The 57,671-nt window shown below is 54.3% G+C and carries 50 protein-coding genes; 18 read left to right on the top strand and 32 right to left on the bottom strand.

What is annotated here, in order from left to right:
* Positions 1-45: 45 nt before the first annotated feature.
* The 3 genes from purM (at position 46) to fusA (ending at position 4,164) form a co-directional block, all read left to right on the top strand.
* On the top strand, positions 46-1,083 hold the full coding sequence (gene purM / locus G506_RS0118010) for a phosphoribosylformylglycinamidine cyclo-ligase (protein ID WP_028118084.1): 1,038 nt from the start codon (positions 46-48) through the stop codon (positions 1,081-1,083).
* A gap of 24 nt (positions 1,084-1,107) precedes the next feature.
* The gene (gene purN / locus G506_RS0118005; protein ID WP_028118083.1) at positions 1,108-1,758 is read left to right on the top strand and encodes a phosphoribosylglycinamide formyltransferase; all 651 of its coding nucleotides are present in this window, start codon (positions 1,108-1,110) and stop codon (positions 1,756-1,758) included.
* Between the two features lie 315 nt (positions 1,759-2,073).
* Positions 2,074-4,164, top strand: a complete 2,091-nt coding sequence (gene fusA, locus G506_RS0118000) for an elongation factor G (protein ID WP_028118082.1) — start codon at positions 2,074-2,076, stop codon at positions 4,162-4,164.
* A 395-nt stretch (positions 4,165-4,559) separates the two neighbouring features.
* Here fusA and G506_RS20190 read toward each other — a convergent pair whose 3' ends face one another.
* Positions 4,560-5,888: an ammonia-forming cytochrome c nitrite reductase subunit c552 gene (locus G506_RS20190; RefSeq protein ID WP_051202255.1), complete on the bottom strand. Its 1,329-nt coding sequence runs from the start codon at positions 5,886-5,888 to the stop codon at positions 4,560-4,562.
* Positions 5,889-6,161: 273 nt separating this feature from the next.
* On the opposite strand from G506_RS20190, the gene sbcB reads away from it, so the two are divergent.
* Positions 6,162-7,574: an exodeoxyribonuclease I gene (sbcB, locus tag G506_RS0117990; protein ID WP_028118081.1), complete on the top strand. Its 1,413-nt coding sequence runs from the start codon at positions 6,162-6,164 to the stop codon at positions 7,572-7,574.
* A 125-nt stretch (positions 7,575-7,699) separates the two neighbouring features.
* Complete coding sequence (gene cdd / locus G506_RS0117985; protein WP_028118080.1) at positions 7,700-8,590, top strand: cytidine deaminase; 891 nt, start codon at positions 7,700-7,702, stop codon at positions 8,588-8,590.
* Between the two features lie 90 nt (positions 8,591-8,680).
* Here the strand turns inward: cdd and G506_RS0117980 are convergent, their stop codons facing one another.
* Positions 8,681-9,544, bottom strand: coding sequence for an NAD(P)-dependent oxidoreductase (locus tag G506_RS0117980; protein WP_028118079.1), 864 nt, complete (start codon positions 9,542-9,544; stop codon positions 8,681-8,683).
* Positions 9,545-9,816: 272 nt separating this feature from the next.
* On the opposite strand from G506_RS0117980, the gene G506_RS0117975 reads away from it, so the two are divergent.
* A complete protein-coding gene (locus G506_RS0117975; RefSeq protein WP_028118078.1) occupies positions 9,817-11,304 on the top strand; it encodes a methyl-accepting chemotaxis protein in 1,488 nt (495 codons plus the stop codon).
* Positions 11,305-11,561: 257 nt separating this feature from the next.
* Here the strand turns inward: G506_RS0117975 and G506_RS0117970 are convergent, their stop codons facing one another.
* The 10 genes from G506_RS0117970 to yceD all read right to left on the bottom strand — a co-directional run bounded on the left by G506_RS0117970 (position 11,562) and on the right by yceD (position 20,414).
* Positions 11,562-12,017: a hypothetical protein gene (locus G506_RS0117970; protein ID WP_028118077.1), complete on the bottom strand. Its 456-nt coding sequence runs from the start codon at positions 12,015-12,017 to the stop codon at positions 11,562-11,564.
* A 9-nt stretch (positions 12,018-12,026) separates the two neighbouring features.
* Positions 12,027-14,129, bottom strand: coding sequence for an LruC domain-containing protein (locus tag G506_RS0117965; protein ID WP_084631596.1), 2,103 nt, complete (start codon positions 14,127-14,129; stop codon positions 12,027-12,029).
* 156 nt (positions 14,130-14,285) lie between these two features.
* Entirely contained in the window at positions 14,286-15,527 is a 1,242-nt protein-coding gene (gene fabF, locus G506_RS0117960; RefSeq protein WP_028118075.1) for a beta-ketoacyl-ACP synthase II, read from the bottom strand.
* A 67-nt stretch (positions 15,528-15,594) separates the two neighbouring features.
* Positions 15,595-15,828 (bottom strand): acyl carrier protein, encoded by a 234-nt coding sequence (gene acpP / locus G506_RS0117955; protein WP_028118074.1) that lies wholly within the window; start codon positions 15,826-15,828, stop codon positions 15,595-15,597.
* A gap of 162 nt (positions 15,829-15,990) precedes the next feature.
* Entirely contained in the window at positions 15,991-16,737 is a 747-nt protein-coding gene (gene fabG / locus G506_RS0117950) for a 3-oxoacyl-ACP reductase FabG (protein ID WP_028118073.1), read from the bottom strand.
* A gap of 11 nt (positions 16,738-16,748) precedes the next feature.
* Positions 16,749-17,663: an ACP S-malonyltransferase gene (fabD, locus tag G506_RS0117945; protein WP_028118072.1), complete on the bottom strand. Its 915-nt coding sequence runs from the start codon at positions 17,661-17,663 to the stop codon at positions 16,749-16,751.
* A 10-nt stretch (positions 17,664-17,673) separates the two neighbouring features.
* A complete protein-coding gene (locus G506_RS0117940; RefSeq protein ID WP_028118071.1) occupies positions 17,674-18,642 on the bottom strand; it encodes a beta-ketoacyl-ACP synthase III in 969 nt (322 codons plus the stop codon).
* An 8-nt stretch (positions 18,643-18,650) separates the two neighbouring features.
* Positions 18,651-19,676 carry a phosphate acyltransferase PlsX gene (gene plsX / locus G506_RS0117935; RefSeq protein WP_028118070.1) on the bottom strand — a complete coding sequence of 342 codons (1,026 nt, stop codon included), beginning with the start codon at positions 19,674-19,676 and terminating at the stop codon, positions 18,651-18,653.
* Positions 19,677-19,691: 15 nt separating this feature from the next.
* The gene (gene rpmF / locus G506_RS0117930) at positions 19,692-19,862 is read right to left on the bottom strand and encodes a 50S ribosomal protein L32 (protein WP_028118069.1); all 171 of its coding nucleotides are present in this window, start codon (positions 19,860-19,862) and stop codon (positions 19,692-19,694) included.
* Between the two features lie 12 nt (positions 19,863-19,874).
* Positions 19,875-20,414, bottom strand: coding sequence for a 23S rRNA accumulation protein YceD (yceD, locus tag G506_RS0117925; protein WP_028118068.1), 540 nt, complete (start codon positions 20,412-20,414; stop codon positions 19,875-19,877).
* A gap of 345 nt (positions 20,415-20,759) precedes the next feature.
* Between yceD and G506_RS0117915 the strand changes: the two genes are divergently transcribed.
* Positions 20,760-21,353: a Maf family protein gene (locus G506_RS0117915; protein WP_028118066.1), complete on the top strand. Its 594-nt coding sequence runs from the start codon at positions 20,760-20,762 to the stop codon at positions 21,351-21,353.
* A 64-nt stretch (positions 21,354-21,417) separates the two neighbouring features.
* Positions 21,418-21,753: an Mpo1-like protein gene (locus G506_RS0117910; protein ID WP_028118065.1), complete on the top strand. Its 336-nt coding sequence runs from the start codon at positions 21,418-21,420 to the stop codon at positions 21,751-21,753.
* A gap of 55 nt (positions 21,754-21,808) precedes the next feature.
* Here the strand turns inward: G506_RS0117910 and G506_RS0117905 are convergent, their stop codons facing one another.
* Positions 21,809-22,087 carry a YebG family protein gene (locus G506_RS0117905; RefSeq protein WP_028118064.1) on the bottom strand — a complete coding sequence of 93 codons (279 nt, stop codon included), beginning with the start codon at positions 22,085-22,087 and terminating at the stop codon, positions 21,809-21,811.
* Positions 22,088-22,350: 263 nt separating this feature from the next.
* On the opposite strand from G506_RS0117905, the gene G506_RS0117900 reads away from it, so the two are divergent.
* From G506_RS0117900 to G506_RS0117880, 5 genes are all read left to right on the top strand, one after another.
* The gene (locus tag G506_RS0117900; protein ID WP_028118063.1) at positions 22,351-23,025 is read left to right on the top strand and encodes a response regulator transcription factor; all 675 of its coding nucleotides are present in this window, start codon (positions 22,351-22,353) and stop codon (positions 23,023-23,025) included.
* Positions 23,016-24,389 (top strand): sensor histidine kinase, encoded by a 1,374-nt coding sequence (locus G506_RS20180; protein ID WP_051202254.1) that lies wholly within the window; start codon positions 23,016-23,018, stop codon positions 24,387-24,389. Before G506_RS0117900 ends, G506_RS20180 begins: the two co-directional genes overlap by 10 nt.
* A 91-nt stretch (positions 24,390-24,480) precedes the next feature.
* On the top strand, positions 24,481-24,798 hold the full coding sequence (locus tag G506_RS20585) for a DUF3135 domain-containing protein (RefSeq protein WP_051202253.1): 318 nt from the start codon (positions 24,481-24,483) through the stop codon (positions 24,796-24,798).
* A 308-nt stretch (positions 24,799-25,106) separates the two neighbouring features.
* A complete protein-coding gene (locus tag G506_RS0117885) occupies positions 25,107-27,815 on the top strand; it encodes a hypothetical protein (RefSeq protein ID WP_028118062.1) in 2,709 nt (902 codons plus the stop codon).
* A 94-nt stretch (positions 27,816-27,909) separates the two neighbouring features.
* A complete protein-coding gene (locus G506_RS0117880; RefSeq protein ID WP_028118061.1) occupies positions 27,910-30,564 on the top strand; it encodes a TonB-dependent receptor domain-containing protein in 2,655 nt (884 codons plus the stop codon).
* 139 nt (positions 30,565-30,703) lie between these two features.
* Here G506_RS0117880 and G506_RS0117875 read toward each other — a convergent pair whose 3' ends face one another.
* Both G506_RS0117875 and nrfA read right to left on the bottom strand, forming a co-directional pair.
* The gene (locus G506_RS0117875) at positions 30,704-32,629 is read right to left on the bottom strand and encodes an EAL domain-containing protein (RefSeq protein ID WP_084631593.1); all 1,926 of its coding nucleotides are present in this window, start codon (positions 32,627-32,629) and stop codon (positions 30,704-30,706) included.
* A gap of 221 nt (positions 32,630-32,850) precedes the next feature.
* The gene (gene nrfA, locus G506_RS0117870) at positions 32,851-34,200 is read right to left on the bottom strand and encodes an ammonia-forming cytochrome c nitrite reductase (protein WP_028118059.1); all 1,350 of its coding nucleotides are present in this window, start codon (positions 34,198-34,200) and stop codon (positions 32,851-32,853) included.
* 349 nt (positions 34,201-34,549) lie between these two features.
* Here nrfA and G506_RS0117865 point away from each other — a divergent pair, with 349 nt between their 5' ends.
* Positions 34,550-34,831, top strand: a complete 282-nt coding sequence (locus G506_RS0117865) for a GIY-YIG nuclease family protein (protein WP_028118058.1) — start codon at positions 34,550-34,552, stop codon at positions 34,829-34,831.
* Here the strand turns inward: G506_RS0117865 and lpxM (G506_RS20170) are convergent.
* Entirely contained in the window at positions 34,782-35,777 is a 996-nt protein-coding gene (gene lpxM, locus G506_RS20170; protein ID WP_051202252.1) for a lauroyl-Kdo(2)-lipid IV(A) myristoyltransferase, read from the bottom strand. The genes G506_RS0117865 and lpxM (G506_RS20170) overlap by 50 nt on opposite strands.
* Positions 35,778-35,854: 77 nt before the next feature.
* On the bottom strand, positions 35,855-36,808 hold the full coding sequence (gene lpxM / locus G506_RS0117855; RefSeq protein WP_028118057.1) for a lauroyl-Kdo(2)-lipid IV(A) myristoyltransferase: 954 nt from the start codon (positions 36,806-36,808) through the stop codon (positions 35,855-35,857).
* Between the two features lie 212 nt (positions 36,809-37,020).
* Between lpxM (G506_RS0117855) and G506_RS0117850 the strand changes: the two genes are divergently transcribed.
* Positions 37,021-37,461, top strand: a complete 441-nt coding sequence (locus G506_RS0117850; protein ID WP_035387506.1) for a nucleotide triphosphate diphosphatase NUDT15 — start codon at positions 37,021-37,023, stop codon at positions 37,459-37,461.
* Here G506_RS0117850 and G506_RS0117845 read toward each other — a convergent pair.
* The gene (locus G506_RS0117845) at positions 37,456-37,938 is read right to left on the bottom strand and encodes a GNAT family N-acetyltransferase (RefSeq protein WP_028118055.1); all 483 of its coding nucleotides are present in this window, start codon (positions 37,936-37,938) and stop codon (positions 37,456-37,458) included. The genes G506_RS0117850 and G506_RS0117845 overlap by 6 nt on opposite strands.
* A gap of 169 nt (positions 37,939-38,107) precedes the next feature.
* Here G506_RS0117845 and yvcK point away from each other — a divergent pair, with 169 nt between their 5' ends.
* Positions 38,108-38,977, top strand: a complete 870-nt coding sequence (gene yvcK, locus G506_RS20165) for a uridine diphosphate-N-acetylglucosamine-binding protein YvcK (protein ID WP_051202251.1) — start codon at positions 38,108-38,110, stop codon at positions 38,975-38,977.
* 66 nt (positions 38,978-39,043) lie between these two features.
* Positions 39,044-40,057, top strand: a complete 1,014-nt coding sequence (locus G506_RS0117835; protein WP_028118054.1) for a glycosyltransferase — start codon at positions 39,044-39,046, stop codon at positions 40,055-40,057.
* 246 nt (positions 40,058-40,303) lie between these two features.
* Here the strand turns inward: G506_RS0117835 and G506_RS0117830 are convergent, their stop codons facing one another.
* The 14 genes from G506_RS0117830 to G506_RS0117765 form a co-directional block, all read right to left on the bottom strand.
* Positions 40,304-41,746 (bottom strand): sigma-54-dependent transcriptional regulator, encoded by a 1,443-nt coding sequence (locus tag G506_RS0117830; protein WP_028118053.1) that lies wholly within the window; start codon positions 41,744-41,746, stop codon positions 40,304-40,306.
* A gap of 141 nt (positions 41,747-41,887) precedes the next feature.
* Positions 41,888-42,496 carry a hypothetical protein gene (locus G506_RS0117825; protein WP_028118052.1) on the bottom strand — a complete coding sequence of 203 codons (609 nt, stop codon included), beginning with the start codon at positions 42,494-42,496 and terminating at the stop codon, positions 41,888-41,890.
* On the bottom strand, positions 42,493-44,592 hold the full coding sequence (locus G506_RS0117820; RefSeq protein WP_028118051.1) for an SLBB domain-containing protein: 2,100 nt from the start codon (positions 44,590-44,592) through the stop codon (positions 42,493-42,495). The genes G506_RS0117825 and G506_RS0117820 overlap by 4 nt, the downstream gene beginning before the upstream one ends.
* On the bottom strand, positions 44,592-45,413 hold the full coding sequence (locus G506_RS0117815; protein WP_028118050.1) for an OmpA family protein: 822 nt from the start codon (positions 45,411-45,413) through the stop codon (positions 44,592-44,594). Before G506_RS0117815 ends, G506_RS0117820 begins: the two co-directional genes overlap by 1 nt.
* A complete protein-coding gene (locus G506_RS20160) occupies positions 45,413-45,736 on the bottom strand; it encodes an STAS domain-containing protein (protein WP_084631584.1) in 324 nt (107 codons plus the stop codon). Before G506_RS20160 ends, G506_RS0117815 begins: the two co-directional genes overlap by 1 nt.
* Before the next feature lie 210 nt (positions 45,737-45,946).
* On the bottom strand, positions 45,947-47,725 hold the full coding sequence (locus G506_RS0117805) for a sugar transferase (protein WP_028118049.1): 1,779 nt from the start codon (positions 47,723-47,725) through the stop codon (positions 45,947-45,949).
* Positions 47,722-48,807, bottom strand: coding sequence for a glycosyltransferase (locus tag G506_RS20990; RefSeq protein ID WP_051202250.1), 1,086 nt, complete (start codon positions 48,805-48,807; stop codon positions 47,722-47,724). Before G506_RS20990 ends, G506_RS0117805 begins: the two co-directional genes overlap by 4 nt.
* Positions 48,807-50,213 carry a GumC domain-containing protein gene (locus G506_RS0117795; RefSeq protein WP_028118048.1) on the bottom strand — a complete coding sequence of 469 codons (1,407 nt, stop codon included), beginning with the start codon at positions 50,211-50,213 and terminating at the stop codon, positions 48,807-48,809. Before G506_RS0117795 ends, G506_RS20990 begins: the two co-directional genes overlap by 1 nt.
* Positions 50,203-50,601 (bottom strand): hypothetical protein, encoded by a 399-nt coding sequence (locus G506_RS0117790; RefSeq protein ID WP_156904945.1) that lies wholly within the window; start codon positions 50,599-50,601, stop codon positions 50,203-50,205. Before G506_RS0117790 ends, G506_RS0117795 begins: the two co-directional genes overlap by 11 nt.
* Before the next feature lie 75 nt (positions 50,602-50,676).
* On the bottom strand, positions 50,677-51,894 hold the full coding sequence (locus G506_RS20150) for a glycosyltransferase (protein ID WP_051202249.1): 1,218 nt from the start codon (positions 51,892-51,894) through the stop codon (positions 50,677-50,679).
* Positions 51,895-51,896: 2 nt separating this feature from the next.
* Complete coding sequence (locus tag G506_RS21275) at positions 51,897-52,565, bottom strand: acyltransferase (RefSeq protein ID WP_028118046.1); 669 nt, start codon at positions 52,563-52,565, stop codon at positions 51,897-51,899.
* Positions 52,566-52,568: 3 nt separating this feature from the next.
* Positions 52,569-53,903: an O-antigen ligase family protein gene (locus tag G506_RS20145; RefSeq protein ID WP_035387504.1), complete on the bottom strand. Its 1,335-nt coding sequence runs from the start codon at positions 53,901-53,903 to the stop codon at positions 52,569-52,571.
* The gene (locus G506_RS0117770) at positions 53,900-55,261 is read right to left on the bottom strand and encodes an oligosaccharide flippase family protein (protein WP_028118045.1); all 1,362 of its coding nucleotides are present in this window, start codon (positions 55,259-55,261) and stop codon (positions 53,900-53,902) included. Before G506_RS0117770 ends, G506_RS20145 begins: the two co-directional genes overlap by 4 nt.
* A complete protein-coding gene (locus G506_RS0117765; RefSeq protein ID WP_028118044.1) occupies positions 55,258-56,424 on the bottom strand; it encodes a glycosyltransferase in 1,167 nt (388 codons plus the stop codon). Before G506_RS0117765 ends, G506_RS0117770 begins: the two co-directional genes overlap by 4 nt.
* Positions 56,425-56,673: 249 nt before the next feature.
* Between G506_RS0117765 and G506_RS0117755 the strand changes: the two genes are divergently transcribed.
* Positions 56,674-57,627 (top strand): glycosyltransferase family 2 protein, encoded by a 954-nt coding sequence (locus G506_RS0117755; RefSeq protein WP_028118043.1) that lies wholly within the window; start codon positions 56,674-56,676, stop codon positions 57,625-57,627.
* The last annotated feature ends 44 nt before the right edge of the window (positions 57,628-57,671 follow it).

Below are 57,671 nucleotides of genomic sequence, written 5' to 3'. Positions count from 1 at the left end.
TCGGTGCGCCCTACACAACATAACTAGAACCCCAAAGAGGCCTCTGTGACTACTGCAAACCAACTGAGCTACAAAGACGCTGGTGTGGATATCGATGCGGGCAACGCCCTGGTCAACAACATCAAGTCTGCGGTTAAGCGTACCCATCGTCCGGAAGTAATGGGTGGTTTGGGCGGTTTTGGCGCCCTGTGCCGTTTGCCAACCAACTACAAAAAGCCGCTGTTGGTTTCTGGCACCGACGGCGTTGGCACCAAGCTGCGACTGGCTATCGATTACCAGCGCCACAACACCGTTGGTATCGATCTGGTGGCAATGTGCGTTAATGATCTGATTGTCCAAGGCGCCGAGCCACTGTTTTTCTTGGATTACTACGCTACCGGCAAGTTGGATGTTGAGGTTGCAACCTCGGTGGTTAACGGTATCGCCGATGGCTGTGAGTTGGCAGGCTGCGCCCTGATTGGCGGTGAAACCGCCGAAATGCCTGGTATGTATGAAGGCAGCGATTACGACATGGCCGGCTTTTGCGTTGGTGTCGTCGAAGAAGACGAGGTGATCACAGGCGACAAAGTTAACGCCGGAGATACTCTGATTGCGCTGGCCTCCTCTGGCCCGCACTCCAACGGTTACTCACTGATCCGCAAAGTATTAGAGCGCTGTGACAATCCCGCCGAAACTCAAATGGGCGACGTTAAGCTGATTGATGCGCTGATGGCGCCAACCAAGATCTACGTCAAATCGGTGCTGGAACTGCAACAGCAACTGCCTATTCACGCCATCTCTCATATCACCGGCGGCGGTTTCTGGGAAAACATCCCACGAGTGTTACCAGCCCATTGCAAAGCGGTGATCGATGGCAACAGCTGGCAGTGGCCAATGGTGTTTAACTGGTTACAAGAGACCGGCAACATCACCACCCACGAAATGTACCGTACCTTTAACTGTGGTGTTGGTCTGGTCATCGCCCTGCCAGCCGAACACGCTGACGCCGCCGTCACCTTGCTAAATAACCACGGCGAAAACGCTTGGGTTATCGGCCAGATTGCCGAGCGCAGCGGCGACCAGCCACAAGTTGAAATTCAGTAATTCGCTGCATATATAGGTAACTTCATGCAAAAACAGCGAATTGCAGTTTTAATCTCTGGCTCCGGTTCTAACTTGCAAGCGATCATTGATGCCTGCCAAGCAGGTCAGATCAACGCCGATGTAGTCACGGTGATCAGCAATAAAGCCGACGTTTATGGGTTAGAACGCGCCGCCAATGCCGCTATCCCCTCATTGGTGGTTAGCACCATACAAGGGGAAAGCCGGGAGCAATACGATCAACGTCTGTTGGCCGCGCTCGAGCCGCTGCATGTCGATCTGGTGGTTCTGGCCGGTTTTATGCGGATCCTTACCGCCGAGTTCGTTAACCAGTTCAGCGGACGGATGCTTAATATCCATCCGTCACTGCTGCCGAAATACCCAGGGTTAAATACTCATCAACGAGCTATCGATGCAGGTGACAGCGTCCACGGGGTTTCTGTACACTTCGTTACCCCTGAACTCGACGGTGGTCCGGTCATCCTGCAAGCGCAGGTGCCAATCTTCGCTGAAGATGACGCCGAGCTGCTGCAACAGCGAGTGCATAGCCAAGAACACCGCATCTACCCACTGGTAGTGCAATGGTTCTGTCAGGGCCGTCTGACCATGATTGATGGTAAGGCGATGATGGATGGTGATATTTTGGCCGCCGCAGGTTATGCCAGCGACGACCAGTAACCGTTCCATCGCGTCCGCAGCACCTAGCAACAAAGGCGACTGCTACACTGCTTTAGCAGGATGAAATTCCTGACCAAGCTGGTGAAGAATTCGACTTTGACGCTATAAACTTGTTTTTCTTAGTAAAGCCGTTAGTTTTAACGGCTTTCTGCCATCTTGATATCTACCTGATTTTTAAGGGGATTAGTTAAGATTGCGGCGAGATAAACAACATTGAATGGTTGATTTTCGCGGTTTGCATGATTTCTTCGTAAAAAATTTAGAAATCCTGTATACTTTCGCGCGTTTTCGACCCTGACCTATAGAGTACAACTAATGGCAGACTTATCCCTTTATCGTAATATCGGTATCTTCGCTCACGTAGATGCTGGTAAAACCACCACCACAGAACGTGTTCTGAAGCTGACCGGTAAGATCCACAAGATCGGTGACACTCACGACGGTTCTACCACCACTGACTTCATGGAGCAGGAAGCTGAGCGTGGTATTACCATTCAGTCTGCTGCGACCACCTGTTTCTGGAACAACCACCGCCTGAACATCATCGACACCCCAGGACACGTTGACTTCACCATCGAAGTTTACCGTTCCCTGAAGGTACTTGACGGTGGTATCGGCGTATTCTGTGGTTCCGGCGGCGTAGAGCCACAGTCCGAAACCAACTGGCGTTACGCTAACGAATCCAAAGTTTCTCGTCTGATCTTCGTGAACAAGCTGGACCGTATGGGTGCAGACTTCTACCGCGTAGTTGATCAGGTTAAGAACGTACTGGCTGCTCGTCCGCTGGTTATGACCCTGCCAATCGGTATCGAAGACGACTTCAAAGGCGTTGTAGACATCCTGAGCCAGAAAGCTTACATCTGGGACGATTCTGGCCTGCCAGAAAACTACGAAATCGTAGACATCCCAGCTGAAATGGTTGACGACGCTGCCGCTTACCGCGAAGAGCTGATCGAAACCGCTCTGGAAGCTGACGAAGAGCTGCTGATGGAGTACCTGGAAGAAGGTACCGAACCATCTCTGGAAGACATCAAGCGTTGTATCCGTGAAGGTACCCGCGACATGCTGTTCTTCCCAACCTACTGTGGTTCTGCGTACAAAAACAAAGGTATCCAGCTGGTTCTGGACGCCGTTGTTGACTACCTGCCATCTCCAACCGAAGTTAAGCCACAGCCTCTGACCGATTCCGAGACTGGTGAGCCAACTGGCGAGTTCGCTATCGTATCTGAAGAAGAGCCACTGCGCGCTCTGGCGTTTAAGATCATGGACGACCGTTTCGGCGCCCTGACCTTTATCCGCATCTACTCCGGTAAGCTGAACAAAGGCGACACCGTTCTGAACTCTGCTACCGGTAAGACCGAGCGTATCGGCCGTATGGTAGAGATGCACGCCAACGACCGTACCGAAATCACCTCTGCACAAGCTGGTGACATCATCGCGGTAGTGGGCATGAAGAACGTTCAAACCGGTCACACCCTGTGTGATCCTAAGAACGAGTGCACCCTGGAGCCTATGATCTTCCCAGAGCCAGTGATCTCTATCGCTGTTGCTCCAAAAGACAAAGGCGGCAACGAGAAGATGGGCGTAGCTATCGGTAAGATGGTTGCTGAAGATCCATCCTTCCAAGTTGAAACCGACGAAGAGTCTGGCGAAACCATCCTGAAAGGCATGGGCGAACTGCACCTGGACATCAAAGTAGACATCCTGAAGCGTACCTACGGCGTTGAGCTGATTGTTGGTAAGCCACAGGTAGCCTACCGCGAAACCATCACCCAGGCGGTTGAAGATTCCTACACCCACAAGAAGCAGTCTGGTGGTTCTGGTCAGTTCGGTAAGATCGATTACCGCATCCGTCCAGCTGAGCCAGGTACCGGCTTCAAGTTCGAATCTACCGTTGTTGGTGGTAACGTTCCTAAGGAATTCTGGCCTGCAGTAGAAAAAGGCTTTGCCTCTATGATGCAGACTGGTGTTCTGGCTGGCTTCCCAGTGCTGGACGTTGAAGTAGAACTGTTCGACGGTGGTTTCCACGCAGTTGACTCCTCTGCTATCGCGTTCGAAATCGCTGCTAAAGCGGCGTTCCGTCAATCCATTCCTAAGGCCGGCGCTCAGCTGCTGGAGCCTATCATGAAGGTTGACGTGTTCACTCCAGAAGACCACGTTGGTGACGTAATCGGTGACTTGAACCGTCGTCGCGGCATGATCAAAGACCAAGAAGCAGGCATGACCGGCGTTCGCATCAAAGCTGACGTTCCACTGTCTGAAATGTTTGGTTACATCGGTGACCTGCGTACCATGACCTCCGGTCGTGGCCAGTTCTCCATGGAGTTCTCTCACTACATGCCATGTCCAAACAACATCGCAGAGCAAGTAATTGCTGAAGTGAAAGAGCGTAACGCTAAGAAGTAATTCTGTTTAAGAATTCACTTTAAGTGTTAACAAAGCCCCGCTAGCGCAAGCCAGCGGGGCTTTTTGTTTGCCATCAAAATAGATGTTAGTCATTAGCTTTTAGTTGTTAGGGCGTGTTGACCTTCGATGTATATTTTTGCGCCCATTTTTGGTTACTTTTGACAGCAAATTGCTCTTGGTCGGTTGATTTTGCTGTTCAGAGATCACTGAGGGGCGCCTTGCAGAGGCGGACTAGCAGCTGTCACTCTCGAACCACCATATTGCTCATCCATCACTGATAACTGATAACTGATAACTCAAGGCTAATAACTAAATACTCGAGATCAAAAACGGCGCTAGATTGCTCTAGCGCCGTTTTTATTAAGTGACTGATTGCGGCGACGGCTTAGCGTCGATTAAAAGCTCCAACCGGGCCATTTGCCGTTAACCTCAGTTGCAAGGAACTTGTCTTTCACCGCTTGCATCTTGGCCTCATCTAAACCAACCGCTTGTTGCGCGCTCAGTTTGCTCGACAGATCCGGATACTGCACTTTCAGTTGCGGTCGCTGCTCAAGCAGCAACTGCAGCCGCGCTCGTGCCATGGTTGCCTGGCGCTTGGCCACCGCCAGCAGATCTAAACCCTCTTTAGAGTTGTGAGCGTGAATACCGTGGGAGGATACGGCAAAATCCCAGCGCCACTGCGCGTGGCGGATCCCCATCAGCGCCGCGCCCATATCCCGCGGTTGTACGCCATCTTGACGCAATGCCCCCGCTTCAGCGTGCGCCTTCACCAGCAGCTGTTCCACTTCGGCACGAGCGCTATTAATTTGCTGTTTGTTGTCGGCGATGGTCTGCTTAAGCTCCGCTTCGCTCTCGTGACAGCTAGAACACTGTGCTTCGAAGTTCTGCCAGCTTTGCTGAATGTTGTGATCGGTATACTCACGACCTTTATCATCGATCTTTGTGGTCATGTGACAGCTTACGCACGTTACCCCCATCTCAGCATGGGCACTGCGGCTCCAATGTTCATACTCGGGGTGACGAGCTTTCACCATCGGCGCGCCCGAAACTGGATGGATCCAGTCGTAGAACTGACGGGTGTCGTAGTACTTTTCAATGTCATCAGCGGTGCTGCCGAAGATCCATGGAATATTAACGCCGTTGCCGATCTCTGGTTGCATGTAATAGGTTACATGGCACTGGCCACAGGTCTGCGCCCCTTGAATGGTGCGATCTTGCTCGGCAAACGGCTGCTTAATTTTTGCCATCGCTTTCAGAGCATGCGGGCGCGACACCTGCAAGTTTTCGCCGTCGGCATCATGACAATCGGCACAACCAACCGACACGCTCATGTACTGACCCATTTGCCCAAAGGTATGCAGGCCGAAGCGCCCCTCACCCACCAAGCCCATCTCATGGGTCGCACCAGGGCCTTTACAGGTCCAACAACTGGCGGTTTTACTGCCGTCATCAGTACGGAAAATGGTGGTAACGTCGTTGATGGCAAACTGATGGCCCCGAGGGCTATTAAACTGCTTATCGTAACCAGAACCGGCATACAACCAGATTAATTGCGGCCGTTCAGCCAACAGATCGTGACGCTCGCTGTTGTTAGCCGTCGCCGCCCAACTCTGTTCCAGCGCCGTGGTGGCTATACCGTCGTTTGGTTTATGCAAGGTTTGCGCCGCGGTGCCCATCGCCACCAGCGCCATCAGCGGGGCTAATCCCCGAACCACAGGATTCATCAAAAAGGTCCATTTGAAATAGTTGTTTCATTTTTACACTGAACCTTGTTTAAGCCGAGTAAGCAAAAGCAGAACTGTGATCCGCCTGAGAGATTCCTTTAAACCCTACCTAAGATGAGGTAGCAAAAGCTCGACCATGCCACCGCGAAATCGCTTCAAGCTGTTGGCTTTTAATGCGATTGCCTTCACTTGCACGCTGTTTAGTTTTAATCGCTCCGACAGACAGGTACATTGCTTGTCATTAGTAAGTTTTCGCCACTAGGCCGCACCGATATGAACAACAACCAGCCGACGTTACTCTGGCACGATTACGAAACCTGGGGCGCCAATCCCGCCAGCGATAAACCGGCACAGTTCGCCGCCATTCGCACTGATATGGATCTCAATATCATTGGCGAGCCGATTGAATACTACTGCCGCCTGCCGCTGGATTACCTGCCGGCCGCCGAAGCGATGTTTGTTACCGGCATCACCCCACAAAAAGCCAATCGGCTCGGTGAGGTTGAAGCCCAGTTTATCGCCAAGGTCCATGCGCAGATGGCTCAGCCCAACACCTGTACTGTTGGCTACAACTCGATTCGCTTCGATGATGAAGTCACCCGCTACAGCCTCTATCGCAACTTCTTCGATCCGTACGCGCGGGAGTGGCAACATGGCAACAGCCGATGGGACATTATCGATCTGGTGCGGGCCTGCTATGCGCTGCGCCCGGAGGGGATCGAATGGCCGGAGCGCGAGGAAGGTGTACCGAGCTTTAAGCTGGAACATCTCACCGTTGCTAACGGTCTTGCGCACGAAAACGCCCATGATGCGGTATCAGACGTCAAAGCCACCATCGCCCTCGCCAAGCTGATTAAAGAGAAGCAACCGAAGTTATACGACTATTATTTTGGCCTTAGAAAGAAGCAGGCGGTCGCGCCACAAATCGACATCTTAGGCTTAAAGCCATTGCTGCACGTCAGTTCGATGTTCCCCGCCGCCAACGGTTGCGCATCGTTGATCTTGCCAATGGCCTGGCACCCGCATAACAGCAATGCGGTGATCTGCGTTGACCTAAAACAAGATCCAACCCCACTGTTGGAATGGGACGCCGAAACCCTAAAAACCAAGCTGTATCAAAAAACCAGCGAACGGCCGGCCGGCGAGCCACGGGTGCCATTGAAACTGGTTCACCTCAACAAAAGCCCCTTTATCGCCCCAGCCAGCAGCTTGGAAGACGAGAATGCCGAACGTCTTGGTCTGGATAAGGCGGGCTGTCGAGAACACTACAAACTGCTGCGTCAGCATCATCAAGCGGTGCGGGAAAAACTGCATCAGATCTACGATGACCAGCCAACTGGCGACAACACTAAGCCCGTGGATCAACAGCTCTACGGCGGTTTCTTCTCTGATGCCGATCGCGCCCAAATTGAGTTGGTACGTAACTGCCATCCAAGTAATTTAGCGGCGTTAACCCCGCAGTTTACTGATCCACGCTTAGCGCCAATGCTGTTCTTGTACCGCGCTCGCAACTACCCAGAAACCCTGTCTGAGCCAGAGCAACTGCGCTGGCAAGAGCACTGTAAGCAAGCGCTCAGCGATCCAGAGTACATCTACCATCTGGAACAGCTGTTCGAGCAGCACAGCAGCGATGAGCACAAAACCAGCCTGTTAAAGGCTCTTGGCAACTATTTGCAGGGCCTCTAAATCCACAAGTGGTTAGTTTTTTAGCAATCGAACGCTAGAAAAAACAACAGACGTGAGCCATGCCGCATCCTATCGTTAACCAAAAATCTACACTTAAGGACGATTTTTGTTTGCGGATTTGCAGCATGGACTCACGTTACATTCCAGTTTTGGCTGCCATGCCAGCGGAATTGGCCTCGGCCTTAACTCCCCTATTACAACGCCCATTTGCTGGCATCATCAGCGCCGCTGAACGACAATTACTGGAACAACAATCCGGTCTTAGCGACAAAGCGCTGCTGTTAGCGCTGCTGCCAGTGGCTGCTGCACGGGCTTACGTGCCTATCTCTGGTTTTTATGTGGGGGCGATCGCCGTCGGTCAATCCGGCAACCTCTACTTTGGCGCCAATATGGAGCTGCCAAACCAAACCCTGTTTCATAGTGTCCATGGCGAGCAATCGGCGATCAGCAACGCCTGGCTGGCCGGCGAAACCGCACTAACTGACATGGTGATTAACGCCTCCCCCTGTGGCCACTGCCGCCAATTTATGAATGAGTTAGCCACCCAAGGTGAACTGCGGATCACCTTGCCTGAGAATGGCACTCAAGGCCTGTCGCACTACCTGCCATACGCCTTTGGGCCAAAAAACCTTGGGATCAATTACGGCCTGATGCAGGCGCCTAAATTTGCGCTGTCGCTATCAAGCTGTAACCCGCTTACCCAAAGCGCCGTAGAGCAGGCTGAGCAGAGCTATGCGCCCTACTCGCAAAGCCCTGCGGCAGTGGTATTAGAAACCGCAGAAGGTCGTCAATTTGCCGGTCGTTACGCCGAAAATGCCGCCTTTAACCCATCACTGCCGCCAATGCAGATGGCACTGAACGCTATGATGCTGGCTGGTGTCGAGTTTGACCAAATCGATAACGCGATATTGGTAGAAACCGAGGGCGCGCAGATCAGCCAAGCTGCCGCGAGCCAAACGGCACTGGCGTCGGTTAGTGAAGTTACACTTACGATTCATAACGCCAAATTAGCCTAACGCCAACGGCACTAGCGCTAATAGCAGTTACCCAATAACAACAAGGCCACCGATTGCGGTGGCCTTGGTTTTTACTGCGGCAAGCCGCGATTATTTCAAGCGCGCTTTCAGCGAAGAGGTGTCCCAGCGATTACCACCAAGCTTTTGCACCTCGGCGTAGAACTGATCCACTAAAGCGGTCAATGGCAATTGCGCACCGTTACGACGCGCTTCGGTTAGAGCAATATCTAAGTCTTTGCGCATCCAGTCTACTGCAAAGCCAAAATCAAACTGCCCTTCCAGCATAGTGGCGTGGCGGTTATCCATCTGCCATGACTGCGCAGCCCCTTTACCAATGACCTCGAACACCTTGGCGCCATCAAGACCGGCTTTCTGGGCAAAGTGAACCCCTTCTGCCAGCCCCTGCACTACCCCTGCGATACAAATTTGATTCACCATCTTGGTTAGCTGGCCGCTACCCACTGGTCCCATCAACACTGCACTGCGGGCAAAGCTGTCGATCACCGGCTTCGCTACGTCAAATTGCGCTTGCTCGCCACCGATCATCACCGTTAATACGCCATTCTCTGCGCCCGCCTGCCCACCAGACACCGGCGCATCGACAAAGCCAAGGCCCAATTCACTGGCCGCCGCTGCCATCTCCCGAGCGACATCCGCCGAGGCGGTGGTGTGATCCACCACCATGGCGCCTTTGGCCATACCGGCAAAAGCACCATTGTCACCAAGTAACACCGAGCGAAGATCGTCATCGTTACCAACACACACAAACACCAACTCGGCATCGCATGCTGCCGCCGCAGGGGTTGGCGCCCAGCGTCCACCATGTTGCTCGGCCCACTGCTGCGCCTTAGCCGTAGTGCGGTTGTATACCGTTACTTGATGGCCATGATGCTGAAGATGCCCCGCCATCGGATAGCCCATAACACCCAATCCAATAAAGGCCACATGCGCCATTGTTATCATCCTTTTAATAAGCAAACGTTGACCACATTCGGCCACAGTAGCCATAGCAAAACACAAGCCAGCAGCCAGACGCCACAACTTTATCCAGCGGCAACACAACAACATTGCTGAAAACATCACCGTTGCTGAATTGATGCTGTATCACGCCCTATACCAACGGTTGAAAGCCAACCACAGTCCGATTTCTTTGATCTGGCACAGGGTAACTGGGCTGCAAATCTCAAACCATTTGCAACAAATGATGCCAATGAAATGGACTTTATATGCAACCAGCTACTGCCAAGAGCAACTGGCTATCACGGCTAATGCCAAAGCAACAACCGTGGGATCACGAGCAACAGCGAAATGCCGAAGCGTTGGTGGTAATGGCGCTGTGTACGCTATTGGCTGCGGTGTTAAGCGCGCTTAAGTGGCACGTCGCCGAACAATCCGTTTTGGTATTCACCTCGGTTACCTTGGCCATTGGACAGCTCCTAGCGCTATTTTTCGTTAAATATCGCGCCAGTTTAACCGGTGCTGTCAACACCGCGTTCGCCACCGCAGCGCTGCATATTTTGGCATTGGTTTATCAATCCGGTGGGGTAATCGATTCCAACCAATCGCTGTGGATTGCCGCCATCATCGCCGCCTACTTTACCGGCACCTCACTACAAGTAGCCTGTCGCTGGGCGCTGATTGTTATGGCTGGTGCCATCGCGATGGTCGCCGCCGATTTCGCCGGCCACCAATTTCCTGAGATGGGATTGACGCCAGAGCGCTACCAAATCGAATCGGTGATCGCCTTTATCGGCTCGATGCTGCTGATCTCGGTTACCCTAATTCTAAATACCAAACAACGCATACAAGCGATTGGCCAAGCGCAGCAACAACAACACAACGCCGAGTTAGCGGCGCAGCAATCGGAACAGGCGCATTCGCACTTAACCGGGGTTTTTAATCATCTACAAACCAATGCGGGCACCTTAACCACCATCACCGAACAGCTCGATCAGCAAGCTGAGCAACTGGAAAGTCAGACTGGCCAACTGAAAGCCAACTGCGTCAACCAATCGCAAGCGAGCGTTTACGTTAATGAACGACTGCAGCAGTTAAATCAAGGGATGGAGCAAGCCGGTCAGTTCGTTTCCGAATTGAATCTGCGCGGTGAAAGCATTGCCGCCAAAGCGCAAACCAGTTCACATGGACTAAAAGCCTCGACCGACGCCATCGACAAGATTTTGGCCACCAATGAACAGATCACCACCGCCGCAGATCTGATCACCAAAGTCGCCCAGCAAACCAATCTTTTGGCGCTGAACGCTGCCATCGAAAGTGCCCGTGCAGGCGAACATGGCCGCGGTTTTGCGGTAGTTTCGGAGCATGTACGGATGCTGGCTGAACAAACCAATGCCGCCGCTAGCGAGATCCGCCAGATGTTAGAGCAATCGCACCAAGAGGTATTAAGTGGCCGCGCGGTGATCCACGATACCGTTGAAGAGCTTAATGGGGTTATCAACGACATCACCGATAACCACAGCGATCTGACTAAATTAATGAAAGTAGTCCACCAACAACAGCAAGTCGCCAATGAGGTTAGCGCCTCCAGTGTGCAGATGGACAGCAGCGCCGAATCAACCTCTTTGGTCGCCGTTGAAGTGCAACATCAGGCAGGCAGTTTGGCTGCCAACGTGGTGGCGATGCGCCGGCTCAGTGATGGTTTACAAGAGTTAATAAATGATGACGCCACCAGTGGTAGCGCCATCAGTAACTAGGGTGCGTTGACCTTTGCTGTATATTTTTGCGCCCACCATTTGCTACTTTGACAGCCAATTGATCTTGGTTGGTCAATATTGCCGTTCAGTGCTCGCTAAGGGGCGCCTCGCAGGGTCGGACTAGCAGCTGTCACTCTTCGTCATGCGATTTCGACGTAGAGCCACTATGCCTTCAATCGCATTCCTCAATTGACAGCCGCTATCCTCGACCAAATTCTGAACACCAAAAGTCAACACGCCCTAAAACAGCCAGCGGATCAGTTTACCTGCCAGCGAATCACCCCTTGAGATAACTCAAAGCGCCGCTGCTGGGGCTCCGTCGCCCCTGGCGGCCATAGCTCGACCAGTATCGACTGCTGCTGATCTGGAGCCATTAGGCTAGCTTGAAACTGGCCATCAACCACCAGCCCCGACAACTGGCGCTGCTGATAGTTTGGAACAAAGCCCGTGCCGCTTTGCTCAAACTCATAGTATGCGGCAACAAAGCTGTTCTCCGGCGCGTTTACCAACACCTGCAGTTGATCGCAGCTGGCAAAATCCATCTGTGGCGAAGCCACTAACTCGGCAGTGCTGGTTGGCGCTGGCGCAGGTTCCGGTGCTGTGGTCACTGGTGCTGGCGCGGGCGCGTTGCCTTCATTGCTGCTACCGCCACCACCCCCGCAAGCGGTCAGAACCAAGGTTATTGCAATCGCTAAACTGGGTTTGTTGTTCATCATTCACTCCTACTCGAACAGTAAGCCGCTATTGGCATTTTGACGTTGGTGCCAATCTTGATATTGGCCACCGTCGTACAGCAGGTATTGCTCGAACTGCGGATAAGCCTGCAACAGATCTTGCTGCTCTGCGGGGTAATCCCAGCGGTGATCAAATTCCAGCACCCACGGCAGATTGTTGCTGGTACGGTAGTACACATTGCTGCCGGGATTGGAGGCATCCTGATGGGTACCAAAATATTGGTTATCGACCAGATCCGTTGGCGGATAGTCCGCTTGGTGGATCTCAAGCCCACGCCCCGGGATCCCATCAAAACCACCGCGAGTCTTACCCGGCGTCGCGAATATAAACGGATCAAATGGTGCCTGTGGCATCTGCTGCGGCGCGACACCGGGACTGAAGGCGATCTCCAAGGTAAAGGCCAACTGCATGCCATCATCACAGCCGCTAATGGTGCGGTAATAGAGGCAGCTTTTGCTGATTTCAGACTTCAGATCATTGCTAATGATGAACACCGCATCGGTTTGCCCAGCTTCTTGGCCCGCATTGGCGATACTCTGACTGGTGGTGGTCAAACTGGATCCGCTGCCAATTTGACTGGCGGGGATCCCCGGTAAGCGCAGCCCTAAGCCATTGTGATAACTGGCGCCAGAGGCGCGCAACTGCCCTTCCACTTTCAGTGCTGTAACCAAACCGTCTTGCAACGTTTGGGTAAAGCGCAGATCGACCACTACGTCGTTCATATCGTAGTCCGGCATCCGCGGCCACCGATCTTCAAAGGCGATGGTGGCAAAGCTACTGGCGCTGGGATAATGGCTTTGGCTGCTGCCATCGCCAAGCACCACCTCGATATGATCTTCCACCTCGCCATCCGGCGCACCACCGCGACTGCGAATACCACTGTTGGAAGCTATCCGGAATCGCGTTTGCACAATCCCTGGTACCGCATTGTTAGGCACTGCAATCGACAACTGATGGCTACCGACATCCAGATATTGATCGGCAAACACTTGCTCGTTCGCTTGATCAAAATCGCCACTGCCATCCCAGTCGATAAACCCTTGCAGATAACCGCCTTGCCGACCTATCTGTACCTGCACCAATGCCGCAGTACCGACGCGCAAGCCATTGATAAAAGCAATGCCATCTTCGTCGCTTTGGTCACGGCTGTCGTCGCTCCAAGGTGCTTGCAGACCGTCACTCTCCGCATCCACCAAACTGCCAAGCATTGGCCCTGCCGGCGCCAAACTGTGCCGTGCCCCGTTAGACTCCATCCGTGTGCCGTAGCTGTCTGGTGCATCACCAAAATCAACGTTTTCGGCAATCACCGGCGCCGAGGCGCAGCGCGCACCATCATTGGAAGAGGACGATGGACCATCGGCAAAAAATTCGGCGGTCGCATCCAGTTGCGCCGGATTACGAAGATCAATCCGGTAGATATTGCCGTCGCTATTGCGGCTGATGTAGTAGTAGCCACTCTGTTCAAAAAATCCGGCGCCAAAGGTACCGGTAACCCCGGTGTTGCCAAGCACTTGTCTGCTGCCATCGCTGGTGTCTATCTGATACAGATCGCCGCTGCTGTTATCCACTGCATACAATTGACCATCACTGGGGTGAAACGCAAAGTCGGTCAAGTTCATGCTGGTATCAGCACCCTCGATTTTTCGCGCCTCGGCAAAATCTGCCGCCGACTCATCAAGGTTGATGGCGTAGAGGCCATGGTTTTTGTGATAGGTCCAAAAGGTGTTGTTATGCACATCACCAACATAGAAATGAACACCGCTGGGCATGCCGGTCACGTTTAACCGACTGGCTTGGTAGTCTTCGCCCATCTTGACTACATCTTTATACTCTTTGGAAAAGCCATACAGGTAGCGGTCACTTTGATTAAACCCAACCGCATTGACGTTATTGGGAATGCCAATGTCATCAGTCAGCACTTGGTAAGCGCCGGTGACCAAATCGACGCCGTAGACCACCACGGTCGAGCGCTGAAATAGGTAGGCTTGGGTCGGACAATCGTTAAAAGGCGTCGCAAGAGCATGATTGCTCAACAGCGCCAGTCCGGTGGCCAGTGGCGGTAGCCACGTCCGCACATTCGGTTTCATCATCAATCCTCATCTCGAACACAATCGTGACGGTTAATGAAACTTTGATGCCAAGCTGGCAAGCGACTGTAATAAAGGGAAATTTCTCCAGTGAGTTGCAAATTGCAACGAAAAAGGGCTTCCCGAAGGAAGCCCTTTTAGCATCAGCGCAACGCTTGCTTACGCGCGCTTAAACAGCAACGAACCGTTGGTGCCGCCAAAGCCGAAGGAGTTACACAGCGCGTACTCCAGTTCCACTTGACGAGCTTCAGTGCCGGCGTTGAAGTCCAAATCACAACCTTCAGATGGGTTTTCCAAGTTGATGGTTGGCGGTACGATCTGCTCGTGCAGTGCTTTGATGGTGAAGATCGCTTCAACCGAACCAGCCGCACCCAGCAGGTGACCAGTCATCGACTTGGTGGAGCCCATGATCAGTTGGTAAGCGTGCTCACCAAACACCTTCTTCACGCCGTTCACTTCAGCGATATCACCCGCTGGAGTGGAAGTACCGTGGGCGTTGATGTAACCGATCTTGGTCACTTCAATGCCAGCGTCGTTGATGGCGTTCTGCATCGCTGCCGCGCCGCCACGACCGTCTTCCGGTGGTGAAGTCATGTGGTGGGCGTCGCCGCTCATACCAAAGCCAACCAGCTCGGCGTAGATCTTAGCACCACGGGCCTTAGCGTGTTCGTACTCTTCCAGCACAATCACACCAGCGCCATCGCCAATCACAAAGCCGTCACGGTCTTTATCCCACGGACGAGAAGCCTTTTGTGGCTCATCGTTGCGGGTAGACAGCGCTTTAGCGGAAGCGAAACCGCCCACACCCAGCTCAGTGGTTGCCATCTCTGCGCCACCGGCGATCATCACATCGGCATCGCCGTATGCGATCATTCGCGCTGCTTGACCGATGTTGTGCACACCAGTGGTACACGCGGTCACGATAGAGATGTTTGGACCAGTAAAGCCTTTCATGATCGACAGGTGACCGGCAATCATGTTGATGATGGTAGAAGGCACAAAGAATGGCGAAATACGGCGTGGGCCGGATTTATCCAAAGTGGCTTTGTTGCTTTCGATCAGCTGCAGACCGCCCATGCCCGCGCCAATAGCGGCGCCGATGCGGTGAGCGTTAGCTTCGTTAATTTCCAGACCGGAATCGTCGATCGCTTGCAGAGAAGCGGCCAGACCGTACTGGATAAACAAGTCCATTTTGCGGGCTTCTTTCTTGCTTAGGTAATCTTCAACGTTGAAGTCTTTTACCGAAGCAGAGAATTGCACTGCAAAATCACTGGCATCAAAGTGCGGGATTGGACCCACGCCGCTTTGACCGGCCAGTACGTTACTCCATGCAGTTTTAGGATCGTTACCTACTGGGGTAATAGCGCCCAGACCAGTAACTACAATGCGACGTTTAGTCACGTTGACCTCCGCAAACAAAAAACAGGCGGCTTATCTGCCGCCTGTTTTAAAAAATTGGGTATTCAGCTTATTGGTTAGCTTGAACGTAGTCGATAGCAGACTGAACGGTAGTGATCTTCTCAGCTTCCTCGTCTGGGATCTCGGTGTCAAACTCTTCTTCCAGAGCCATTACCAGCTCAACGGTGTCCAGAGAGTCAGCGCCCAGATCGTCAACGAAAGAAGCTTCAGCTTTTACTTCTTCTTCTTTAACGCCCAGTTGCTCAACGATGATCTTCTTTACGCGTTCTTCGATGTTGCTCATTTTTTACTTTCCTGTTCAAGTACGCAGTAGCGTAGAAATGCGGTCTAGTTTATTCGAATAAAACCACATTGCAAGCATTTAGCATTGTGGTCAAACCACGAAATTCGTCGCCAATTTGCAGCCGTTCGCTACGTAATCAGCGTAGATATCTGCACGATGGCGTTATGCCATCACCATGCCACCATTGACGTGCAAAGTCTCGCCTGTGATGTAGCTCGCACGATCAGAGGCTAAGAACAATACCGCATCGGCGATCTCTTGCGCTTGGCCCAAACGACCGGCTGGAACTTGACCCATAATGGCAGACTTTTGCGCCTCGTTCAGCTCATCAGTCATGTCGGTTTGGATAAAGCCTGGAGCGACAGTATTGACGGTAATTCCGCGACTTGCCACCTCTTTGGCCAGAGACTTAGTAAAGCCTAACAGGCCCGCTTTGGCTGCGGCATAGTTCACCTGACCTGGGTTACCCATGGTGCCCACTACGCTGCCGATGTTGATAATGCGACCGTTGCGCTTCTTCATCATCGCTCGCAGTACCGCTTTAGAGGTGCGGAATACTGAGGTCAAGTTAGTATCAAGAATGTCGGTCCACTCGTCATCCTTCATGCGCATCATCAGGTTGTCGCGGGTGATCCCAGCATTGTTAACCAACACGTCGATGTCGCCATATTTGGCTTTAATCTCAGCAAACAGTGCATCCAGAGACGCCGGTTCGGTCACGTTCAACACCATACCAGTGCCGTTGTCACCCAAGTAGTCGCTGATCGCTGCAGCACCGCCTTCGCTGGTGGCGGTACCCACAACTACCGCACCAGCGGTAGCTAGCTGCTCGGCAATGGCACGACCGATACCACGACTGGCGCCGGTTACCAGGGCAACTTTACCCGTTAAATCTAAAGTAATGCTCATCGGTTTCTTCCTTAAAAAGCCAAGTCCGCTGGGGTGTTCAAAGTCGACGCCGCCAGAGAACCATCAATTCGCTTGGTTAGGCCAGTCAGTACCTTGCCTGGGCCAACTTCACGCAGTTCGGTAATCCCTTGAGCCGCCATCGCCGCCACAGATTCAGTCCAACGAACAGGGCAATGCAACTGGCGCACCAGCGCATCTTTAATTGCTTCAGCGCTGTCGGCAACCGCCACATCAACGTTATTGATAACCTTGATTGCAGGCACTTTAACCTCGATATCCGCCAGCGCCACCGCCAGCTGATCTGCCGCTGGTTGCATCAGCGCGCAGTGGGATGGCACTGAAACTGGCAGTGGCAATGCGCGCTTGGCACCAGCCGCTTTACACGCCGCACCGGCACGTTCCACCGCTTCTTTATGACCGGCAATAACCACTTGGCCTGGGCTGTTGAAGTTCACTGGCGACACCACTTGACCTTCGGCTGCGTCAATACAGCACTGAGCAATGGCGGCGTCGTCCAAGCCAATGATGGCCGACATGGCACCAACGCCGGCAGGCACTGCCTGTTGCATCAGTTGGCCACGCAGAGCGACCAATTTCACCGCATCGGTAAATTCAATCGCACCAGCACACACCAGCGCCGAGTATTCGCCCAAGCTGTGACCGGCCATCAGTGCTGGCGCTTCGCCACCTTTAGCCAGGTAAGCGCGGTACAATGCTACCGATGCAGTTAACAGCGCCGGTTGAGTGTTGTGAGTTTGGTTTAGCTGCTCGGCTGGGCCGTTGTGAACCAGTGCCCACAGATCAAAACCCAACACCTGCGATGCTTCAGCAAAGGTTTGCTCAATCACTGGATGCTCAGCAGCCACGTCAGCCAACATGCCAACCGCTTGGCTGCCTTGACCTGGGAATACGAATGCGTTGCTCATCGGTTAATCCTTAGTATTTAATCACCGCGGCGCCCCAGACAAAGCCGGCGCCGAAGGCTTCAAGCATTAAGTTGTGGCCACGTTGAATGCGACCGTCGCGAACCGCCATATCCAGTGCGATTGGCACTGAGGCAGAAGAGGTGTTGCCGTGTTGATCCAGGGTCACCACCACTTGATCCATGCTCATCCCCAATTTCTTGGCGGTGGCTTGCAGGATGCGGAAGTTGGCGTTGTGTGGCACCAACCAATCCAGTTCGCTTTTTTCCATGCCGTTGTGCTCAAGCGCTTGCTCGCACACTTGGGCTAGGCGGGTAACCGCGTGCTTAAATACCGCGTTACCTTCCATAAACATGTAATCTTCCGCCCCAGAAACCGTTGGTTCCTTAGAGCGAGTTGGGCGACCCGCACGCAGCAAGGCGCCATGACGACCGTCACCATGAATGTGAGTCGATAAAATGCCCGGCTCTTCGGATGCGCCCACCACGACCGCACCCGCACCGTCACCAAACAGGATGATGGTAGAGCGATCTTCTGGGTCACACACTTCCGACAGAATATCGGCACCAATCACCAGCGCCTTTTTGGCGCTGCCGGTACGGATAAATTTATCGGCAATGTCCAGCGCGTAGATAAAGCCGGAACACGCCGCCGCCACATCCATCGCCGGGCAACCATTAGTGATCCCCAGTGCCGCTTGCACTTCACAAGCCGACGATGGAAACGCGTTTGGCGCGCTGCAGGTACCAGAGACAATCAGATCAATCTCATTGACATCGATGCCAGCCGCTTCGATCGCCCGCTTAGCCGCTTCCACACTCATGGTGGTGACGTTTTCATTTGCCGCAGCGATACGACGCTCGCGGATGCCGGTACGCTCTAGGATCCAGTCATCACTGGTATCCACCATCTTTTCCAGATCGGCATTGCTGCGCACCTGTGCCGGCAGGAAGCTGCCAGTACCAAGAATTTTTGTATACATAGAAAGAGTTACGACTTTTCCAGTAGCACCGACTCAAGTCGGTCTTTGATCTGTCGCGGAACCTGTTGTTGCACCTGTTTCATCGCCTGTTCAATGGCGTGAAAAAACGCGGTGCTATCAACGTTTCCGTGACTCTTGACAACAATACCGCGCAATCCTAACAAACTGGCGCCATTGTACTGGTCGGGGTTCATGTGTTGATTCAGTCGTTTAAGCCGTTTTTTCAGCAAATAACCGAAAATTTTTGCCAGCCAGTTGCCAGCGATCGCGTCCTGCACTTGTTGCAGCAGTAATTTGGCGACACCCTCAGAGGTTTTCAAGGCAACGTTACCGACAAAGCCATCGCAGACGATGACATCGACTTTACCGCTGAACAGGCTGTCACCCTCGACAAAACCAACATAGTTCACTTGCGGGCAATCTTGCAGCAATTGTGCTGCCTGCTGCACCTGATCGTTACCTTTGATCTGCTCTGAGCCTACGTTCAGCAACGCCACTTTCGGTTCGTTGCCGCCGCCGACTTCGTGCGCCAGCACCGAGCCCATCACCGCGAATTGGAATAAGGTATCGGAATCACAGACCACGTTGGCGCCCAAATCCAGCATGTATACCGGCTTGCCATTAACGCTTGGCAACGGGGCGACTAAGGCGGGACGGTCAACCCCAGGCAACATCCGCAGCACCACTTTGGCCATCGCCATCAAGGCGCCGGTATTTCCAGCACTGACGCAGGCATCAGCTTTACCCTCTTTGACCAAATCGAGGGCAATTCGCATCGAACTTTGACGGCGGGTACGCAATGCCACCGTTGGCCTTTCAGCCATCGGTACCACCTGTTCAGCATGGACAATGTGCAGACGTGATGATTCTGCGCTGTGGTGACGTGCGAGCACATCGCGGATAGCAACGTGATCGCCCACAAGAATAAGATTTAGGTGGGGATAATGCGACAATGCCTGCAAGGCTGCAGGCACTGTGACATGGGGGCCGTTGTCGCCCCCCATGGCATCTAACGCAAGGGTTAGACTAAACAAGCTCGGAAGCAACCCTTACAGGTTGATTACCTTCTTGCCACGGTAGAAACCGTCTGCAGTCACGTGGTGACGCAGGTGCTTCTCACCAGAGGTCGCATCAACAGACAGTTGTGCGCTGGTCAGTGCATCGTGGGAACGACGCATGCCGCGACGGGAACGGGTTACTTTGCTTTTCTGTACGGCCATGGCCCCAATCTCCTAGTTTTGATTTCGCTTAAGAGTTTCTAACACCGCGAACGGGTTCTTCGCACGCTCATAAGCAGGTTCAGGTTCAGCTATTTGACCCACACTCAAATCGCGTGATGCCATGTTGCACTCTTCGGTATCGTGCGACGGCACGATTGGGAAAGAGAGTAACACTTCATCTTCAATCAGTTTGTGGAGCTGTACTTCACCATTTTCGTCGAGTTCGACTGGCTCATAAGCGTCCGGGAGCTCATCTATCTGTGAATCGTCAGTCACAGGGCTGTATGCGAATTCAACTGCGACAGGTACATTTACCGGTTCCATACAGCGTTGACACGTCAGAGTGAGCTCCGTCACAGCCTTCCCCGAAAGGTAGACTATCCCCTGAGCATCGACACCGCATTCAACGGAAACGTCAATGTCCTTGCAGTCGCCAGCGCTAGCGCCGTTGACACGTTTTAACACCTTGCTAGGAAGAATACCTTCATAGCGCAAGCGGCGTTGCGCGCACCGAGACGGATTTAGCGTAACTGGAATTCGTACTTTTTGCATAGGCCGCGCATCTTATCGGGAGTGCCAACATGAGTCAAAATAAATTTAGCCTCAGGATGGCCCCGATCCTACCGGAAGATGGCGTCCTTGATGCAGCGAGTAAAATCACTTCACAAGCGCGAGGTTTTTACGGCTTTGTGTTGGTGCTGTCAACGCCCTTTGGTACCCTTTGCTGCCTTAATCAACAGCTGATAGCCGATCTGGCCGCTAGCGTGTGGTTAACCCCCACAATTCAGGGTCGCGTAATCGAGATAACAGGCTGACCAACAACCGCCAATTGCGACGGTGCAGTCATAATGTAAAGCGACACTGATCATCATTTAATTAGGTATGAAACAAATTCCCATGCAACAGACCCTGATCCTCGGTTCAACCTCCCCTTTTCGCCGCGAAATTTTAACCAAACTGGGATTACCATTTGAATGCGACAAGCCCGAAGTTGACGAGGCCCCGCAACCCGGCGAAAGCGCTGAACAATTAGTTGGTCGACTGGCGCAGTTAAAAGCCGCCGCAGTGGCGGCTCGTCATCGCAATGCGTTAGTTATCGGTTCGGATCAGGTGGCGGTGGTGGATGGCCAAATTTTGGGTAAACCGCATACCGTTGAAAACGCCATTGCCCAGTTAACTGCCGCCTCTGGCAAAACCGTTACCTTTTATACCGGCCTGTGTTTGCTTAATAGCGACAGCGGTGAAGCGCAAACCGTGGTCGAGCCGTTCCATGTTCACTTCAAGGCACTGACCGCGGCACAAATTGCCGGTTACGTCCGCGCCGAGCAACCGCTGAACTGTGCCGGCAGTTTTAAAAGTGAAGGGTTAGGCATCATGCTGTTTGACCGTTTAGAAGGTCGCGATCCCAATACTCTGATCGGCTTGCCATTAATTACCTTGGGTGAGATGTTGGCCAATCAAGGCATCGACGTGCTGGCAAGCCAAGCTTAAACGCTCAAACCGCCCTCCTGCCGTGATGCCTCAATATTCTAACTAGAACAACAAGGAGGATGTTTTGGCATCACGGTTTGGCTCTTTTGCCGAGTTCTACCCTTACTATCTCAGTGAACATCGCGATCGCCGCTGCCGCGCTTTGCACTATGTTGGCTCACTGGGGGTACTGGTACTGCTAGCCTATCTAGTCATCAACCAGTTGTGGCCATGGCTGTGGACCGCACTGTTGGTGGGGTATGGCTGCGCTTGGATTGGTCACTTCGGCTTTGAGCACAATAAGCCTGCAACCTTTAAACATCCGCTGTACAGCTTCCTTGGCGACTGGGTCATGCTTAAGGATTGGCTAACCGGCCAACTGCCACAAAAACTGGCCGCCGCCCTAGTCAAATACCCCTAAACGACAAAAGCCTGCATCGCTGACAACGATACTGGCTTTTTGCTAACTGTTTTTACTAAGCAGCACTTTTCGCTTTAGGTTTGGCCGCTGCACGGGCTTTGACCACTGGCTTTTTGCCCTTGAGTAGATTCATCAAATCATCTTTATGCTTGGCCAGATACATCGCGAGTTCTTCCTGTTTGGCTTCCTCGAGCAGTTCTGACGCAGCCAAAAACGGCACCAACTCATCGGCTAAATCCAACATTTTATCGTAGGCATCGGCTTGCTGCTTGCTGGAAAAAGTCATCACTTCCTCACCGTTACGTTCGACAACGTACTTGACGATTACCGCCATGATTGTGCCCTTCTTGTTGTTGTAATTTCATCCAAGCTAAAGCTTAACAGCAGACACTGGATAAAAAAACAGTATTTGATAAAAAAGCCGAAAATCTGAGCCAATTGCACACCCCTTAAACAGCTGAGTGTGATCACCGCATAAACTTAGCGACAATCTGCGATAAAGCGTATTATGGGTTAAGCATTTGTACAGCTAGCTTGTACGTTGCAATGGCACACTATCGCGCCCCATTGAATCACCAAGCCGAGTGAATACGCCTTATGCACATTCTGGTTATCGAGGACGATGCCCTATTAAGCCATCACCTGAAAACTCAGTTGAGCGACTACGGTCACCAAGTCGTGACTGCCGCCAGCTCCAGCGAGGGTGAATTTCAAGCCAATAACTATCCTCTTGACGTGGCGCTCGTCGACATCGGCCTGCCTGACGGCAATGGCATCGAACTGATCCGCCGTCTTCGTGAACAGGGAAAAACCTTCCCAGTCATCGTGTTGACCGCTCGTGGCAGCTGGCAAGAGAAAGTCGAGGGACTGAACGCCGGTGCCGACGACTATCTGGTTAAACCAATTCGTATCGAAGAGTTAATTGCCCGCACCCAAGCGGTCGTGCGGCGCAGTGATGGCTTTGTCAAACCCCAAATCAACTGCGGCGAATTGACGCTGGATCTGGCCGGTCGCCGGGTTACTGTTGCTGGCAATCTGCTCGAACTTACGGCTTTTGAATACAAAGTATTGGAATACCTGATCCGCCATCATCAGCAAGTGGTATCCAAGCAGCGTTTGCTGGACGTTCTGTATGAAGATCGTGAAGGCGATCCAAACACCATTGAAGTGATGATTTCACGGATCCGCAAGAAGCTCACCAGCAACGGCATGGTTAACCCGGTATCAACCATCCGCGGCCAAGGTTATCGTTTTAACGACGAATGTCGCTAAATCGCAACCCAATCTCGGGTCTTCGTTACCCAACCATCTATCGCCGCGTACTGTCCGTGGCGATGGTGATTTTTGCCATCTTCGCCATCTACCTGTATTCCCTTCAGCGCAACGAGAATCACGCGAAGGCCTACACCTATGCCGCCACCGAGGCGATATCCAAGTTGGGCTTTCTTGATCGTGAGTTTCGTGAGGGCGAATACCGCTTGCCGATGGATGGCTGGCAGCAAAGCAAGCAATATCTCGAAAGCAAATTGCTCTACAACATCTGTGATAGCCAAGGCAGGGTGTTATATCGTTCCGAGCGGATGCAAGAGGCGGGCTTAAATAGCATCTGCGATACCCCCAAGCAGCGCCCTAGCATTGGCTACCGCGACGCCATCCAACTGAACGACGGTAACAGCTACTTTTTGGTTCCGGTACCGCTGGAAACCCCCGAGCAGGTGATTACCATCGCGATACTGCAACCGGCGGATCAATTGTTGCTTGAACTGTCTGAGCGTAACCGCGATGGGATCATCAAGGTCACCTTGCTGCTGATAGTCGTGCTGGGCTTACTGGTACTGGCTTCGCGCTGGGGGGTTAGCCCGCTGTTCGCTTTGCATGGTCAGTTGTCGCAAATTCTGTCTGGTGATCGACAGCGACTGCAACCAATCTCGGAGCAAGAACTGCAAGGATTGGTCATGGTTATCAACGATCTGCTCGAGCAAAGCGAACAGCGCCGTGAGCGTTATCAGCATGCGATGAACGATCTGGCGCACAGTTTAAAGACCCGTATTGCTGCGGTAAACGCGCTGCTAGACGATCAACAGAATCCGCAACAGCGGCAACTGCTAGACCAGCAACTGCTGCAGATGGATCAACTGGTGCAATACCAACTTCGCAAAGCGAGCCTTGGCCGCCAAGGGTTAACGGTAGAGCAAGCGGATCTGCCCGACGTCGCCGACCAACTGCGACAGATGCTCAGTAAGGTGTATCGCGAAAAAGCACTGCATTGTCAGATCGTCAGCGACGACAATGGCCAAATCCCCTGTAACCCCTCTGATCTGATGGAACTGCTTGGCAATACCATGGACAACGCCTACCGCTTTGCCCGCAGTCAAGTTCGAGTATCGCTGTTTAAACGTAACCACTTTAATCAAATCGTTATCGAAGACGATGGCCAAGGCTTTGGCGCCGACGACTTAGGGCGACTGCTACGTCGCGGCGAGCGCGCCGATGAACGCAGCGATGGTCAAGGAATTGGGTTAGCCGTATGTCAAGAAATTGCCGACAGTTATGGTGGTGAAGTGCTGTTAGGCCGTAGCAGCCTTGGTGGCGCCAAAGTCAGCATTACCCTTGCCAACCAAACCACACTGCCATAATCCTGACGCCCAAGGTTAAAAAATCGTTGCAACTTCAGTTTTGATTGTCTTAGTCTTTTTTTAAACCGGACAATCAAAGCGGAGTGGCAAGATGGCATCGCTACCTAATTTTGATCAACTGCTGGCACTGGCACAAAACCACCCGCAACAGTTCGAGCAGTTGCGGCAGCAACTAATCAGCGACACCATCGCTAATGCCAATCCGTCCCACCAAGCCCGGTTGCAGGCACTGCAACACAACCTCGACACTCGCCTCGACCGCTGCAGTAATCCGACGCAACGGATGCTGGTTGCCAGCCAGATGATGCACGACAAGGTGTTGCACCTACGTGATCTGCTCAACCAACAACAGTCGCACCAAGATGCCGACGTGGTATCGCTGCTCAAACCACAGCAACGAACGCCTTAACTCGCTTGGGTTTGACTAACCTGATCGCCCCCTTGCTGACAAGCCAATCCCACCGGCTATCTCATCGCACTTTTTGAAGACCAGCAATCATTGAGCTAGCGCGACTAGCAACTAGCAACTTGCGACTTGCGACTTGCGACTTGCGAATAGTAACCGACAGTCATCAAAGCGACACCGATCTGTAATCGCAACTACATGGCACGCTAACCACACAGAAACCCAGTGGCAACAAATTGATCACAAACCCTTATTAGCTTTTGCGGCATCCATTTTCGCCTGTAACCCAAATCCGATAGCCGGAGCTAATAATGAAATCAAACCGACGCCTTAAACTTAGCGCTCTCTCCTCTGCCCTGTTGCTGGCCGCCTGCGGTGGCGACATCAACGTCGATACCGGCGCCGATCAGCCAGACGCTGGTAACCCAACAATACCGAATGTGGACTCCCCCACCGAACAGAAGTACGGCGGCTTTGCCACACGCTCCAGCAACATTGCCAGCATTGGCGGCAAAGAGGTCTGGACGCTCTCTGGCAATTTAACCATCGACATCACTCTTGGCGCTGATGTCGTGTGGGAGTTGGACGGCGCGGTGGTCATCGGCGGCGACAATCAAGATAGCACCATGCTAACCATCGAGGCTGGCACCACCGTTGTCGGCAATAGCGGCGCTTATCTGGTGATCAGCCGCGGCTCACAAATCAATGCCGAGGGCACCGAAGTTAACCCAATTGTATTTACCTCGGTCGAGTCTGGCCTTGGCCTAACCACCGAACGCGGTCAATGGGGCGGCCTAGTGCTGTTGGGGAATGCCCCAGTAAACACCTGCGCCGATTTGGCCGATTGCGATGTCAGCTTTGAAGTGGGCAACCACCTCTATGGCGGCAACGACACTGAAGATAGCTCTGGCACCCTAAAATACGTTCGGGTCGAATTTGGCGGCTTTAAGATCAACGACACCCAAGAACTTAACGGTGTCTCCTTCGCTGGCGTCGGCGCGGGCACCGTGGTTGAGCATCTGCAAGTACACAAAAACGACGACGATGGTATCGAGTTTTGGGGCGGTAATGTTTCGGTTCGTAACGTAGTACTGACCGATAACTTCGATGACTCACTGGACTGGACTAATGGCTGGCAAGGCAGTGCTCAGCACGTCTATATCCGCACCGAAGACAACACCGCCAACCGCGGCATTGAAGCCGACAACTCCAAAAGCGATCCACTGGGCACACCAATGTCACAGCCAACCCTATCAAACATCACCCTGCAACTGGGCGGCGGCAGCAACGCCGGCGGTGATGACGCCGAAGGGGTGCTATTCCGGGTCGCCACCGGCGCCAAGGTGTATAACACCCTCATCAAAGGCGGCTTAGAAACCGGTGAATGTTTAGAGATCAACGGCAGTGATACCGTAGCCAACGCAGAGGGCGGCGAACTGCTGATGACCCACTCGCTGATCGACTGTGTCGAGCCGTTTAAAGATCCAAAAGAAAATGACGTCAGCCTCTTTGATGTCGAAGGCTGGTTTACCAGCGAAACCAGCAACATCGTCGCGGCGGCGGATCTTTCCGGCTATCAGCCCAATAGCAGTTCCCCGGCTCTGAGCGGTGGTAAAACCGATCTGGCCAATACCGATGCCCGCCTTGAAGATGCCGCCTATATCGGTGCATTTGATGGCAGCAGCGACTGGACCGAAAACTGGACCACCGCCATCCATGACGCCGTGTCTGCCCCTGTAACCCTTGCGCCGCTGAATACCTGCCCGGCCGGAACCGTTAACGACAGCGCCGACGCCGCCTTGATTGCAGGCGTCGACTTGGCCTGTACCCTCAGTGGCAATATCACCGACAACATTACCCTACTGGCGGGCAGCAACGTCGTCTATAAACTCGATGGCGCGGTAGTTATCGGTGGCGATAACCAAAATAGTACGACCTTAGGGATCGAGGCCGGTGCCACCATCTACGGCAATGATGGCGGTTACTTGGTGATCAGTCGTGGCTCGCAGATCCACGCCAACGGCAACAGCGAGCTGCCAATCACCTTTACCTCGTTCCAAGATGTTGCCGGCCTAGCTACCGATCGCGGCCAATGGGGCGGCTTAGTGCTGCTGGGCAACGGCTTGGTCAATACCTGTGCCGACACCAATAACTGCGATGTCAGCTTTGAAGTGGGTAACCACCTCTACGGCGGCAACGACAACAGCGACTCTAGCGGCCGCTTAAGCTATGTGGTGGTCAAACACGGTGGCTTTAAGATCAACGACACCCAAGAGATGAATGGCATCAGTTTTGGTGGCGTCGGCTCTGGCACCATGGTGGATCACATTCAAGTGCACCAAAACAACGACGATGGCGTCGAATTCTGGGGCGGTGCGGTCAACATCAAGCACGTTTATCTGACCGATAACTTCGATGATTCACTCGACTGGACCAACGGTTGGACCGGCAAAGGGCAGTACATCTACATCACCCAAGAGGATGGCTTAGCCAACCGTGGCATCGAGGGCGACAGCTCCAAGAGCGATCCACTGGGCAACCCAACCTCCAAGCCGACGCTATCCAACGTCACCATCCTGCCTGCTGCTGGCAGCAACAGCGCCGGTGACGACGCCGAAGGGATCATCCTGCGGGTGGCTACCTCTGCCACCATCGCTAACCTGATTGTCAAAGGCAAAGTGGGCAGCGGCGAATGCTTAGAGTTTGATGGCAGCGACACCATCGGCAACGCCACCAGCGGCGACTTAACCATCACTCATTCGATCATCGACTGCAGCGAAGCGTTTAAGAACGACAGCGACGTTGCCGACTTCGACCTAGAAACCTGGTTCCTCGCCCAAACCGGCAACCAAGCGGCCACCGTGGCGCTCACCGATGGCATGCCAACCGCCAGCTCTATCGCTTTGGGCAATGGCAGCGACTTAAGCAGCGACAGCTTCTTTGACGCGACCAATTACATCGGTGCCTTTGATGGCGACAACGACTGGACTGCTGGCTGGAGCTTCGTCCCAGCCCCATAACAGGTCTTTGGGGCAGCGATTAAAGCTGCCCCGATTTTTCGTCCGCATAGCCGTCCAAGGCTGCCGTTTCCGATGGACTAGGAACAACCAAACAATGAACACCTCATCCCCTACCTCTCTTAAGCCACGCTTTAGCAGCAATAAAGTGGGGCTGGCCATTGCTAACGCACTGTCACTGCTGGCGCTGACTCCGGCTGCTATCGCTGAAGAAACCAATGACACCCAAGTCGACAGCCACAACGTTGAAGTGATCTCAGTGGTTGGCCGCTTACAACGGGTCGCCTCGGAAGTGATTGAAGAGCGCCGTGAGCTGCCCTATGTTGCCGATCTGATGGGCGCCGAACAAATTGGCCGCACTGGCGATTCCGATGCCGCGGCGGCGCTGCGCCGGGTAACCGGTTTGACCCTACGCGATGGCAAATTCATCTACGTTCGCGGTCTTGGTGAGCGCTACTCCAGCACCTCGCTCAATGGCGCCATGGTGCCCTCGCCAGATCCAACCCGCAGCGTCTTGCCGCTGGATATGTTTCCCGCCGCCATCATCGAATCACTGAGCGTGCAAAAAGGCGCCTCGCCTTCAGCCCCCGCGGCCTTCGGTGGTGGTCATGTCGACATTCGCACCAAAAGCATCCCCGATGAGTTCTTTATCAAGGCCAGCATCGGCGCCCAATACAGCAGCAATCACAGCGATGACCGCCTAACCTACGCCGGAGCCGATGACTTTTGGGGCAAAGACGATGGCTTACGGGCCGAACCTGCGGTGATCAGCCAAGCCTACGACAGCTACGGTGGCATCAGCCAAACCGACATCTTTCGCGCTATTGGCGATATCGACCAAGCGATCGCCATCAACCAAAGCTTGGCGCTGGCGATGAATCGCAATATGACGGTTGAGCACAAAGACGCCGATCCCGGTTATCGCGGTAGCATCAGTATCGGCAACCAGTTTGATCTGAACGACGACTGGCGCTGGGGCTTTGTCACTGGCGGTTACTACAAAAACCAAGTGGATAATTACCAAAAACAAGAGGTTGAGCTGGCCAGCAGCGACGGCGATATCGCCACCAGTTCAGTCGTTGAAGGCAGCGATTCAATCGTGCAGTGGTCGCTGATGGCCAACATGGGACTGGAGTTTACCGATGACCACAAAATCGAGACCTTCACTACTTACCTGCATGACAGCTCCGATGATGTGTCGGTGTCAATCAACGAAACCATCGACACCATCGACGAAGACAGCGCCTTGCAGCAGTACGACATCGACTATGAAGAGCGCACCCTAGTCAGCAACCAGATCCGCGGCGAGCACTTCTTTGCTGCTCTGTGGGATATCCAAGCCAACTGGTTCTACACCGACGCCCGCGCCGAGCGTGATGCCCCAAATGAACTGGCCTATCGCTACTCCATCGCCCAAGATAGCAATGGCCAGATCACCAGTCGTGCGCTGCAAGGCCGGGCCGACTCGGCGGTGTATCGCTACAGTCTGCTCAAAGACGATACCGAAAACTATGGCTATCAACTGGCGCTGCCGCTGACGCTTGGCGATGCCGAAATCACCGTCAAAGGCGGCTATAACTATTTTGAGCGCCACCGCGATGCGCAATCGACCCGTCTGGCCTTTGATAGTTCCGGTTTTAACAGCGACATTCTGCAAGGTGAGTTTGCCGAGATCTTCAGCGACGCCAATATCCAAAACAGCACCAACGGCTTTAAGCTGTTGGACACCACCTCAGAAACCGACGACTACCTAGCGGCGCAGATGATCGACGCCGGCTTTGTCGAGTTTGATCTGAACTGGGCCGATAACCTCCGCGTCAGCGGCGGCGTCCGTTATGAAGACTTTAAACAAGCGGTGCTGCCACTGACCGCCGATGGCGATATCTCCGACGAAGGTGGCCTTAACCAAATCAGTGACTATCTGACCGCCGAAGACGGTTGGTTCCCGTCAATTTCGGCCACTTGGGTACAAAACGACGAGATGCAGTGGCGGTTAGCCCTATCAAAAACCGTGGTTCGCCCCGATCTGCGAGAGGTCGCGCCGGTGCGCTTCCAAGATCCCGATTCGGGCTTTGATATGATCGGCAACGCCGCCCTGGAGAGTTCAGACATCATCAATGTCGATGCCCGCTGGGAGTGGTATATGGAAAGCGGCAGCAACCTCTCGGTCGCCGCCTTTTATAAAGACTTAGAAGCGCCAATCGAATCGGTACAGGTGGTCACCGAACAGGACACCCTGCTGACCTTTCAAAACGCCGACAGCGGCAAGTTATACGGCATCGAAACCGAATTTCACCAAGAGCTGGGATTTATCGATCCGCAGTCGGACTGGCTCGATGGCCTATTCTTCGCCGGCAATCTGACCTTAAGCGATTCGGAAATCGAAATCTCCCCAGCGGGCAATATCAACCCCACCAACCTCAAGCGGCGGATGACCGGTCACTCCGAATGGGTGGCCAACATGCAGTTGAGTTTTGATTCGCCTGACCAACTGCACTCCGCCACCTTGGTGTACAACATCTTCGGTGACCGCATCGCCTACGCCGGTACCGCGGGCTTGGATGACGTCTACGAACAGCCGTTTAATTCGCTGGACTTCAGCTACGCCTACTACCCACTGGAATCACTGGCGCTGAAATTTAAGGTCAAGAATCTATTGGATGAAAAGAGCGAATACCAACAAGAGGGGCAACGGGTGTTTTACAAGCAAAACGGCAGCGAATACACCCTCACCTTTTCATTTAACTTCTAACCACAACAACAACGCCAACCGCAATGGTTGGCGTTGTTGACCGATATCTGCTGTTCTCCCACTTGAGCAGGGGCTTGGGGTTGTCGCGATTAGCGTTTTCCTTGTTTACGCTAACAGTAACAGCCAGCAGTCTAAGGATTCACCCCTGCTCAAGTGGCTTTTCTAACGTTGCCAGCAACGGCGTAACCGAGGCTTTGGACTTCAATGTTGATAAGCTGGTTCGCGGCTGCCAGGTCAGGTAACCGTTGAAGGGCAACGGTTCGATCTTGTCCAACATCTGACTGTCGCCAATGCCAGCGATAAACAATTCAACGTTCAAGGTCTGCAGCACATTGAGCATGGTGCTGATCACCTGCGCTTGAGTGGCGTTGTCGATCCCTTGAATTACGCTGCCGTCTAGGGCCACAAAATCGGGCTTGAGCCAGCCAAGGTAGTCGATGCCAACTAGATGTAAACCAAAATCACGCACACCAAAGCGGTAACCATAATTTTTCAGCTCTAAGCGAAGCTGTTGCACTTGTTTGGGGTAGTTCAGCACCAACGATTCACTGATCTCAAACCGCAGCGGCAGTGTTCGCTGCTGCAGTAGGTCGGTAAGCCATGGCAAATACTCGCTGCTCTGCAGGCAGTAATTGGGCACATTGACCGAGATTGGGGTAAAGCACGGTTCTAACGCGGTCAGCGCCCGCAGTTTCGCCTGCTGATAGCGCAGTCCCAGATGCAACATGGTTAGATAGGGCTGCAGCTCAGCCTCTGGGCGCAGCGTCCCATCCACCAATAACTCGGTTTGCAGTTGGTACTGAATGCGATCACCGGCGCGATCGACAATACCCTGACCAAAGAAACGAAACTCATTTTGAGTCAGTGCTTTATCTAGCACTCCATACCACTGTTGCCGGCACAGTGCCGGCTCTGAATGGGAGCCAAACCAACACAGTGGTTGGTCACCAGAAAACGATCGCAACAAGGCACTGTCAGCTTCCGCCAATAGTTGTTCAGCGCTGTTTTGATCAGTCTTGCGGGCAACCCCAATGCCGTAAGGGTGCAACTGGTGAACATCGCCATCTTCCACCAACGACTGACAGCAGCGGAGCAACCAGTCCAGTGCAGGTTGCAACTCATTGCCGCTTAGCAGCACCACAAAATCCTCGGCACTGAGGCGCGCGACGATGGCACCGTGGTGGTGGTGATCGATTTCACGCAGCGCCGCAGCAAATTGGGAAACCAGCTGATCTCGATATTGAAACCCAAATTGCTGCCGAATATTTTCCAAAAACTTTAGGCTGATAAGCGCCAGCGCCCCCTCACTGGTTTGTTTTAACCAGCTGCTCAGGCGGTCGTTGACGAAGGCACGATTTGGCAGTTCCGACACCGAGTCAGTTAATAGCGCTTGCTTTAGGTTGTCCAATTGCCGCTGATGACCGTTCAGTTCCCAACGCAATTTATTGGTTAAGGTGTTAACCGCGGTGGCGATCCGTCCCAGTTCTGGCCCACCAGCCACCGACAATGGCGGATTAAATTTCAGATGGCCTAACGATTCCAACTGTTCAGTAATCGCCGCAACCGGCCGCAATTGCCGCCGCATGATGGTCGACAAACACAGCGATACGACTACCAATGCTATCGCTAACATCAACACTTGGGTTAGCCAGCTTTGCAGCCACCGTTGGCTGTAGGCCAGCTCGTTGCTGGTTAATGTAAGCTGTGCCGAACCTTCACCGACGTTAACCCGCAACTGCTGCTCGATAGGCGCAAATAATCCCAGCGTTTGCAGCCACTTCGGGACTGATTGGGGGGTCGAAAAGTCACGCAACTGGCTTTGCCCGGCATAGCGACCTTGGATCCGCCGCAAGCTGTTATTCGGCGACGGCATCAGCGTGCTGAATTGCAGATACCCCTGCTGACGCAGTTCACTTTGCCACCATTGGCGATCGTATTGCAGATCACGCTGTTGCTGGCTTTGCAGTTGCCACCGCAGCAGCGCACCAGCGGTAAGTGCCAGCACCAGCAGTATCGCTAGGTTGGCCACCAATAACCGCAGAAACATTCGACGATATAGGGTCATGCTCTGAACTCCATCTCAGCCCCGAGGATGCAGATTGCAAATCGCTGCATCAAATCAAACATAAGCTCCTAAAAAATAGACGCTTGCAGGCGATATTGGGGGAGTGACAATGTAAATGGTCAACGATTACATTTTTGCTCCAGATACAAAAAGACCCAGCAATGACGCTGGGTCTATCAAACCGAATTATCACTAGCAGGACGCTGCTAGGGCGAAGCCGATCAGTGCAGCTCCATACCCCACTGCTTTTCGACCACCTCTTTTAGGAACTGCTGCTTGTCGGCTCGGTCTTTTTCAATGTCCAGACCAACCGCTTTTTGCGCCGCGGCTTTAGTCGACAGATCTGGCAATGCCACCGGCTGCGCCACCGCATACTTGGTCAACACGTTAGCCAGTGCCACTTGCGCTTGTAAGCCCATCGCCTTGGCATCGGCCAGCAGTCGCAGCGCTTCTGATGGGTTATGAACGTGAATGCCGTGAGAGGCAATCGCGAAGTCCCAACGCCACTGAGCTTTACGGATCAGCTGCAGCGCTGGCGCCATTTCATCGGCATTAGCACCGGCGTCCCACGCGGCTTTAGCCTCAAAGTGAGCACGGACAATCACCGCTTCTGCTGCCAATTTAGCGTCATTAACCGCATGCTTGTTGGACTCGATCAGCTGTGCCATCTCCTCTTTGCTGTCGTGACAATCGGCACAGACCGAATCAAAGGCAGCAAACGCGTTACCAACGTTATGATCGGAGTACTCTTGACCGGCAGCATTGGTTTTCTTTGGCATATGGCAGGTAATGCAAGTCACCCCCATGTCGGCATGCATCGAGGTCGACCAAGTTTCAAACTCCGGATGCTGAGCCTTTAGCATCGGCGCCTTAGAGATCTGGTGAGTCCAATCGCTGTAGCCGATGCTGTCGTAGAACTTCTCTGCGCCTTCACCAGTAAAGCCGTGTTCCCAGGGGAAACGCACGTTTTGGCTGTCTTGTTTGTCAAAGAAATATTCGACGTGACACTGACCACAGGTTTGTGCGGCCTGCATCTCGGCATCTTGCTCTGCAAATGGTAAGCCGACTTTTTCCATCGCCCGCTCCGCGTATGGACGCGTCATCACTTGGTCGGCAGAGCCGGCGGCATGACAATCAGCACAACCGATGTTGTTGCTCATCTCTGCGCCCCACTTGGCCCACGCTTCTTTGTTAAAGTTGCTCTCGCCCACTTGTTGGTACATGCGCGGCACATCAGGAGATTTACAAGACCAACAGGCGGCCGGTTGTGGACCGTCGCTATCGCTTTTCGGCGCACCAGTACGCAGGATCTGGGTGACGTCAGTCAGGGCGTAATAGTGGCCTCGCGCCTTGTTGTATTCCTTAGCAAAAGAGTAACCGGCCCAGAGCACCGCCAGATTCGGATCTTCAGCAATCACATCCACAATCTCTGATTTCTCAGAGGTTGTTTTCCAAGATTGGTATTGAGTTGGGAACTGTTGCTGCCAAGATTCGTTATCGGCTTGAATCGCCGCAGTTGCAGTGGCGCTCGCCAGAGCCATGCTGAGCATGATTTTATTTAAAGTTTTCATCGTCATCCTTCTTGGACGTCAGCGGCGACGTCGCAATTTCGGCGACAGATTAAAAGTGGCCTACCTCGCAATATATACCCACTAGTGAATACAGCATGACAATTGCCACCAAGATCACTGGTAACAGTTAAAGTTGCCAATAAAATCCACCTTTGATCTCACTTTAGCGAGCGTAACCAAGTGGCCAAGCCATTGAAGCGGGTGTGATTTACCAGGTGTGCTGAACAAGCAACCGACCGAACCTCGATTAGCACCGAGCTGCTCGACAATGCCAACAGCGGTGCTGGTATTGCTTGGAGACAGCCACTACAGTAGCCGCTGAATTCCTATTTTTGCCATCGAGTCTGCCATGTCCAACTGGAGCCTATATCTGATTGAAACCGCCAATGGCCAGTTGTATGCGGGGATTAGCACCGATGTCAGCCGCCGCTTTGGCGAGCACCAAGCCAATGGCGCCAAAACCGCCCGCAGTTTGCGCGGCAAAGGGCCGCTCACCCTAAAGTTTCAGCAGCCGATCGGCGACCATGGCATGGCGCTGCGTTTAGAGCGCAAGGTAAAGCAGCTGCCACGTGCAAAAAAGCTCAGTTTGATTGCACAGCAGTGGTCGCTGCTGGATCTGGTCGATAGTTAAGTTGGCTGCCATCGGGACGACTTTTTAAGATTTTCAAAAACCACATATATTGGCTCGGGTACGCAGCAATTAGCTGCTCCAGTTGCTGATTCAGCAGGTGCGCCTCTTGTGGCTTGGAAAGTTGCTCCAATTGCAGTGGCGCCTGCAACTGCATATCTAACAACCCAGTTTGATGACAAAAGCCGCAACTTAACGGCAATACCAACGCACCACTGCTGCGCGCAATCCGTCCCAATACCGGCAAGGTGGCTTTTTGGGTAGCAAAGAACGAGGCAAATTGACTGTGGTTGGCGCCGTGATCTTGATCCGGCAGATAAAACAAGCTGTGGCCTTGGCGCAGCGCCGCAATCACCGCCCGAATGCCACCATCACGATGAAACAGGTGACCGCCGAAACGCAGCCGCTGGCGACAACTCAACCAGTTAAACACCGGATTTCGATGATGTTTAACAAAACCGACCATCGGCAATCCGGTCATCGCTAAAGCCGCCGCGGCGTATTCCAAGGCAAACATGTGGGGCAATAAAAACACCACCGGTCGGCCCTGCTTTCGCGCCTGCTGAAGGTGTTCTAATCCCTGCAGCCGCATGCGACTTTGCAACCGCTGCCGAGACTGAAACGTTAAGGTGCCGATACTCAGAGCGGTTAGGGTGAAGGTAAATCGCAGTCGCTCAATCTGTTGTTGCTGCTCGGCAATGGTTTGCTTTGGGAAACACAATTGCAGATTGCGCCGGGCAATGCGTTCCGGCTTACGACAAAACGGTCGGATCAGCGGTTGCAGAGCCCGCGCCAGCGCCACTCGCACCGCCAGCGGCAACCATGCCAACAGCGCCAGCAGCGCCACCAGCAACCATGCCGGCCAATATTGTGGTAACAGTAACTTTGCAGAAAAGCGAACCTGATAACGGTTCGCTGGCGTCGGTAGGACCGCAGTTGCAGATGTCATGGTTGCCCTCGTTATGGTTGTTATGCGAGCGGCAACAACTATAACAATCGAGCAACAACTTGAATATGGGCAATAACCTACGCTTGGCGACGGTAGGGATCGGCTTCGCCTTCAGGGCGTGACTTAAGGATTTTAAGGATCCACATGTATTGGGCCGGATCGCGACTCAACATCTGCTCTAGTTCCCGATTCATGATACGGGCATCGGTGGCACGATCACCGCTGGGTAGATCGGTAACCGGCGGATAGATGTAGCCTTCAAATAGGCCGGTTTGCGGATCATAGCCGGCACTGATCGGCACCACCACAGCGCCGGTGGCATCGACCATCCGTCCCAGTCCCGGCAAGGTCGCTTTGTGCGTGGCGAAAAATGGCACATATTCGCTTTTGGCCATGCCATGATCTTGATCGGGCAAATAGTAGGCTAAGTAACCTTCATTTAACCGATCCAGCACCGCTTTAATGCCGTGTTGGCGGGTATACAATTTACCGGGGAAACGGTTACGACCAAGTAGCATCGCCCAGTCCATCAGCGGGTTAGGATCCGGCTTCATCATGGTGGTCCAGCGATAACCGCGCGACGCCAACAACACCCCCGGAAACTCCATCGCCCAGCAATGCGGAGCCATCAACACCACCGGTTTACCGGCTTCGATCAACGGCAGCAGGTGTTGTTCACCATGCAACCTGACTTTTTTCTCAAGGTAGCTTTTGCTTCGCGCCGACAGCACACCGTAAGCCAGCATCACCTGCGCCGCTCGAGCAAACATGGTGTCCAACACCTGATCAACCTGTTGCTGTGACCATTCAGGAAAGCACAGTTTCAGATTGATCTCCGCTTTGCGACGACTGGCACTGCCTTTGCGACCAGTCAAACGTGATAGCAAAGTAGCCAGCCGATCGCGCAATTGATATGGCACAAACGCCAGCAACCACAGTAGTCCAATGACCAACCAGTGCCCCGCGTTACGCGGATGCAAAAACGACCATTGAAACTTTGGATTATGAGAATCAGCCAGAGGATTAGACATACGCGCTTGTAACACCACCGCTCGACGATGCGGCAACAAAAAGAGAAAGGCCGATAATTCTAGTTCGAGTCGGCAAAAAGGCAACGTCTGACAATCAGTTCTGCCAGCGGACGATCATTTTTCAACAGTCGTTGGCAGTCGCGGTCATGCACGTATAGGATGGCGGCATCGTTAAGCGCCGCACTTATTATCTGAATTCAGGGAACCGCCTTTTGCCTAGCTCAAATCAACAACGCCCCGCCATCGGCGTTGGCATCATTATCGAACGCAATGATGGCATGATCTTGCTTGGCAAACGTCGCGGCGGCCATGCGCCTTATTGGTCGATTCCTGGCGGGCATCTGGAGCTTGGGGAAAGTTTTGAGGAGGCGGCCGCGCGCGAACTGTTGGAAGAGACTGGATTGCAACTGGGCGAGCTAACCGTTGTGGCGCTGACCAATAACTTGCAAACCTATCGCCACGAGGGCTACCACTCGATATCGGTAACCCTGCATGGTCGCTACAATCAGCAGCCGATAGTGAATCGCGAACCGCACAAATGCGAAGGCTGGCACTGGTTTTCACCAGCGCAATTACCAGAGCCGCACTTTGATGCCAGTCGCCAATCGATCCACTGTTGGCTGCAACAACGGTTGTACCTACCGTCGCTATAGCCGCGCTGAGAAGAAACGATCGCAGGCATCGTGACCACTGTTGCCCCACCGGTTTGGTTGTTCAACAAAGCCCAGACTGCGATACAACTGCTGCGCTTGGGTCATCGGCCCGTAGGTTTCCAAGTAGCAGTGGCGAAACCCTTGCTGGCGCGCAAACTGCAGCAGTCTGGTTAACAGCGAACGTCCCGCTCCGAGCCCGCGCGCCGAAGAGGACAGATACATCTTTTGCAATTCGCAAACGTGGCTTAAATGACAATCAAAAGGGGCAACACCGGCACCGCCGAGTACTTCGTTACCCTGCACCACCACCAAGTAGCGACAGTTATCAGCCGCGTAAACCTGACTTAAACGATCGAGTTCGGGATCTTGCCAGGCAAACCCCGGCTGATTGGCACCAAATTCAGTAAGCACGGTACGGATGATCTGCGCAACCTGCGGATCGTCAGCGGTTTCGATTGGTCGCAATTCAAAGCTCATCCCTGCCCCTTTAGGTTATCAATTATCTTTGCTAAGCCTCTGATTATAGAACAGCTTAATTGAATTTTCGGCAATCTCCTACGGCCGTAATTCAGTCACTTATCGAAGCCTGTGACGGGCAACAACAAGCCGCTGTTCTACACTGACAAAAATGGCTCAAGGATGAATATTGGCTTTGGATACCCACGCCCCCATTGTCGCTATTGGCGGCGGTCATGGACTCAGTAAACTGTTGCAGGCACTGCAACTTTGTCAGTTGCCGTTTGGTGCGATTGTTGCCACCACCGATAACGGCGGTTCCACCGGCCGCTTGCGTGACGACAACGGCGGCATTGCCTGGGGCGATCTGCGCTATTGTCTAAGCGCCCTAACCGCCCCTGAGGCGCTCGGCAAATTGCTGCTGGATTATCGTTTTGAACAAGCAGGAGCGCTGCAAGGACACAACCTTGGCAACCTGATTTTACTGGCGCTGGATCAGCTCTGCATTCATCCCAGCGACGCCATGAAGCTACTGTCAGCGATGTTGGAGGTGTCGGCGCCGCTGTGGCCGATGTCGGATCACGCCACCCAACTGGCGGCTCGTTTTGCCGATAACGCCGTAATCGTCGGCGAAACCCAAATCGACCAACAACCACAACTGCCGCAACAGCTGCTGCTGCAACCGGCGGTACCTGCCGCCCCAGCAGCACTAGCGCTATTGCGACAAGCCAAAGCCGTGTTAATCGGCCCCGGCAGTATGCTGACCAGTCTGTGCCCGCCGCTGCTGCTTGATGAGGTCGCAGAGATCGTAGCCAGCAAACCTATCGGCTTAATCACCAACCTGCGCGCAGAACAAAGTCCGGTGACGCAAACCGAAGCGGCGGCTCAGATCACCCTGCTCCAGCAACTGACCGGCATTACTATCAGCGCCAGCTTAAGCCACGGTTGGCCGCAACAAGATCACCAACAATACCTGTATCGACCGCTCAGCGACGATGGTATTGAGCATCAGCCACAACTGCTCGCGGCGGCGCTGCAACACCTACTACAAAAACTGTAACGCTGGCATTGTCATTGCTTATCCAGGTTACTAAGTATCGATTTGCATTTTGCAGCGGTGGCAGCAATGACCCTAAACCAACGGGTGTATCTGGTATTGGATGGTCGCCATTTTGGTGGGATTGAAGCGCACGTCTGCGCCCTCTGTCGCAAACTCAGTGAGCACCATATCGCCGCCACCATTACTCTGTGGCATCGCTACACCGATGGCAACTTGCCCGAGCGGCTCGCGGCGCTGCAGTTACCAGTACACTACCTAAGCGGCAGCAACCTAAGCAAATTGCAACAGTTACGAACGCTGGCGCGGCAAGGAGTGTTACACAGCCACGGCTATAAGGCAGGACTGCTTTGCCGAATCGCGACGCTATCACTGGGACGGCGTTCGGTGCATACCCTCCACAGCGGCGATTGCGGCGATGGCGCGGTGAAATACTATCTTAACGCCGATCTAAACAGTTGCGGGCTCAGTCATACCATGGCGGTATCGGACGCCATTGCCGCCCGAGTTAACCGACCTCTGCCGGTGATCCGTAACTTTTTAACGCCGCCGCCGCTGCCCCAAAGAAAGTCCAGTTCAACCTTGCGGATCGGTTTTATCGGTCGCTACTGTCACGATAAAGGCTATGACCGTTTTATTCGCTTAGCGCTGCAGGATCCGCAGCACCACTGGGTCAGTTTTGGCCAAGGTGAACTAGCGGAAACTAATCAGGGAGCGGTAGAGGATCGGGGCTTTTGTCGCGACGTGAATGACGCTCTGGCGCAACTGGATCTGCTGGTGATCCCGTCACGCTGCGAAGGTTTACCATTGGTTGCGTTGGAAGCGCTGGCGGCGCAGGTTGCAGTGATCGCCTTTGCCGTAGGCGATCTGCCCAAACTGATTGATAGCCAAGTCGGCGCCCTCGTTAAAGCCAATGACATGACCGCCATCGGCGATGCTATCACCGAATTTGCCCGCTTAACGCCAACCCAGCGGCAGCAACTAGGACAACAAGGCCGAGCACGAGTACAGCAGCACTGGCACGGCGATGACACCGTGCTGCAATGTCTCATCTATTATCGTGCTGCAGGGATGATGCACTAGGGCGTGTTGACTTTTGGTGTTCAGAATTTGGTCGAGGATAGCGACTGTCAATCGAGGATTGCGATTGAAGGCATAGTGGCTCTACGTCGAAATCGTATGACGAAGAGTGACAGCTGCTAGTCCGACCCAGCAAGGCGCCCCTAAGTGATCTCTGAACCGCAAAATTAACCGACCAAGAGCAATTTGCTGTCAAAAACAACCAATAATGGGCGCAAAAAATATACAGCAAAGGTCAACACGCCCTAGTTACGATGGCTCTTTTTGCCACACCTGCATTTTGCGATAGATGGTCGACGGGCTCACTTCAAGCAGGCTGGCCGCTTGGGTAATATTACCATCACACTGCTCAATCGCCCGCTCGATCGCCTGCCGCTCAATCTCCGCCAAACTGCCTTGTGCAACCTCCAGCGACTCCTGATTGGTCGCCACTGGCGGCACTGCCTCCAGCGCGGGTGGCGGTGATTGCTGCCATTGAAACTGACTGGGCGTGGTATCAGTCGACGGTTGATGCAGCTGCGCCAATGGCTGAGGCAACTGCTCCGCCGCGACTTTGCCGCCGGGATGGATCACCGCAATCTGGCGCATCAAATTTTGCAGCTGGCGCACGTTACCAGGCCAACCAAACTTGGTTAGGCACACTTCCGCTTGCCGAGAAAAGCCGACAAAACGTTTGCCCTCATCCTGACCATATTGTTGCAGAAATTTGCGCGCCAGCAACAACACATCATCGCCACGCTGGCGCAGCGGCGGCAGTGAGATCGGCAGCACATGCAGACGGTAATAAAGATCTTCTCGAAACCGACCGGCTTCCACCTCTTTCCACGGATCGCGATTGGAGGCACAAACGATCCGCACATCAACCGCAATCAATTGATCACTGCCTACCGGTTGAATTTTACCCGACTGCAAAAAGCGCAGCAGCTTGGCTTGCAGATCCAACTCCATCTCGCAGATCTCATCCAAAAACAGGGTACCGCCATCGGCCGCCAGCACCGCCCCGATCCGATCCTTTTGTGCCCCAGTAAAGGCGCCTTTGCGATGCCCGAATAGCTCACTTTCCACCAGCTCACGCGGGATCGCCGCACAATTTAACGGCACAAACGCATGTTGTGCCCGGCCACTAGCCTGGTGCAGCGCCTCGGCACAGACCTCTTTACCGGTGCCGCTTTCCCCCAACACAAACACCGTCGCCGAACTGGGGCCGGCGCGCTCAATCAGTTGATAGACCGCCTGCATGGCGGTGCTGGCGCCGATAAAACCGAGATATTGACTACGACGCCGCTGATGCTGAAATTGGTCAACCAATTGATTAAGGGCATAAAACTTCAAGGCGTTATTGACGGATACCTGCAGTCGCTGGGCTTCCACCGGTTTTGCCACAAAGTCGTAGGCACCGAGCTGCATCGCTTCCACCGCCAGTTCCACTGAGCCGTGACCGGTGATCACAATCACCGGTAAAGTGCAGCCACTGTGGTGCAACATCTTCAACACCTCCATGCCCCCCTGATCCGGCAGATGCAGATCCAATAACAGCAGTGATGGCAGCTGTTTGGTTAGGGAAGCTTGCGCTTTGGCGACGGTATCGACATGTTCGATATGCAGCGGCAGTTGCCGTAGATAGGCTTGGTAAACTCGAGCCAATGATTGGCTGTCTTCAACCAGCAGTACCCGTTGGATCGGCGTTGTCATCCGTTACTCCAGCCAACAATTGGATACCAATAAGTGTAGGAAATAAAAGCAGTTAGGGCGTGTTGAGGTTTGTCTTTTGTTTTTGCAGCGGTTTTTATGACAAATCTAACCAAGCAAGTTGATTTGGCTGTTCAGTGGTTTTTATTGACCTGCCAAGATGGGACTTTCAGCAAACCAGTGGCGCAGTGGTTGCGGTAACCAGTAGCACTGTGCCAACCGTCGTCCCAGCGGCAGCAGCCTGCTGCGATTAAGATAGATTGCCAATAGCGGCAACTGTCGCTGCTTACAGGCTTGCAGCAGCCGCGCCAGTTGCAGTTCGTTATCATCGGCCGCCTCGACGACCAGCAGCAACCCCTCGCAGCCTTGGGCAGCCATCCAGCCGTGGGCGCAATCAAGTTTGCCACAATGCAGCAGCACCTGTGGAAATTCGCAGTGCCAGCGCAGCATCGCCTCGGCGATTTCGGCGCTATCCAGTTGCTGTCGTTGTTGTGGTGCCGGCAAATTGCCAATCCCGGATCGCTGCTGGATTTCGGTGTGGGCGGTCAGCGCCGCAAACTGCCACGACACTGTGGTTTGCTTAGTTAAATCCACCAACAAGGTGGCGCCTAACAATTGCTGGCAATGCTGCGCCAACTGGCTGGCGATGGCACTACTGTCACCATTCATCGACGCCAATGCCAAATTGGTCAGTTGCCGTTGTCGCAGCAGCGCCGCCAGTTGATCAAGCTCGGTCAGCACCAACGGATTCATATCGACGTCCCCAGCAGTACCAAGGCGACAATGCTTAAGGTGTCGCGTACGCCATTGATAAATACATGCCAGTTAGATTGGCTCTCATCCGGTACGTACACGGTATCACCGGGACGCAGCAGCGGGATTTCGGCATAATTGGGACGGGTCACAAAGCGCTTTAAATTAAACACTCGGGCCTGCGGTTCGCAGCAGCTGTGCTGCACTACGATGATCTTCTCGATATAAGCGTTATCCAGCGGGCCACCAGCTTCCGCGAGCAGATCCAATAGGTTCATCGATTGGTCGAAGCTGTAGCGGCCAGGTTTATGTACCGAGCCCATCAATCGCACCACCTGCTCAGCCGGTTTTTCCAGCCATTGGCGTGACCGCTGCGGCACAAAAATGGTATCGCCCGGGCGAACTTGCGGCAGGATGGTTTCATCACCGGTTTCAAAATAACGGGCCAGATTCAATTGGGTAACCCGCGCACTGCTGCCATCACGGTGGGTAATGCGAATTTGCCCCAGATCCGCTTTGTCGGTAGGGCCATCGGCGGCGGCGAGGATATCCAAAAAGCCCAGTTGTTCAGTAAAGGCGTAGCGACCAGGAGCCCCCACTTGGCCAAACAGGTAGATAGAGGTGTCGGCACTTTGGCGGATCCAACTGCTTTTGTTGTCGGTAGGATCCCACGGCAGTTCGTTGACCATCACAGTATCGCCGGCGTTAACCTGCGGCAACTCGCTAAAGGCGCCGCCTTGGCTGATAAACTTATCCAGATCAAACAAGCGCTTTTCGCCGGATTCGGCAAAGATCTCGATCTCCGCCAAATTGGCGTGTTGCTTAGGCCCGCCAGCGTGCGCCAGCAGATCCAAAAACGACATCGCTTGATCCCACTCATACCGACCGGGGCTGCCAACGGCGCCCATCACTTTGACCGCCCGTGACGCGGGGATCTTCAACCATGACTTTTCATTAACGTCGGTCTTTTCCGGCACAAAGATCACATCACCAGAGCGCACTTGCGGCAATGCCGCACCGGTACCGGATTCGGTATAAGCCAGCAGATCCACCTGTTCAACGGTATGATCGGCTCGCAGCACTCGAATGTTGCGGGTTTCCGCAAATCGGGTTGGCCCGCCAGCGTTGGCCAGCAGATCCAAAAATGACACCTGGTCTCCGGTTTCATAGGCACCGGGCGCCTGCACTTCGCCCATCACATACACGGTGCGCTGGGTATTTGACACTACCTCAATTTGGGTCGGCACAAACACCAGACTGCCAGCTTGCAGCGGCGGTTGTTCAGCTTGACCGCTGTCGAGGAAACTCTTTAGATCAAATAGATAAGGGGTGTTGTCGGTGATAACCCGAATGTGGGTGACATCGGCATAGCGGGTCACCCCCTCGGCGCGCATCAACGCTTCGACCAAGCCCATGCCGTCCTTGTAACTGAAGGTACCGGGGTTACGCACCTCACCAAATAGGGTGATCGCTTCATCGTCATCACCAGCATCACCGCCAGCGATTAACGACCGCGCATCAAAATTAACCTCGACATTGCCGGTCAACGGCGAGGCTGGAACAAACAGTTGATCGCCACTCTGTAATTGTGGCAAACGGCTTGGATCGCCTGAGTCCAGATAAGCTTTGAAGTTGAATAGCTGCTGCTGTTGACCACGGCGCAACTGCATTTTGTCGAGCTGTGCCCCAGGCTTTAGCCCGCCAGCGGCTTCAATTGCCATCTGTACGTTGCCATCCAATGGCAATACCACCTCACTGGGGTTATTAACGTACCCCAGCACCCGGATCAGCAACTGCCGCTGACGCAACTCTAAATCAAACTGATCCAGATTCAGATAGACCGACGACAGCGCCAGCTTGACCGCGGTTTTGGCTTGGCTAAGGGTCTGTCCCGCCAACTGCACCCGACCAATTTCTGGCAAGCGAATTTTGCCTTGGTTATCCAGCTGAAACGGCTTATCAAAGGCAGTTTCTCCCGGCATCACAATCAACAATTGATCGCCCGGTTGCAGTTGCCGAGTCGGCTCGGCATGCACTGGCAGCAACACGGCTGCCAGCAACCACAGAGCGATAACGCCTTTGATAATGCGGTCCATCACTGCCCCCACTGTAATCGTGACCACTGACTTTGCGGCAGTGGCGTCAACGGTGCATCAATCAGCGCTAAGCGAAACTCGACTCGGCGACTGGCCAACAGCGCGGTACGGGTTTCCAATTGCGGCTGACTGGCGCGGTAGGAATGACTGTCACCAGCGCTCTGCGCCTGCAACTGCAGCGCTGGCACACCAAACTGCTGCAACTTAGCCACCACCTGCTGCGCCCGGCGCAACCCCATCTGCTGATTGTGCTGCTGGCTGCCCTGCGGATCGGCATGGCCAATCACGATAAGTTTTAGCTCTGGCGCCGCTTGCAGATGTTCAGCCAGCCTTTGCAAGCGCTGTTCAAACACCGGCAGTAACTGGTCGCGATCTAGGGCGAACTGTTCTGGCTCTAATAGCGATTGCAGCAGTGGGTCATTAGTCTGCGATGATAACAACTGGCCGCAGCCCAAACGGCGCTGCATCTCGGTCAAGCGCACCGACAAACGGTACAGTTGATTATCCAACAGCAACAGATGTTCACTGGCATCCACCAACAAATCCGCTGCGATCTCTTGGCGCACCAACCCCAGCAACTGTTCCGCTTGGTAGGTACGCTCTGGCATGCACGCCACGCTGCCACGCAGTTTTAACAGCTCAAGGCTGTGCTGCGCCGATGCCACTCGTTGTCGAGTAACTTGATACTCTTGCAGGTGCGCAGGCGATTGCAGATAGCCATCCCACGGCAGGCTGGCTTTAGCACCATCACTGCCGCCCTCCTGCGGCCAGCTTTGACAGCCGCCAAGCAACAACAGCGAACCAAGCAGCAGCGGTTTCATTACGCCACCTCATCGACAAATGGGATCGCTTTATCAACGCTGAGCATGATCAAGGTGCGCCGCGGTTGACCACTAAGTTTCAGCAGTTGCAACTGGCGCTGTTGTCCATGCAGCCGTTTAAACAGGTAGATCACCGCGCCAATGGCCGATGAATCGATAAACTCGACGTTGGAAAAATCCAGCACCACTTGCACCTCGTGTCGTTCGAGCAGGCTTTCAAATTGCTCTGAGGTTTGCGGCACACTGCGGACATCGAAGTAACGCGGCAAGGTCATTAAACAAGGCGATACATCATGTCGGTTAGGTTGTGCAGAAGTAGTCATCGGTCACTCCTCAAAGTTACGCCGGCGGCGAAGTTCAAAGAGGTATTGCACAACCAATGCCACAAATTTTAATCGCTATTTTCAATTGCTTAAATAATAACGTAGATGCCATTCCTAATTTGCAACGACCGCAATTAGGCAAGTTGCAATCGCAAAAAAGCGGCCATCAATCGATGGCCGCCACACTATGTTGCCGCGAATGTGTTGGCGCTAATGCCCTTTAGCCGCAGCCACGACCCAAACCGTACGCCATAGGATTGCCAACTCCATCCGCCAATAGCTTTTTAGTCCGGCCAGTGACGCCGCATAGGCGTGGTCGTACTGCAGCTTATTTTGAACGTCCGCCAAGCAGGTATCCCCGGCTTGGTGAATTTGTGCCAAACCGGTCAGTCCCGGTCGCAAGCCGAAAGTGCGTTCCAGATAAAACGGCAGTTGCTGCTCTAGCTCGCCGCAAAACTGCGGTCGTTCTGGCCGCGGCCCCACCAACGACAGTTGCCCCTGCAGCACTTGCCATAGCTGCGGCAGTTCATCCAATCGGGTTGCTCGCAAAACTCGGCCAACTCGGGTCACCCGCGGATCATCGCTACTGGCCCAGCGGGCACCGCTGGCTTCGGCATCGATGCGCATGGTGCGGAACTTGGTGATGTAGATAAGTTCGGTATGGCTTTGATGGCGGGCGCCAATACGCAGTTGCCGATAGAAGATCGGGCCGTTGGAGTCGAGTTTTATTGCCAGCGCAATCAGTGGTAACAACGGCAACAGCAGCAACAAACCGACAGCTGCGGCAACCAGATCCAACAGCCGTTTGCTTAGACGCACCGGCGACGGTTGATAACCATTCGCCAAGGTTTGCGGCGAGACCGTGCACGGCGTTACTCGGTGCCAAGGCACTGCGCGACCCACCACCCCATACAGGCAACCGATTAATGCCCCTTGCAGCGCGAGTGACCACTGTGCACCAGTAACTTGCCAGCCTAAGTGCGGCGCCACCAGCAACAATCCCCCGACAAGCAGAATTGGGATCGCGGCTAGGCCAATACTGTTAAGCAGTAGCACCGTTGCAGTTAGCGCCCACAGCACCAGTAGCAGCGGCAGCAGCGCCCTTGTGCCTTTGCCAAGGGCTGCCAGCAATCGAGTCGCCGCCGTCTGCTGACGCATCGCTTGCCACAGACTTGGCAATTGTTGGACATTACCCGCCGCAATCCGCCGCCGCTGACTAAACAGTTGTTCGCTGGCGGCCGCGGCCACATCAGTCGCTAACAGCCCCGGTAGATAACGGCTTTGCCACCCTTGGCGCAACACCATCATCATCAGTTCAAAGTCGTCGTTGATGCAATCGTCGGGCAAACCACGAAACAGCTGCGGTCGCAAGGCGATGGCTGCCCCAGCACCGCCCATCACCGCACCAGCAAGATCTTCTCCTTGGCGCAACTGATGCAGTTGTCGCCAGTGGCGCTCAAGCCGTGGATCGCCTTGGTGTTGATAGCGCCCGGTAACCGCGCCAACGTCCGGCTGATAAAAAGCGTTATCAAGTTCTTGGATGGCATTGGCGGACAGCAGCGCCGAGCAATCGCTTAACAGCAACCAATGGCAAGATGATGGCACCCGGCGCAGATGCTGATTCAGCCGAAAACACTTGCCGCGATTACGACGATGGTAAAACAGTTGCAGACGGATCCCTGCCTGGCGGTAGCGCTGACGAAAGCCGCGACCAACCTCGAGGCAATCAGCACTACCGCCATCAATCACTACCCGCACCGTTAGCCGCTTGGCCGCATCCTCTAAGCCCAACAGGTTGTCTAACTTACAGGACAGCAACTGCGGTTCGTTATAGCACGGCACTACAATCATCACCGACGATTGACTGCCATCACTGTGCCCCTGAGGCCGAGGCCGCTTGGCTCTGCGGGCCATCCACCACGGATACAGCAACAGATGGGCACTGAGCGCTGCTGTCAGCACCAGCAGCAATAGGATTAACAACATCATCGTTCGATCTCCTGCATCAATTGTTGGTAGCCACTTGCCATCGGCAGCAGCGAACCATGCGCCAGCGCAAACGCCCGGGCAGCAGGGGCGACCGCTGGCTGTTGCGCCGTCTGCGCTGATTGCTGCTGCATCTGTTGCCACAGCGCCTGTGGCCATTGATCTGCAGCAACAATGCGGCCACTATCTGGGCACAAGTTGGCGCGACAGTTACCAACGTCGGCACACAACACTGGTACGCCACTGCTTTGGGCTTCCCACAGCGCCATCGGTGCGCCTTCGGCTTTACTACACAGGCAATAGCAATCCAGCGCCGGATAGAGGTATTGCGGTTGATCGCAATGGCCAAGGAAATGACAACGCTCGGCGACCCCAAGATCGTTCGCCAGTTGCTGCAGTTGTGGCCGACAAGGGCCATCCCCAGCCAACAGCAGCTGCGCCTGTCGTGGCAAACTCGGCAGCGCTTCAACAAGCAACTGCAACTGCTTGACCGGCACCATCCGCGCCACGGCCCCAAATAGCCACAGATCATCCCCAAGCCCCAATCGCTGCCGCATCGCGCTTTGGCTGCGCGGACGAAAGCGATTGGCATCGACGCCGTTGGCGATCACCCGATCCACTCGGCAACCTTGGGCGCTAAGCGTTGCAGCCACTTGCTCGGCCACCGCGACGCTGGCAGCGCCACCACAACGCAATAACCAACGAGTCAGCCAACGGTCTTTGCGATCGGCCAAATGCCAACCGTCGTGATGGCTATGCAGCTGCCGGGTACGGCTGCCCGCACAAGCCAAAGCGCCATACAGCAGTGGCCCGATATGGTGGCTATGCAGCCAACGGATCTGATGTTCGGCGCACAACTGGCGCAGTTGCCGCACCAGCTGCCAATCAAAGCCGCTGCCTTTCTCTAGGCCAATCACCGGATTGCCAGCGGCCAGTGCCGGCCACTGCGCCAACAACGATTCAGTGCTGCCCTCCAGCGACACCAGCAGCACCGGCTGCTGGTTACTGAGCTGTTGCCCAAGCGCCAGTGCCATGGTTTCTAAACCGCCAGGGGCTAAGCGCTGCACCAATTGCATAATCGCCATTACGGTTCTCCTGTTTCACTAAGCAAACGCTGGATCTGCGCTGGCGCATAGATCCGCCGATCGAGCAAACTGCTTAAGGTGACCAACGACAGCACCGAAATCAGACCACCAGCGGCGCCAAGTAACAGGTTAATAAACCACGGCAGATCGATACTGCTGCCGGGCAAGCTGGGGGCATCAATGATCTGCACCTTAGTGGGTGCCTCGAACTGACCCAGTTCGCTGGTGACACGCGCTTTTTCAAAGCGCAGTAGCAGCTCTTGATACAGCTGCCGCCGCCCGTCGGCCAACCGTTCTAGCTCATTTAGCCGCTGTGCCACCGCGGCACTGTCGCGCATTCGCTCAACAATGCCTTGGCGGTGCTGCTCCAGCAGCGCCAATTCGGCACTGAGGCCATCAAATTGACTTTGGGCTTGCTGCATCTGCTTCAGCTGCGACACCAATATCGGCGTTTGTCCCTCTTCGGCAGATAAAGTGGTGGCCAGTTGCCACAGATTGTCTAGGTGTTCGGCCAGTGGAAACTGTGGCTGCTGCAATAATCGCTGTTTCTCTTGTTGCAGCTGCGAGAGCCGCGCGCTTACCGCTTTGACTGCCGAATGACGTCCGGTGTATCGGCCTTTTAACTGCGCTAATTCGGTTTGTACGCTAATAATTCGCTGCTCTAGCTCACCAATCAGCGGATTGGTGGTGGCCAATTGCGAGGTCAAGCTTTGCAACCGCGACTGCGCCCCCTCGATGGCAATCTTTTGCTGACGAATGGCGGTTTCCGCCTCCAATAGCGCCAAATTGTTAGAGCTGAGCAGATCCGGCAGCAGCGCAGCATTTTGCTGCTTAAACGCCGCCAGCTGCTGTTCTACCTGATTTAGGCTCTGTTCCTGCTGCTGCAACTGCTTTTGCAGAAACTGCGACGATTCATCCACCGCCCGCTGCCCCGGTGCCATCAAGCGCTGCTGAAAGCGCTGCGAAAACGCCGCTAACAGTTGCTGTGCTTGCTCGGGACTGGTCCACACCACCGACAACCGCACCAAACTGTCACCAAGGGTTTGCAACGATACCGCTTGCGCCAGTTGCGCTCGACGCCACTCCGGCAGCGATTGATCGGGCCCAACCAGTCGAGCGTCCTCGGCCACCTGTTGCAGCAACTGCCGTGAACGCAGCAGCGCGGTTAATCCCGACAGCCGCTCCTTCAGTTGTACTGCCACCGACAGATCTTTCAAAAACGGGTTGGCCAGCGCCGACTCTTGCAGCAGCAACACGGTAGTGCTGCGGTAGCGTTTATCAACCAATTCGCCGCGCACCAATGCCAGTGACGCCAGCAGCAGCGGCGGCAGCCACAACCACCGGCGCCACTGCCATAAATGGCAGAGCCAACGATAGATAAACAGTCGCAGCAGCTCATTGGCCATAACCGGCCTCAATGCGGATCAGATCGGCGCTCAATTCCGGTTGGTAACGACTGATGATCTGGCCTTGGAAGCCAAGCTGACGCAGCGCTTGTTGCAGCTGTCGTTGTCGCTGTTGTCCAGCCATCGCTGCCGGCCATGGCTGTAGGTTAGCCGCCGGCCCAACCATCACTTTGAGCGCCGGGCTAGTCAACTGCTGCGGTTTAAGGTTCTGTCCCAACTGCCACAACAACGACTGTTGTTGCGGCCAATTGAACTCCACGGCGGCAGAGCTTGGCGCTTTTTGGGGGGAGTAATCGGCCATCGGATAATCGGTGGCAGTGCTAGCACAGCCGGTGAGCGCCACAGCGCTCGTGAGTAGCAGTATCAGCAGATAAGTCCGGTTGAACATGGCAGTCACCATCATTCAAGGTTTGGTAGTCACCACCAAGCAGGAACTAAGCCAATGGAGCAATATTTATATTAATCAATTGCTTGAGCTGAACCCTTGGCGATTATTTGCAATTTGCAACCACTGCAACACTTGCTCGGCACGCTGGCGCCAACTGGCGTCTTGCACCTGTGCTTGGATCGCCGCCGCCGACGGCGGTTGTTGCAGATAGGCGGCAATCGCATCAGCGAACGCCTGAACACTGCGCTGCTGGCTGACCCCAACATGGTATTGCTGCAACGCCGCAAAGGGCCGACTGACCACCGGGATCCCCGCCGCCAGGTACTCACGCAGTTTTAATGGATCGCAAGCGGCGATCTGCTGATTGGCCTTAAACGGCAATAACCCCACCGCAAAATGCTGAACGTATTGCGCTAACTGCTGATGCGGCATAAACGGCAGCAAAGTCACATTGGCGCGGTCTAGCAGCGATCGCGGGCACTGGCCTTGGTGACCAATCAACAGTATCTGACAATCGCTAAAACGCTGTGCCAGTTGCTCCAACAAGGAAAAATCGATCCACTCGGCCAAACTGCCATAAAACCCCAATATCGGCTTATCCGGTAATCCCGCCGGTTTTGGCTGTGGCTGGCTAAAGTGGGATAGATCCACCCCATGGGGTAGCAGTTGCGGTGTCACCTTAGCGTGCACCTCGCAGCGCTGCTGCAAGGTAGTACTGGCACATAACACCAGATCGGCCTGTTGCAACAAACGCCGTTCAAGGGGAGCCACCTTGTGATGATCGACCCCAGCTAACGCCGCAAAATCATCGCCGCAATAGTAGATAACCTTGGCATTTGGCAGCAGCGGCAAATACTCGACCGCACAGGGAAGCGCACACCAGACGTATTCAATCTGATCCAGCGCCACGCCCTGCAACTGCCGTTTCAGTAAAGCGCGATTAAGTTGTAGTAACCATGCCTGCTGCGGCAGCGGCCAAAGTTTGGGGGCGATCACCTGCTGCGGGATAGCGGCTTCCTCCTGACAGCTCGGCTGTGCCTTGGTAGTCACTTGGCGCAGCTTATGCCACAGCCGTTTACCGTCGCCCAGATGGGGTTGGCGCAGACCGATGGAGTTGACCCAAATAATGCTGAATTCGTCCATCAGCGCTTTGGTCAGATGCTGCGAGCTGGAGGGCAAGCTGTGCCAATCTTCACCAAACACCAGCATGGTCGGTTTGACCGACCCGGTGCGCGTTGCCCCAGCTCCAACAGTGACGTTGGTTGCGCAAAGTTGCGGTTGTGCTTTCATCATCGTCACTCCAAAGCACGGATCACTTGTGCTGGATTACCACCAATCAGCACCCCGGCCGGCATCGATTTGGTCACTACGCTACCCGCGGCCACCACACTGCCAGCACCGATGGTGACCCCTGCAATCACCACCGCACCGGTGCCGATCCAGACATCGCGCTCAAGCACGATTGGCGCCGCCTGTTGCGGCAGTTCTGGCAACCCTTGCGCCCGCGCCTCTGCCGCCAACGGGTGACCGGGGTAACCGGCCAGCAGCACCTTTGGCGCTAGCCGAACGTTGTCTTCTAGCACCACCTTGCTGCCAACAGCGATGGTGTTTTGCCAGCCGATATCAACGTTGTTGCCGACGGTTAACTGGCTATCGGGGCGGCCGCAGACCGTGCTAACGCCACTCATGCGGCAGCTTTTGCCCATGCTGATCGCCACTGGTCCCAGTTTTTGTGGCAAGCCGCTGTAAAGATAAAGGCCCTCGCCACCTTGGATCTGCACCCGCCACATCGGCGTCCAAAGCAGCAGTCGCATCAAGGTTGCAAGCAGCTGCGAGCTACCTTGATAAAGCCATAATAGCGGCATATACAACAGTTTTATCGGTGGCAATTGCCAGCCCCGCAGTTGCAAATACCAAGGCTTAAGCCAGATTTTGGCTTGTTGAGTTACGCCGATTACGCTCATGCTTCACTCCTTAGGGCAAATTGGTATCAATCGCCACTGCGCCCACACCAACGCCGCCATGATATACAGTGGCCAAGTAAACGCTTGGGTAAGAAAGGTGCCGCTAACGCCAAAGCCAACTAATCCCGCGCAGCAGGCCAACGGCCACGGGCTGTGCTTCGATTGTTTTTGGCTGATTGCCAGCACCGCAAAACTGCGCCGCAGTAGCAGCAGATAAAAGCCGATAAACAGCACCAGGCCACTGGCGCCGGCTTCTGCCATCACCTGAAACCAGCTGCTGTGCACCGCGTGATTTTTGCCATCCCAATGGGGGCTGTGAAAAAAGTAATTTACAAAAAAGTTGTCTAGGCCAACCCCGAACATGGGATTGGCCAACATCATTGACCACGCCGCTTGCCATGCATACAAGCGCCCCATCGCCGATTCATCGATACCGGATTCGGCCGCACCGCCGGATTGACGCTCACTGATCCCCGCTGCCGCCATCAACAGCATCAGCAGCAATGGCGCCAACAGCCACAACCAACGCGGTAAATGAAAGCGGCGATAAACGGTAATGGCAGTGACCGCCACCATCCCCAACAAGCCGCCGCGACTTTGGGTCGCAAGCATCGCCAGCAACAGCAACAGCAACACGAAAGCCGCCAGTAAGCGGCTCGGGTGACGACTCAAGCTGGCGCTAAGCGCAAAGCTGATGGGCAGCAATAACACCAACGCCAAATCATTGGGATCCCCGAGCATCGAGCCATAGCTGCGGCCAATGGTAACGCGGCTGCCTTCGACCATTTCCAAGCCGTTAGCGCTGTTATACAGCGCCACCAAGGCCACCAGCATGCCAGCGACAATTATCCCCCACGCCAACGCATTGATGTGCCGTGGCCGCTGCAGCATCCACGCACAGACAAAACACATCAGCACCACCTTGAGCCAACTGCCGGTCAGATAGGCCATCGCCAGAGCGCGATTGCTGGCCAACAAGGCGCCCACTACGGTGACCGCCAACAGCGCCAATAGCCAGTAACCCTCTTTAGCGATAAACGGCTTAAGATCCCGCACCACCACTAACCGCCATGCCAATACCGCCAGCGTCAACAGCGCCAATAGTTGCGGGATCCGCAGCGGCAACAGCAGCGGCGTCAATTCATGCAGTCGAAACGCCGACAGCAGCACAAACCCCATTACCACCACCACCGCCCCATCGCGCAGCAACCACCACAGCAGCAACAGCGCCGGACCAATCACCAGCGTGAGCCGCAAATCCAGCCACGCCAGCCCCGCTAACAGGCCACTGAACCCCAGCGCGATGGTCAATGGCGAGCTGGCAGTTGCCAATTTCATTTCGCCACCACCGCCAATTGCCGTTGGCCCTGCCCAAACAACGGCCGTGCCAGCCACAACAGCTGCAGCGACAACATCAACAACAGCAGCAACTGCAGTGCGATGGAATCGCTCAACAGTGCCCACTGACTGCCAAGCAGTGCTGGCAATAACAGCGGGTATCGATAGGGCAAGTGAAAGCAGCGCTGGCTAACGCCGTAAAACAGCAAAGTGCGCAGCAGCGTAAGCGCCAACAGCGCCAGCAGTAGACCCAATACGCCATACCAATGCAGCGCCAGTGGCAGCAACGCCAGCGTTGGCAATGCCAGCGCCAGATTCAGTTGCAGCGGCAGCCGGCCGCTGGCTTGGTTATAGATCCCAAAGCTGAGCAGCGCTGCCAATTGCCGCCACAGTGAGATTGACAGCAGCAGCGGCAACCAGCGCAGCCCATCGTGGAGGTGGCTCGGTAGCAGTTGCGTCACCAGCGGCGGCAATATCAACAGCAGCACCACACATGCAGCAAGCAGCAGTAACACGCCAAACAACGCGCCATCAGCCAACTGCTGCCGACACTGCTGCTTAGCCAATACAAAACGCTTGGGAAACCACCACAAGCCATAAGGCTCAATCAATAAAATGGGTATTAGCGCCAGTTGCGCCATCAAACTAAACGGACCAAACTGCGCCAGCGATAGCGCTTGACCAAGCCATAAGCGTTCATAACCGACAAACACAAAACCGATAAAGCCGCAGCCACACAGCGGTAAGGCGTAGCGCAGCAGCTGCCACAACGCACTGCCGCTGCCGATGGCATTGCCCCAAGCCTGCTGCAACCAACGCCATTGCAACAACAAGGTGCTGCCGCTAGCAAGCGCGCCAGCGGCCATCATCGCCAGCAGCGAACCGTCACCGAGCCACAACGCCACTGCCGTCAGCAGTAACTGGAGGGTACTCCAGCAGCCAATCCGACGCAGATAGCCCGCACTATCCTGGGCTAATCGCAATAACATCAACCGCAGCCCAAGTAAAGCACTGCAACCCAGATTGACCCACAGCAGTGCCAAAGGCGTCGCGGCTTGCGACTTACCAAGCGCCAGCGCCAACAAACTGGTAATCGGTGTCAAAAGCAACCACAACCCGCACCAGCACAGTGCCAATTTACTCAGTTGCCCTAGGCGTGCTGGCTCGACACTAAAACGCTGAGCGGTTTCAGCCAACCCAAGCGCCGCCAACAGGCCCAACGCGCTCGCCAACACCGTCAACCAACCAAGCAATCCAAACTGCTCTGGCGCCAACAAATTGGCCGCCAGCGGCAACAACAATAGCCCTACCCCGCGCTGCAGGGCGCAGCCGATACCATAATGCAGCGCGGCGTTCACGCTAGCGCCTCAATTCGGGCAGACAAACGCTGGGCTTGATGGTGGTTACTAAACAAGCGCTCTGCCCGTAACCGTCCGCGCAATCCCAACCGGCGCCGCTGTTCTGGCTTTAGTGCCAACAACGCGGCGATCGCTTGCGCCAGTTGTTCGGGACTCTCCGGCGGCACCAGATAACCACACTTATGATTGACGGTTTCCGGTAATCCCATAATGGCGGTGGTGATCACCGGCAACCCCATCGCCATCGCCTCTTTACAAACCAACGGCCCAGTATCACGATCGCCATTGGCGGCGATCCGAAATGGCGCCACCAACGCCACGTAGTAACCACCATTGGCTTGCAGCCACGCCTGATCACGCTGGCCGAGAAAGCGCACGTCAACATTCAACCGCTGCGCCATCCGATCTAGGCTATCCAGCAACGGGCCGCTGCCAACAATGTCGAGTCCCACCGTCGGTGGCAGTTGCTGCAGCGCCTGCAGCAGCAGATCAACGCCCTTTTTTTCCACTAAGCGACCGACAAACAGCAATCGTGGCTGGGTGCCGATTTGGCTGTGATTCAAACTAAAGCGCGCAATATCTATGCCGCAGGGGATCAACGCGGTCGCGGCATCCGCCTGCTGCTTCACAAACTGCTGCTGCATATCGCGACAAACCGCCACCGCTAAATCCGCATGTTGCAACTTGGCTTTTAGGTCAAATGGACGCTGGTAGATGTCGGCACCATGACCAACAAACGACACGGTACAGCCACACAACTTGGCCGCTGCGATCGCCACCGCCGCGCTGTGCTGGGCAAAGTGAGCGTGAATATGATTACAACCATTGGCGCGTACCCAACTTGCCAAGCGCAGCGCCGCCAGCCACAAACTGCGTTGACGCCAATGCCGTTGCTGCCGAATAAACTGCCAGCCGGCGCGCTTATAACCGACAGCAACGGCACTGCCAAGCGCCTGCCACAATGGAATTTGCGGCAGTGGTTTGACCCGCTTTAGCCACTTACGCTGCAGTGGTTGTATAGCCGTATCAGCCACATCGCTGTGCCATTCTAATGCGCAGGGAAACAGTGGATGCCCAAGCGCGGCCATCGCCTCCATTTCGTTGGTGATAAAGGTTTCCGACGGCACAGGAAAGGTGGGGAACACATAGGCTATCGACTTCATCGTAGGCTCCAGCACTTATATATCAGGGCTAATGCCGTTCAACAAAGCAACAGTCGAGCCAAATTTTAACTTTATGTTTTATAAAGATATTTACTGCCAAGTTGCAAAACGCAATCGCCACCAGTAGCGCGTCGTTAATTGCTGCTAATCGCCCCTAACTCGTGGGCAAACTACTGTTAAATATCTAAATTTAAGACTGGTATGGGATCTGCTTGGGGGATTAGCGAATGGTTAATCGCGGAGTGAAGTATGAACATCGGCATCAGCGTAGTGATCCCCAGTTATAACTGCCTTAAATACCTGCCAGATGCACTTGAATCAGTGTGGCAACAAAGCTGCCCCGCCGATGAGGTGTGGGTGATTGATGATGGTTCCAACGACGGTACCCTTGAATATCTACAACAGCAGCAGCTTCTGCACCCCATGCTGCAGGTTTTACGGCTTGAACAGGTCGGCGTTGCCAACGCTCGCAATGCGGCGATGGCGCTATGTCAGCACGATTATGTCGCCTTCTTGGATGCCGACGATCGTTGGCTACCAGACAAGCTACTAGAGCAACGGCAACTGTTGCGGCGCCACCGTGATTGCATACTACTGTTCGGCAACTATCTGCACGTCGGCGAAGACGGCAATGCTATCTGCGACTGCTTTGATTTTTGGCCGCGCTTTCGTCAACGAGCAATGCAGTTGCACCAGCCGCTCGACAAAGCCACCGTCTTAATGGAAAACGTGATTGGCACTTCAACGGTGGTGATACAGCGACAACTGGCCTTGGCACTGGGAGGCTTCGATAATCGCTTGGGCTCGGCTTCGGACTGGGATCTGTGGCTGAAACTGGCAGCGGTAGGCTCCGTCTGGGCGCAACCACAGCTGCAGATGCACTACCTAATGCGCCGCGGCTCCATCAGCAGTAATCGACTGGCACGTCTGCACGCGATGCAACAGATTATTCAGCGCCACTGTGATCAGGCGATATCGACCGCCACCCGCCATGGTGCCGAAGCCAACCTTGCCCTCGGTTTTGCTGAATATCATCAGCAACAACAACACTACCTAACGGCGTTTGGCTACCAGCTAAAATCGGCTTATCTGGCGCCCAAGCACACCTCACTTAAAACGCTGTTGAGCCCATTTGCAGGATGGCTGCATCATTGTGTGCAGCAACGACAATATCTCGAGGGCGAAGTGGCGCAAAGCAAGTAGCTAACAGCTAACAGCTAACAGCTAACAGCTAACAGCTAACAGCT

Source organism: Ferrimonas senticii DSM 18821, from assembly GCF_000422665.1.
In the GTDB taxonomy this organism is placed as follows: Bacteria; Pseudomonadota; Gammaproteobacteria; order Enterobacterales; family Shewanellaceae; genus Ferrimonas; species Ferrimonas senticii.
The sequence above is the reverse complement of the archived record's forward strand: the minus strand, read 5'-3'. Positions and strand labels throughout refer to the sequence as shown.

Bases quoted from the DNA above. Each gene is read 5' to 3' on its own strand.
- G506_RS0117825 (WP_028118052.1), bottom strand. From the start codon at position 42,496: ATGAATCCGTTGGTGCTGACCGAGCTTGATCAACTGGCGGCGCTGCTG.
- G506_RS0117940 (WP_028118071.1), bottom strand. From the start codon at position 18,642: ATGTATACAAAAATTCTTGGTACTGGCAGCTTCCTGCCGGCACAGGTG.
- G506_RS0117865 (WP_028118058.1), top strand. From the start codon at position 34,550: ATGTCCAACTGGAGCCTATATCTGATTGAAACCGCCAATGGCCAGTTG.
- G506_RS0117820 (WP_028118051.1), bottom strand. From the start codon at position 44,592: ATGGACCGCATTATCAAAGGCGTTATCGCTCTGTGGTTGCTGGCAGCC.
- G506_RS0117765 (WP_028118044.1), bottom strand. From the start codon at position 56,424: ATGAAGTCGATAGCCTATGTGTTCCCCACCTTTCCTGTGCCGTCGGAA.
- G506_RS20180 (WP_051202254.1), top strand. From the start codon at position 23,016: ATGTCGCTAAATCGCAACCCAATCTCGGGTCTTCGTTACCCAACCATC.
- yceD (WP_028118068.1), bottom strand. From the start codon at position 20,414: ATGCAAAAAGTACGAATTCCAGTTACGCTAAATCCGTCTCGGTGCGCG.
- G506_RS0117975 (WP_028118078.1), top strand. From the start codon at position 9,817: ATGCAACCAGCTACTGCCAAGAGCAACTGGCTATCACGGCTAATGCCA.
- G506_RS20990 (WP_051202250.1), bottom strand. From the start codon at position 48,807: ATGGCGATTATGCAATTGGTGCAGCGCTTAGCCCCTGGCGGTTTAGAA.
- G506_RS0117900 (WP_028118063.1), top strand. From the start codon at position 22,351: ATGCACATTCTGGTTATCGAGGACGATGCCCTATTAAGCCATCACCTG.
- G506_RS0117875 (WP_084631593.1), bottom strand. From the start codon at position 32,629: ATGACCCTATATCGTCGAATGTTTCTGCGGTTATTGGTGGCCAACCTA.
- G506_RS0117965 (WP_084631596.1), bottom strand. From the start codon at position 14,129: ATGATGAAACCGAATGTGCGGACGTGGCTACCGCCACTGGCCACCGGA.
- G506_RS0117755 (WP_028118043.1), top strand. From the start codon at position 56,674: ATGAACATCGGCATCAGCGTAGTGATCCCCAGTTATAACTGCCTTAAA.
- G506_RS20585 (WP_051202253.1), top strand. From the start codon at position 24,481: ATGGCATCGCTACCTAATTTTGATCAACTGCTGGCACTGGCACAAAAC.
- lpxM (WP_028118057.1), bottom strand. From the start codon at position 36,808: ATGTCTAATCCTCTGGCTGATTCTCATAATCCAAAGTTTCAATGGTCG.
- G506_RS20150 (WP_051202249.1), bottom strand. From the start codon at position 51,894: ATGATGAAAGCACAACCGCAACTTTGCGCAACCAACGTCACTGTTGGA.
- G506_RS20145 (WP_035387504.1), bottom strand. From the start codon at position 53,903: ATGAAATTGGCAACTGCCAGCTCGCCATTGACCATCGCGCTGGGGTTC.
- G506_RS0117805 (WP_028118049.1), bottom strand. From the start codon at position 47,725: ATGATGTTGTTAATCCTATTGCTGCTGGTGCTGACAGCAGCGCTCAGT.
- G506_RS20160 (WP_084631584.1), bottom strand. From the start codon at position 45,736: ATGACTACTTCTGCACAACCTAACCGACATGATGTATCGCCTTGTTTA.
- G506_RS0117795 (WP_028118048.1), bottom strand. From the start codon at position 50,213: ATGGCCAATGAGCTGCTGCGACTGTTTATCTATCGTTGGCTCTGCCAT.
- G506_RS0117915 (WP_028118066.1), top strand. From the start codon at position 20,760: ATGCAACAGACCCTGATCCTCGGTTCAACCTCCCCTTTTCGCCGCGAA.
- fusA (WP_028118082.1), top strand. From the start codon at position 2,074: ATGGCAGACTTATCCCTTTATCGTAATATCGGTATCTTCGCTCACGTA.
- G506_RS20190 (WP_051202255.1), bottom strand. From the start codon at position 5,888: ATGAATCCTGTGGTTCGGGGATTAGCCCCGCTGATGGCGCTGGTGGCG.
- G506_RS0117790 (WP_156904945.1), bottom strand. From the start codon at position 50,601: ATGTTCAACCGGACTTATCTGCTGATACTGCTACTCACGAGCGCTGTG.
- G506_RS0117885 (WP_028118062.1), top strand. From the start codon at position 25,107: ATGAAATCAAACCGACGCCTTAAACTTAGCGCTCTCTCCTCTGCCCTG.
- G506_RS0117880 (WP_028118061.1), top strand. From the start codon at position 27,910: ATGAACACCTCATCCCCTACCTCTCTTAAGCCACGCTTTAGCAGCAAT.
- G506_RS0117905 (WP_028118064.1), bottom strand. From the start codon at position 22,087: ATGGCGGTAATCGTCAAGTACGTTGTCGAACGTAACGGTGAGGAAGTG.
- G506_RS0117980 (WP_028118079.1), bottom strand. From the start codon at position 9,544: ATGGCGCATGTGGCCTTTATTGGATTGGGTGTTATGGGCTATCCGATG.
- lpxM (WP_051202252.1), bottom strand. From the start codon at position 35,777: ATGACATCTGCAACTGCGGTCCTACCGACGCCAGCGAACCGTTATCAG.
- G506_RS0117830 (WP_028118053.1), bottom strand. From the start codon at position 41,746: ATGACAACGCCGATCCAACGGGTACTGCTGGTTGAAGACAGCCAATCA.
- G506_RS0117970 (WP_028118077.1), bottom strand. From the start codon at position 12,017: ATGAACAACAAACCCAGTTTAGCGATTGCAATAACCTTGGTTCTGACC.
- nrfA (WP_028118059.1), bottom strand. From the start codon at position 34,200: ATGAAAACTTTAAATAAAATCATGCTCAGCATGGCTCTGGCGAGCGCC.
- cdd (WP_028118080.1), top strand. From the start codon at position 7,700: ATGGACTCACGTTACATTCCAGTTTTGGCTGCCATGCCAGCGGAATTG.
- G506_RS0117835 (WP_028118054.1), top strand. From the start codon at position 39,044: ATGACCCTAAACCAACGGGTGTATCTGGTATTGGATGGTCGCCATTTT.
- purN (WP_028118083.1), top strand. From the start codon at position 1,108: ATGCAAAAACAGCGAATTGCAGTTTTAATCTCTGGCTCCGGTTCTAAC.
- rpmF (WP_028118069.1), bottom strand. From the start codon at position 19,862: ATGGCCGTACAGAAAAGCAAAGTAACCCGTTCCCGTCGCGGCATGCGT.
- G506_RS0117815 (WP_028118050.1), bottom strand. From the start codon at position 45,413: ATGAAACCGCTGCTGCTTGGTTCGCTGTTGTTGCTTGGCGGCTGTCAA.
- fabG (WP_028118073.1), bottom strand. From the start codon at position 16,737: ATGAGCATTACTTTAGATTTAACGGGTAAAGTTGCCCTGGTAACCGGC.
- sbcB (WP_028118081.1), top strand. From the start codon at position 6,162: ATGAACAACAACCAGCCGACGTTACTCTGGCACGATTACGAAACCTGG.
- acpP (WP_028118074.1), bottom strand. From the start codon at position 15,828: ATGAGCAACATCGAAGAACGCGTAAAGAAGATCATCGTTGAGCAACTG.
- fabD (WP_028118072.1), bottom strand. From the start codon at position 17,663: ATGAGCAACGCATTCGTATTCCCAGGTCAAGGCAGCCAAGCGGTTGGC.
- G506_RS21275 (WP_028118046.1), bottom strand. From the start codon at position 52,565: ATGAGCGTAATCGGCGTAACTCAACAAGCCAAAATCTGGCTTAAGCCT.
- G506_RS0117845 (WP_028118055.1), bottom strand. From the start codon at position 37,938: ATGAGCTTTGAATTGCGACCAATCGAAACCGCTGACGATCCGCAGGTT.